Source organism: Trinickia dabaoshanensis, assembly GCF_002879885.1.
Classification (GTDB): Bacteria; Pseudomonadota; Gammaproteobacteria; order Burkholderiales; family Burkholderiaceae; genus Trinickia; species Trinickia dabaoshanensis.
Map to the genome: position 1 here is coordinate 230,687 of NZ_PNYA01000004.1, position 56,994 is coordinate 287,680.

The following is a 56,994-nucleotide window of genomic DNA, read 5'->3' on the forward strand; positions in this document are numbered from 1 at the left end:
CAGCGCATCTCGCCCGAATTCATCAAAACGATCGACTGGCCCTCGGGCAGCGTTCCGCCGGGCGCGTTTCACGATGTCGGCAAGGTCGACGGCCGCGTGCTGAAGCAAAGCGCGATGCGCGGCGAGCCGATCTTGGAGGCGAAGCTGTCTCCGCAAGGATCGACGGGCGGCTTGTCGGCCGTCATCGATCCCGGCGCCCGCGCCATCACGGTCCGGGTGAACGATGTGATCGGCGTCGCGGGTTTTGCGCTTCCGGGCAACTACGTGGACATCATCGTCAACACGCAGAAAGACTCGGCTGCGCAGACCGATCAGAAGATCTCGAAGATCGTGCTCGAACACATTCTCGTGCTCGCCGTCGCGCAAGAAGCCGGGCGCGACGAGACGAAACCGAAAGTCGTCGATGCAGTCACGCTGCAGGTCACGCCCGAACAGGCGGAAAAGATCGACCTTGCGCGCAGCATCGGCACGCTCTCGCTCGTATTGCGCAACCAAGTGGATCCGCAAGACCCGAATACGGCCGGTGCCACCCGCGCTTCGCTGCTCAAGCTGCCGCAACCCGCCGCGCCCGCGCCGGCCCGCCCCGCAGCCGTGAAGGTTGCCGTCCATCACGAGGCACCGCGCGACTGCGTTCGCGTGATCGACGGATCGAGCAACACGCAGGAGTGCTTTTAACCGCGACCGAAGGTTCGTTCGGACTGCCGACTAAACGACCAACGCAAGCATGCGGCGGCCGAACGAAGGACCGTAACTACTCGATAACGCACGCGCCGCCACATGCAGTGCGGTCCGCAAGCGAAATTGGCATCACTTATTGCATCACCGGGGGAACGACATGAAGACTCAATCCGAACGCCTCAGCCGAGCACCGCGCCGCACCCGCGCGTCAGCGCATCCGGTTTCCGGCGTGCGCTTTTCGAAGACGCGCATGTGCGGCATCGCCGGCGCGCTGTTCTTCAGCATGATGACGCACGTGCAAGCGCAGCCGGCGGTGGCGGCAGCGACCGCCGCCGCTTCCGCGCGGGCCGCTGCCTCGCAATCCACGGCACGCGCGATGCCGTTCGCCGAGCACGGTCCGAACTGTGTAGGCGACGTGGCGATGCATACCTCCGTCGTCGTTCCGCTCGGCAAGTCGACCATGGTCGCGCTACCGGAGCCCGTGCGCGCTCGCACCGTCGGCAATCCGTCGGTCGTGCAGGCAATGCTCGTCTCGCCGCGCACGCTGTACCTGCTCGGCTCCGATATCGGCTCGACGAACATGATCGTGCAAGGCCGCAGCGGCTCGTGCAGCATCATCGACGTCGTCGTCGGCGCCGACACGAGCGGGCTGCAGCAGGCCATCGCCGAGTTGATGCCCAGTGAGACGGGCGTCAAGGTACAGGTGGCCGCCGATACGATCGTGCTTACGGGAACGGTGTCCGACTCGGTGAAAGCGCAGCGCATCCTCGAATTGGCCAACGCATTCGCGCAGCGTCCGCAAACCCCGCTCGCGGGCCAAGCGCGCAACGGCACCGCGTTGGCCGCGGCCGCGCCGGCGCCCGCAACGGCCTCGACCACGAACAGTCCCACGCCGCTGCACATCATCGACATGATGCATATCGCCGCGCCGCAACAGGTCATGCTGGAGGTGAAGGTCGCCGAAGTGTCGAAGACGCTCATCAACGAGCTCGGCGCCGCGCCGAACCTGCAAGGCGCGTTCGGCAGCTGGAACGTCGGGTTGCTGGCCGATTTCTTGTCGGGCGGCATGAGCGCTCTGACGCTCGCGAAGGCCAACAACAAACCGCTTCGCCTGCTGCTCGATGCGGAGCATGACGACCAGCTCGTCAAGATGCTCGCGCAACCGACGCTGATGGCGATCAGCGGCCAGGAAGCCAGCTTCCTCGCCGGCGGCAAGGTGTTCATCCCCGTGCCGCAAAGCAACAACGGCAACGGCACGCAGACGATCATCCTGCAAGAAGAGCGCTTCGGTATCGGCCTCGTGTTCACGCCGACGGTGCTCGAGAACGGGCGCATCAACCTGAAGGTCGCGCCGGAGGTGTCGGAGCTGTCTCCCACGGGCGTCACCGTCACGGCGTCGAACAGCAACAACACGTCGATCCTGCCGCTGATCACGACACGCCGTGCGTCCACCACCGTTCAGCTCAACGACGGACAGAGCTTCGCGATCGGCGGCCTGCTCAAGGACAACATCACCGGGACGATCAAGGCCATTCCCGGCGTAGGCGAATTGCCGATCCTCGGCGCCCTTGCGCGCAGCACGAACTACCAGAACGATAAGACGGAACTCGTCTTCGTCGTCACGCCGCATCTGGCCAAGCCGCTGCCGCCGAATTACCCGCTGCCGACCGACCATTTCGGCAAGGTCAGCGAAGGCGGCATCTACGCGACCGGCAACATGGAAGGCCATGCCCCGGCCAAACCTGCGGCGCCGCAACCGAGCGCCCCCCCGGCACCCTCGGCACCGGTCAGCGCCCTGCCCGCGCCGTCTGCACCGGCCGCGCCGGTCGCGGCGGCACAGCCGGATACGCCGGCCGCATCGCCCGACGCGAAGGCCCCGGCCGACGCCAGTGCTCAGCCCGTCGCCACGGCCGATCCTGTGGCCACGCCGTTGCCCGAAGCACCGGCCAAGCTGGCCGACGACCAAACGCAGCCGGCCACCCATTGACGGCCGAAGAGACACGATCCAAAACATCGGAGATCGACATGAAGATCCAACACATCGCCCTTCGCCTCGCGCTCATCGCGGCCGGCTGCGCCGCCCTGAACGGGTGCCTCAGTTCCACCCCCGTGTGGGACCGCACCTTCGGCAATTCGATGCACACGGTGACGTCGATGCAGACGCTCAATCCGAACGCATCGGCCAACGAAGACCCGGTGGCCGGCGTCGACGGCACCGCCGCCACCGCCGCGCAACAAAACTACGGCAAGTCGTTCATGGTGCCGCCCCCGCCGACCAACATGCTCACGATCGGCATAGGCGGCTCGGGCAGCTCGGGCAACTGACACCCGCCGCCACGACACGCCCAACGCCGCCCAGCGGTAATACGAGGTAATGCCATGCTCGACATTTTGTTGATCTCGTCGGACGAAGAGCGCGCAGGCCGCATCGCCGCGCTCGTCGCCCAGGAAAACGCCGGTCATTGCCTGCGTACGATTCGCGCCGGGGCTTCGCGCCTCGGCGAATATCGCGAAAGCGCGCAGAAGGCCGACCTGCTCATCATCGACGACGTGCACCTCGCGCAGCGTGACCTGGCCGCCGTCGAGGCGATCGCCGCCAGCGCGCCGAGACTCAGTTGCCTGCTCGTCACGCCCTCGCTCTCGCAGGACTGGCTCGTGGCGGCCATGCGCGCCGGCGTGCGTCACGTGCTGTCCTGGCCGATCGACGAAGCGTCGTTCGCCGCGGAAATCTCGCTCATCGGGGAAAAGAAATCGGCGGGCGCGGGCCGCGAAAGCCGCATGCTCTCGTTCGTTTCCCCACGCGGCGGAAGCGGCACGACGTTCATCGCCGTGAACCTCGCTTACACCCTGGCGCGCGAGCGCGGGAAGCGAACGCTCCTGATCGATCTGAGCCGCCAATTCGGGGACGCTCACTTGATGCTCGCCGACAAGCCGCCCGCCGCGACACTCGTCGACGTCTGCTCGCAAGTCGACCGGCTCGACAGCGCGTTTTTCGAAACCTGCGCGATGCACGTGCATCCGAACCTCGATGTGCTGGCCGGGGCGAGCGACCCCATCAAGGCAGCCGATGTTCGGCCCGCGCACGTCGAGCGCATCTTTTCGCTCGTGATGCCTCGCTATGACGCGGTGCTCGTCGATCTCGGCCGATCCGTCGATCCGGTTTCCATGCTCGCACTCGATCGCAGCAGCGACGTCGGCATCGTACTGCGTCAGAGCATTCCCCACTTGCATACCGGCCGCCGTCTCGTCGACATCTTGCGCGAACTCGGGTACCCGGGCGCCAAGCTTCGCCTTTTGCTCAACGAATACGACAAGAGCGCGACGGTCGACGTCGCCACCCTCGAACAAGCGCTCGGCCTGCGCGTGACGCACCGGCTGCCTCGCGACGAAAAGCAGGCCGGCCGAGCGGTCGAGCAAGGCACGCCGCTGCTCGAGGTGGCCAAGGCAAGCCCGCTGACACGAAGCATCGACGCATTGGCGGACCTGCTGTGGCCGGAGCATACGGAGGCCGCCCCGAGCATGTTTTCCCGGCTCTTCACATCCAAGCCGGCGGCCTCGCCCATGCGCGCGCTGAAGACCGAATCCTGAACCCTTGACCTATCGCGGAGACAGCCATGTCCTTGCGTGAGCAATTGATGATGCAAAGCGGTGTCGTCGCGTTCGACACGGCCGCTTCCACCTTACCGGCCACGAGCGAAACGCGAGGCTCGGCGCAGGCTTATCAGCAGTTGAAGATGCATGTGCATCACACGATCATCGAACGCGTCGAATTGGACAAGTTGCAGCGCCTGACGCCCGAACAAGTCACGCGCGAACTCGGCCAGCTCGTCGAGTGCATCGTCGAAGAGGAAAAGATTCCGCTGAACGAAGCCGAACGGCGGCGCCTCGCCCAAGACGTGCACAACGAAATGTTCGGGCTGGGACCGCTCGAGCCCTTGCTGGCCGATCCCGCCGTCAGCGACATCCTCGTCAACACATGGCGGCAAGTGTACGTGGAACGACGCGGCAGGCTCGAGTTGACGGACATCACGTTCTTCGACGACGCGCATCTGATGAAGATCATCGAGCGCATCGTCTCGCGCGTGGGCCGCCATATCGACGAATCGACCCCGATGGTCGATGCGCGCTTGCCTGACGGCTCGCGCGTGAACGCCATCATCCCGCCCTCCGCGATCGACGGACCGCTCGTCTCCATCCGCCGCTTCGCCGTCAACCCGTTGACGGTCGACGACATGATCCGCAATCGAACGTTCACGCCGTCCATCGCGCGCATGTTCGAAGCGATGAGCAAGGCAAAGCTGAACATCTTGATCTCGGGCGGGACCGGCAGCGGCAAGACCACGCTGCTGAACCTGATGTCCGGCTTCATTCCCGCCGATGAGCGCATCGTCACCATCGAAGACGCGGCCGAACTGCAGTTGCGCCAGCCGCACGTTCTGCGCTTGGAAACCCGCCCGCCGAATATCGAAGGCAAAGGCGAGATCCCGCAGCGCGCCCTCGTGCGCAATGCGTTGCGGATGCGTCCCGACCGAATCGTCCTCGGCGAAGTGCGCGGCGCCGAGGCGCTCGACATGCTGCACGCGATGAACACCGGCCATGAAGGCTCGATGGCGACGTTGCATGCGAATACCCCGCGCGATGCGTTGACGCGTCTCGAGAACATGGTGGCGATGGCGGGCTTTTCGCTGCCGATCAAAGCGATGCGGCAACAGATTTCCTCGGCGATCGACGTGGTCGTTCAAGCCGCACGATTGACGGACGGCACACGCCGCCTCATGAGCGTGCAAGAAATCACGGGCATGGAGGGCGACATCATCAATATGCAGGAGATCTACACGTTCAAACGCACAGGCGTGAATGCGGAAGGCAAGATCACCGGGTACTTTTGCGCGACCGGCGTACGCCCCAAGTTTTGCGAGCGCCTGGCGGCATTCGGCGTGTCGCTACCGGACGATTTGTTCGATCCGTCGCGCCGCTTCGACGCATGAGGCAAGGAGAGCGCCATGAATACGACCTTCCTCGGCTTCGCCGTCCTGCTGTTTTTGGCGACGGTCTTATGCATCGAAGGCCTTTATCTCTTCTGGGTCAGCCGTCACGGCCCCGAGGCTAAACGCATCGCCGCCCGTATCGAGCTGGGTTCTGCCGCCGGCCAGGCGAGCGCGACGCCGCTCTCGATCCTGAAGGATCACAAGCTGAGCGACTCGCGCTGGCTCGTACGCGTACTGACGGGCGCACCGGGCGTACAGGTGATCGATCGCACGCTCAAGCAGGCAGGACTGAAGCTGACCGTCGGCCGGTTTCTCGGCTACACGGCCGGCTTCGCCGCCCTTGGCCCCGTGCTCGGCGGGCTGCTGCACCTCGCCCTGCTCGTCCAATTGGCGCTCGCCTGCGCGTTCGCTGTCCTGCCCTGGCTCTATGTGCAGCGTCAGCGAAACCAACGGCTCAAGCAGCTCGAACGCCAGTTGCCCGATGCCGCCGATTTGATCGCGCGCGCATTGCGCGCCGGCCACTCGTTCGCGAGCGCACTCGGCATGCTGGCCGAAGAACTCGCCGACCCGCTCGGGGCCGAGTTCCGAATCGTCTTCGACGAGATCAATTTCGGCGTCTCGATGAACAAGGCCTTGTACAACCTGACCGAGCGCGTGCCGATCGACGATCTGCGCTACTTCGTCATCGCCGTGCTGATCCAGCGCGAATCGGGCGGCAACCTGGCGGAGATTCTCGGCAACATCGGCTTCATCATCCGCGAGCGCTTGAAGCTGTTCGGAAAGATCCGCGCGTTGTCGGCCGAGGGCCGCCTCTCGGCTTGGATTCTCGCCTTGCTGCCGTTCGTCGTGATCGGCGTGCTCTCGGTGCTGAGCCCGAACTTCATGAAGATCTTTTGGACCGATACCGCTGCCGAGAAGCTCGCGGGCATCTGCCTCGGCATGATGGCGATCGGAATTTTGTGGATGCGAAAGATCGTGCGGATTCGCGTCTAAACGTTCGATCGTCAGAACTCTCAAGGACCGATCATGAGAACCGAACAAATCGTGTTGCTGGCGGGAATGTTTCTCGTCGTCTTCGGCACCGTGCTGCGAGCGTTGCAACTCGCGCGTCCCGATCCGTTGAAGCGGCGCATCGAAGAACTGTCCATGCCGCTCGCCGGCGCCGCGGCCGGCACGAGCGCGGGTGCCGGCAGTCTCGAGGGGCCGAACGACAGCAAATGGGGCCAAAAAATCGCCGAGGTATCGGAGCGCGTCGCCAAGCTGTCGCAACCGAAGGACGACGACTGGGACCGATCCGCGGTGCGGCTGCGCTTCATGCGTGCCGGCTTTCGCGACAAGGCGGCACCCGCCTATTTCTTCGCGGCGAAAACCCTGCTGGCGCTCGCGTTGCCCGCCATATCGCTCGCCTTCGCCGCACCGAGGTTTTCCGCGGGGCACACGCTCGATGCGCTGTTCGTCCTGCTCGCCGCCTGCGCGCTCGGTTTTTATGCCCCGAACGTCGTGCTGTCGCAGCTCACTACCCGTCGCCAGCGCGCGATCATCGAGGCGTTGCCCGACGCCGTCGATCTGATGACCGTGTGCGTGGAAGCGGGGCTCGGCCTCGATGCCGCCATGTTGCGCGTGACCGAGGAACTCGGCTCGAAGAGTCCCACGCTGACGACCGAGCTGCATCTCGTGCTGCTCGAACTACGAGCCGGCGCGGGCCGCGAAAAAGCCTTGCGCAACCTTGCGGCCAGAACGGGGGTGGAGGACATCGACACGCTGACGACCATGCTGATCCAAGCCGATCGATTCGGTACGAGTATCGGCGATTCGCTGCGCGTCTATACCGACAGCATGCGCACCAAGCGCCGCATGAAGGCGGAGGAACAAGCCGCGAAGATCGCTCTGAAGCTGCTTTTTCCGTTGATCTTCTTTATCTTTCCGACGCTGATCGTGGTACTCGTCGGTCCGGCGGCGATTCAAATCTATCGTCACCTGCTGCCGACAATGGGCCATATAGGTGGAGGCTAAAATGCGCTCGCTCGAACGACTCGCCATTGGAAAGGTATCGACCGTCGACCGGCACGTCCTGGCAGACATACTGCTGCGCGCCGTCACAGCAGCGGTGTTCGGCATGTTCGCGATCGCCGCGATATCCCGCTGGCTTGCCGCACCGACCCGCGTCACGCTGCTTCTTTTCGTCGTCGAGAATTGCTTTACGACCGGTCTTGCGCTCGTTTCACGCATGCCCGTCCAGCGCGACTGGCGTCCGGTCTCGTTGTTTTTCTCACTAGGCGGTACGTATGGATGCATGGCGTACAATTTGACGCCGGGTATCCACTTGTTGCCCGAGACGGCCGGCGCCTCGCTGCAAATCGCCGGAATCGCCTGGCAGCTATTCGCAAAAGGTTCGCTCAAGCGTTCGTTCGGTGTGCTTCCGGCGAATCGTGGCGTGGTGTCGCACGGCGCCTACCGAGTCGTTAGGCATCCGATGTACTTGGGTTACTTCGTGACCGATATCGGCTTCCTCTTGGCGAACTTTTCGCTGTTCAACCTTTCGATTCATTGCTTTCAGTTGGCAATGCAGGTGGGCCGCATCGTCCGGGAAGAACGAATCCTCGAAACGGACATCGCCTACCGTTGCTATCGCAAGGCCGTTCGATACCGGCTGATACCGATGCTCTTTTGACACTACGTTGCGACGCGGTACCGCCGGTGTTCGGCCGGTACCGCGTTGCCGCTCGTGCGCGCCCGCGTGCGTTCAGCCCGCTTTGACTTCGATGCGCCGTGGCAGCGCCGCTTCGCGACGCGGGATGCGCAGCGTCAGCACACCGTCTTGCAGGCTTGCGTCGATTTTAGAGGTGTCTAGATCCGAGCTGATCGAAAACGCGCGCGCATAGCGCGGCGCGCGCACTTCGACATGCGTCACGTTCAGCCCGGCGGGCATCGGCACGACGGCTTCGGCTTCGATCGATAGATTGCCGTCCTGCAGCTTCACTTCGAGCTTGTCTTTGGGTACGCCGGGTAAATCGGCCCATACCGTCACGCCGCCCTTGTCTTCGACGATATCGACGGCCGGCACGAGCGCCGCACGGCGTACGCCGCCTTCACGCTGGCCCAAAGCGCCCGCTTCACGCGGCGCGAGTTCGTTTTCGTTGCTCATTGCTTGCTCCTTCGCCTAATCGTACGGTTACTGAACGGTGACGCTGCGCGGCTTCGACGACTCGTGCTTGCCGATGCGAATCGACAGGCAGCCGTCCGTATATTTCGCCTGGACGTCGTCGGGATTCGCGTTTTGAGGCAACTCCACCACGCGCCGGAACGCACCCATGAACCGCTCGCGCGCGTACGAGCGCGTCTCGTCGCGCGTCGCCGCTTCGGGCCGCTTGCGCTCGCCGGCGATCGTCAAAATGCCCTTATCGATCGACACGTCGAATTGCGATGCGTCGAAGCCCGGAGCAAACACTACGATCTCGATCGAGTCGTCGGTGGTGCCGATGTTGATCGGCGGAAAAAAACTTTGACTCGAGCGCAGGCTCGTGGGGAAGCCGCCCGCGAGCGACGACATATGGTGTTGAAGGCGATCGAATTCGCGGAAAAAATCGCTGCCGAAGTTTCCGAATAGGAAGTCACTCATGATTATTCCCTCTAAGGTTTCCGGATCAGCACCCAGGAACGACCTGCTGTCCGAGCACGAAGAAAAATAGCGGCGGCCAAGAAGATTTCAAGAGGTCGTCGCACAAGAAAATCCGCGGGTCATTGTGTTATCTATCGCACCAACCGTTTCATCGACGAAACAAATCGCGCGGGTGGGCGGCGGCTAGCGAGCAGCGTCAAAGCGGCGGGAGCCCGTCGCGACGGGCTTCGAGTATCGAGCGCGCCGTCGAGTCTCTTCACTAGCGCCGAAATGTCCCGAATTCTGTATTGCCCGTGCGACAACTCGGGCGGAAAACGAGGGTTACTGCCTTATTGCCTCCGGCATCGCTAGAGCCGGCGCCGCGGCTACGCCGATGGCTCGCTTTTCGCTAAGACGTAGCACGCAACCGCTTGCATAAACCCAAGCATGGGTGCCGGCACGCATGGGGCGAGTCCGTCGATCGAACGGGACGCCAGCCGAGCACGCCATCGAGGCTATCACGCAGTAAACCGGGGGAACTATGAACAATCGTCTACCGACCCATACCGGGTCTCACGCCACCCATCGGGCATCCGGGCAAGCCGGCCATCGGCGCGCACAGCGCAGGCGTGAGAAAGGCAGTGTGGTGGTGGAGTTTGCGCTGCTGCTGCCGCTGTTGCTCGTCATCACGTTCGGCATCATCGAGTTTTCGATCGCGCTTTACGACAAGGCGGTCATCACCAATGCAAGCCGCGAAGCGGCGCGTGCGGGCATCGTCTACGCATCGCCGCAATTGACGACTACGCAGATCCAAGCGGTGGCCACGAACTACTGCTCGAACTACCTCATTTCATTGGGCAGCAAGCCGACTCCGACCGTGACCGTCAGCCATCCGTCCGGTACGACCTCGGGCAAGCCGCTCACCGTCACCGTCAGCTACGGCTATACGAGCCTCGGCATGAGCGCGTTCGTCGATCCGATGCCGAGCCTGCTCTCGATGAACGCCACGACGACGATGAACTACGAATGAGTCGGTCGTAGGCCGACAAAACCGACAAAGCCGATAGGCAATTCACAAGATGTGACCGGGGGAAAATCATGCGCAACGACGCTCATTTCGCTAGGCTCGCGGGCCGGCAACGCGGCGCGATCGCGATCTACGTCGCCCTATTCTTGATGGTCATGCTGGGCTTCATCGCGCTGTCCGTCGATATCGGGCGCGCGCTCGTGGTACGCAACGAGTTGCAAAACGCAGCGGACGCGGCAGCCTTGGCCGGCGCGGGCCAACTTCAATGGACGAACACGCCGACCACGTGGGCCAATGCGACGTCGAAGGCCAATGCCGCGATCTCGCTCAATTACGCGGACGGAAAAGCGCTCAGCACCGGCACCGTGACCACCGGCTATTGGAGCGTGACGGGCTCGCCCGCCGGCATGCAGTCCACGACGATTACGCCGAGCGGAAGCGAGTTGCCGGCCGTGCAAGTCACGGTAAGCCGGACGGCCGGATCGAACGGCGGCCCGATTCAAACCTTTTTCGCGGGGCTCATCGGCACGAACACGATCGACGTCAGCGCAACGGCGGTCGCGGCGATCGCCATGCCGGGTGTGGCCAAACCGGGCGCGCTGTTCCCCCTCGCCATCACGCAATGCACGTACAACCTGTTTTGGAATTCGTCGACCGGGCAGCCGACGATCGATCCGTCGACCGGCAAGCCCTACGAAATCAAGATCGGCTCGTCGTATCACACCGGCACCTGCTATTACGGGCAGTGGACGACCTTCAATACGGTGGCCAACGATACCCCGACCGTCATCAATCTCATTCAGAATGGCAATCCGACGACGCTCAGCATCGGCGACAATACCTGGATCGATACCGGTACGAAGAACTCCATTTACAAAAACATCAGCACGCCAGTCCAAGTCTTGCTGCCCGTGGTCTCCGACGTCTCGACGGGTTCCAACCAGCCGATCATCGCCTTCGCGCCGTTCCAGATCGATCAGTCGGTCAATGGCGCCAACCCTTACGTCGCCGGTCATTTCATTACCAACTACCTGCCCACCAACGTGGGGCCGGGAGGCGGTACGCCACCGGCCTATTACGGGGCTTATGTGCCGCCGGTTCTGGTGAACTGAGGCGGCGCCCGGCCCGGGACTGGACCAAGACCGGGCCCTGGTCATCCATGGCATAGTCACGGCTGATGCAACATCGAGCCATGAGGAGGTGCCGTGATCCGCAAGAGCCTGAACGCTTCCCGTCTACAGGACGAAGTCAGCCGCCGTCTGCACCGCATCCACGAGATCGTCGAAGACGGCGTCAAGATTCGCGTGCCGCGCCCGCAAAAACAGGAGCCCGATGCGAGCGGCTGCAATTGGACGATGAAACACTTCGGCAATGCCGTCGGTTACGACCGGTTCGTCGACGAAGTATTGCGCGCCGTGCGCGCCGAATACAATTTGTCGGACACCGACGACGCCAAGGACATCCATAGCTTATTCGGCGAATAAGCGAGGCGCCGAGCAAGTTCAGTTGAGCGACCCGGATTGCAGGTCGGTAAGATGCGGCCACAACTGGGCAAGTAAAGGCGAGGCGTTATTGCGATCTCGATAGAGCCGCAGTTCAAGGTCGAGCACCCAGCGCCGCTCCCCGGCGCTCGTCAGCACACCGCTCGCCAATTCGCCCTCGATCAGGCTGCGCGGCAGCCACGCAATCCCATCGCTGGCCAGCGCCATTTGCTTGAGCACCTCGGCCATGTCCGATTCGAAATAGGGCTGCAGTACCGCGGCATTGCCCTGCCTGCGCAGCACCAGCGCAAGACAACGACCGAAGTAGGTCGTTGGCGCATAGCCGATCAACGGCACAGGCTGACGCGCCGTACCAGGCAGCCTCGGCTGCCCGCCCGCGCGTCCGGCGGTGCGGCGCACCGGCATGAACACGTCCCGCCCGACCGTTAGATACTCGTAGCGTGTCGGATCCAAATGCAAGGACAGCTCGGGATGATGGTAAGCAAGCATCAGTTCGCAGTTGCCGTTGACCAGCATCAGGATCGAATCGTGAACGTTCGTCGGTACCACTCGCGCTCGCACAGCACCCAGACGTTGACTGAGCGCGTTCAACCATCTCGGCAAAAAGCTGGCCGAGAGCGTATGCCCCGCCGCGATCTTGAGCCCGGGCCCGTGAATCCGCTCGTCGTTGCGAATGATCGATCGCGTATCGAAGAGCTTTCGAAGCATGTCCTCCGCAGCTTCCTTGAACAGCAGGCCGGCTGGAGTCAGCGAAAGCGGATAGCTGCTGCGATCGACGAGTTCCGCCCCGATCCATTGCTCCAGTGACTGGATACGCCGGCTAAATCCCGACTGCGTGAGATTGCGCGCCTCGGCTGCACGCGAAAAGCTTTTGTATTGCGCGAGAACCACGAGATCCTCGATCCATTCCACTTCCATATCGACCTCTAGCCCCGTGCACGATCCACGCGAAATACGAGTCGACACACTATGCATCGTGTCACCCGCACGCGCAACCGGCTACGGCTCGACTTCGTCACGTCGACGAGAAGGGAGTCGCGGTAGTCGCGCGCCTCGCCGCTCGCGATACGTCTGCAGGCGTTGATGCGCCGCGCGCGCCCGGGGCCTCTATCTCGCCGCGCGCATAAGCGACACACCGCTTGGCGAGAATTTCCGTGGGATCCGCCAACCACGCGACACGCCCGCTCGCGCTGGAGCGTTCACCTTGAGGCAGCAGCAGCGGCAGTTCGGTGCAGCCAAGAATAATCACTTGGCACCCGCGCTCCATTAGCCCATCGCAGGCTGCCGCGATATCGTCCATGCATTCCCCGGTCGTATAGCCCGCTTTCACGCCCTTGGGCCCGTAGATCGCTCGCATGACACGTTCTTGCAACGCCGGAGCCGGCGTGACCTGAACGAGTCCTGCCGCGGTCAGCGGCCGCTCGTATACGCGGCTGGCAATCGTACCCGTGGTCGCCAGCAAACCGACTTCGCGCAGCGTAGGAAACGTGGCACGCAAGAGCTCGGCGGTAACCGTCAACATATTGACGATCGGCACGTTCAAATAGGGCTGAATGCGTTCGACGAACGCATGGGCGGTATTGCAAGGAATCGCGATGATGTCCGCAGCGCCGGCCTCGAGCTTCTTGCAAGTCGCATACAGTGAAACCGTCGGATCTGCCCCACCGGCGACTAAGCTTTCGGTGCGATCGGGGATCTGCGGGTTTTGTTCGACCAGTAGTTTGATGTGATCTTGATCGCGCGTAGCGGGCGTATTACGGACGATCTTCTGCATGAAATCGACCGTGGCTGCGGGGCCTACGCCTCCTACCACACCCACTTTGAAGGTACGTGTCCGACTCGCGTATTGCCCGTTCAACACATATTGCGCGTAGACGCAGTTCGCATCGACGAGCGGTACATCGAGCGGTTCGAGATGCTCCACCACGAGCCCGAGTTCGGTCAGCCCCGTCAGCAGCAGGTCCGCGCCCCTCGCCATCAAACCCGCGCACGCCTCGCGCAGCAGCTCGATCGAACGCCCCGCCCAATTGCCGGATTCGACGCCGCTCCGGCCATACACCGCCTGCGTTACACGGTTCGAGTGTTCGCCTTCGTCGACTTGCGGATACAAAACCTCGAACTGCGGGTTCGCGAAATACCGCTCGAATAGGCCGCTTTCCGCAATGGAGTCAGAAGTCAAAATGCCGACGCGCCGAATGCCCGGGAACCGACGGCGCACGTGCGCATGCAAGCCCTCGACCATGTCCACGATCTCGATCGCGCAGTTCTCCCGCAATTGCTCGAGGTAGAGGTGGCTCACGAAGCTCGGAAGGACGACCGTCGTCACGCCTCGGCTCTCGAGCGAGAGAATCGTGTCGTAGACGTACAGCTTGCGTTGCGTGCTGTGCGGGTCGTCGGAAACGTCACTTTGGATCGGATGCTGCTCGAACACGATGTCGAGGCGCTCGCCGTCTTCCGACGCCGACGCGGATTTGATCATCTTGAAGAAAACGTCCGCGGCGCCGAGCACGCCATCCCCTCCGACGACGCCGAACGAGCGATTGATCGGATGCATAGCGACACTCACTGCGCTTCGCCTTGCAGCGATTCGAACGACGTCTTGCGCGCGACGCGGCTCGCACGGGCCGTTTCCCATTTCGCGATGACGGCCGTTGCGACGCTGTTCCCTATCACGTTGGTCATCGTGCGGCCCATGTCGAGAATCTGGTCGATGGCGAGGACAAGGGCCACGCCCGCGACGGGAAGATGAAACATCGGCGCGACTGCCGCGACGACCACGACCGAGCCGCGCGGCACGCTCGCCATGCCCTTGCTGCTCAGCATCAGCACCAGCAGCATCAGGATCTGTTGCGAGAGCGGCATGTCCACGCCGAACGCCTGCGCAATGAAGATGGCTGCGAACGACTGATACATCATCGAACCGTCGAGGTTGAACGCGTATCCGAGCGGCAATGTAAAGCCCACCACCTTCTTGTCGACGCCAAATGCTTCGAGTTGTTCGGTCAAACGTGGGTAAGCCGCCTCGCTGCTCGCGGTGGAAAACGCCAGCAACGCGGGCTCACGGATGGCCTTCAGCAGCGAGCCCATGGGTTTGCCCAAGAATAGGTAGCCAATGCCGATCAGCGCGGCCCACAGCAGGACCAGCCCGAAATAGAAGTCGCCGATCAACTTGCCGTAGGTCACCAGCACGTCCAGGCCGCGGATCGTCACCACCGACGCGAGCGCTCCGAACACGCCGATCGGCGCAGCGCGCATCACATAGTTCGTCAGTCGCAACATCACCGGCACCATGCCGTCGATCGCATCGACGACCACCTTTACCCGCGAATCCGATTTGAGCGCTGAAAGCGCGACGCCGAAAAACACCGAGAACGTCAGGATCTGCAAAATGTTGTTACTCGCCATCGCATCGAGGAGACTGGTGGGAAAGGCGTGCGTGATGATGTTCTTCGCGGTCAGGCCACCCGTATCGAGCCCGGTCGCGGAATCCGCCGCGGTCGAAACCAAATGGAGGCCGGCACCGGGTTGAAGGAAGTTTGCGAGCGCGAGACCGAATGCAAGAGAGACTAACGAAGCGCAGAAGAACCAGCCGATCGTGCGCGAGCCGATGCGCCCCGCCGCGGACGCACTATCCATCCCCGCCAGCCCCGAAACGAGCGTGCAGAATACGAGCGGCGCAATGATCATCTTGATCAGACGCAGAAAAACATCGGTGACGATCGAGAAGTAGCCCGCGATGTTTTTTGCGGAAGCCGCGTCGGCTGCGTTCACGTGGCAGATGTGGCCGACAATGACGCCGAGAATCATCCCGGCTAAGATGGAATAGGTCAGACGGTTTTTCACGTTGGTCTCCCACATCGTGATCGTTGAACGGTGGCTCGCGGCGGTGGCCATGCAAGGGCCGCAGGTCCACGAAGGCTGAGCGCACGCGCGGCGCGATGTGCCGCGGCGAGCAAGCTGAAGCGATGGTAGGGCGCAGAAAAGCCGAGTTGATGCGATCGCTGCATTGGCCCATGCGGGCGACGCATAACGTTCGGAATGCTTTACTGGGCGGGGCGTTGGCGGATTTTTGACTGTACTGTCGGAGCGTCGAACAGGCGGATCAGCGGCGCGTCAATACGAGCGTCTGCTGCTCCCCTGCCGGCTCGAAGGCGGCGCGCATCGCGTGCGAGGTGCCGAACTCGTCGATCGCCTGGATCTCGCACGAGGTCCAAGGGAGCCGTGCCGGCAGATCGGCACTGCCGGTTTCGCCTTGGACGAGGACAATGACGCCTTCGCCCGCGCGTGGTCTCGCCACGACACGATGCCGGTACGCATCGAGCGTAGAAGGCAATGCGTAGTGAATCGACCTTGCGCCGGGCGCCGCGAAGCCGGTGAAACTGAACGCCGTGCCGTGCGCTTGCAGATCGTCGCAACGAAGGAGGCTAGCGGGCGAGACGTCGAACGATACGAGTCCTAAGCGGCGGCCATCCACATAAACGCCGCAGTAGTAGTAATCGACCTCACGCGGCGGATGACCGCGCGCAACGCTTCTCGGGAATGCGCTCTCCCGCTCGCATCGATATTCGACGGACCGCGCGAAATCCTGCGCCGGCAATCGCTCCGGTTTCAATTGCACGAAAGGCACCGCGGCGTCGCCCTCGGATGCCAACGATAAGCCCCCATCGCCGCGCACTTGGCAGCCGATCCGTTTCGGACGCGTATCGGCCGTCTGCACATACCAAACGATCGACTCGCCGCCGGCCGCCTTCTCCGGCGGCGCGGGCTTGCGTTCGTCGGCTGCCGGGAAGAAGGCGTACCGGTTGCGTACGCGGGTGACGCCCCACCCTCGCGCGATCTCGCCCGAGGCCGGCACGTTCGGCAGCGGCTCGCCGCTCTCATGGTCGATCAATCGGATGCTCTCGCGCTGAGCGTCGCTCAAGGAAACGCTCTCGCCGTTCGCGTCGATCGCGCGCACCCGCACGGTCAACTCGACTTGCTGGCGGCCATTCCGATAAAGACGGCTGCTCGGCGAACTGACCGTCATGTCTTGCAAGACGAGCGTCGCCCACGGCGAGCGGGTTTGCGCCAGCCGAATGTTCATCGCTTTCTCCCTGAAACCTGTCGCGTTCTTATCGGTTTCGCCGAAACGATCTCGCACGGCAGTGCAGTCTAGGACAAGATCTCCCGGACGCAACCGCTTTTTTCCGCTCGATCGACCGAGCGGATCTTCCGTGCCCGCGTTTGGGCCACAATATCGGCATCGACCGCTCTGAACGTCGGATTCGACGATGACTACCGCTTCGTTTCAACCCGGCACGCTCTGGCCCACCCTCGTCGCGCAAACGGCCCATGCACTCGCTTGCGGCGCGCTGCGCCCGATCGACACCATTCAAACCACGCTCGACGACGCGGGCGTTCGCTTCGTCGTCAGGCAGGTGTCGAGCCTCGTTCGCAAGCCCAAGCAAACGATGCGTTCGACCGAACCGCCCGTCGATCCGTTCCTCCCGCACGACCCTAATCTATTCGTTGCGGATATATCGCCTACGCATTTCGCGCTGCTCAATAAGTTCAACGTCATCGACCACCACTTGCTGATCGTGACGCGCGCGTCCGAGCCGCAAGAAGCACTCCTAGACCTCGACGATTTCACGGCATGGTTCGCATGTTTGAACGAGTTCGACGGCCTCGGGTTTTACAACGGCGGACGCGATGCGGGAGCCAGTCAACCGCACAAGCATCTGCAGATCGTGCCGCTGCCGCTCGGCGACATGGGGCAAGCGCTTCCAATCGACGTGCTGATCGAAGCCGCATTAGCCGAATCGAAGATCGGCCGCCTACCGGGACTGCCGTTCGAGCACGCTTTCGTGCGGCTCGAAACCGGGCCGGCCTCGGAGGTCGCGCGCCAAGCATTCGAACGCTATCGCGCGTTGCTCGATGCGGCCGGCGTGGGCGCCGTGGAGGCCGCGGGTCGCCTGCATCAATCCGCGCCTTACAACTTGCTCACGACGACGAAGTGGATGCTGCTCGTGCCGCGCGGTGCCGAGCAAGCGGAAGGATTGGCCGTCAACGCGCTCGGCTTCGCGGGTTCGCTGTTCGTGAGAAATGCCGAGGAGCTCGAAACGGTACGCATGATGGGGCCGATGAGCTTGCTGCGCCGAGTGGGCCTGCCTCGCCGGGATGTCGCATAAGCGGCCCGTTCGCCGAACGCATTATCATGGGCGGGTCGCACTTTTTTAGACGAACTTTTTCTTCCATGTCCGCCTTTGTCGTCGCGCCGGCACGTACGCTTTCCTTCCGCGCCGCGCTTGCCTCCCTCGCACTCGCGCTCGCCGCTTGCGCGGCACCGAATCCCCCTGCCGCGCAGCATGCGTATGTGGATCCGATCGGCTTGTTTCCGATGGCCGCCTACGATCAAAACGTCGATCACTGGATCGATCCGGCGAGCGCCAACGACGACACGCCGTTCCTGAGCGCGGCACAGCAGCAAGCTCAGTGGAACGCCTATCTCGCTCGCTATTTCGGTACCGGCGAGCGCGATGCCTCGCCGTGGAATCCGGCTTACATCGCTAATCGTCTATTCGGTCAAGGCGGCGCCGACATCGTCGACTTGCAACTGCGCCGCATCGGCAATTACGACAACGAAGGCAAGGGACGCCGCACCATCGGCTATGGACAAAGCTACTTGCCGCATTCCGCTCGATGGATCGACGATATCGAGCGCAATATGAATTTGCAGCAATTCGGACAGGCACCGCGGTATTCGCCACGCGCACGCGCGATCGCGACCGATGCCCTGCTCGTGCGCGAATTGCCGACGATGGATCCTTCGTTCTATTCGCACACGCTCGCAGGCCAAGGTTATCCGTTCGACAATCTGCAAATCTCGTCGGTTCGGCCCGGCACGCCGCTTTACGTGCTGGGCCATAGCGTGGATGGCGCATGGGATTACGTGCAAGCGCCCGACGTGCAAGGCTGGGTCTTAGCAAGCGGAGTAGGCTCGGCGGACGATGCGTTCATCGCGAACTGGACGCATCGTCCGAGCACCGGCTGGGGTGTGGCGATAACGGCATCGACTGCCGTCAGCGATACGACGGGCGTCTTCCGCTTCAATGCGACGGCGGGCACGCTACTGCCCGTTGCGGCAAGCTCGGCACCGCTCCCGTCCACCGCCCCAGGCCACCATACCGTGCTCGTTCCCGCCCGCGATATCGACGGCCGCGCCGTGATACGGGAAGCGCAACTCCCCGACACGGCACTGGCTCCCGCCCCGATCGCAGCCACCCCGCGTCATTTGTCGTTACTGATCAAATCGTTGATCGGCCGCCCTTATGGGTGGGGCAATATGAATTTCTATAACGATTGCTCCTCTGAATTGCAGAGCATTTTCGCGGCGTTCGGCGTATGGTTGCCGCGCCATTCGTCGGCGCAAATGACGGCCGGCGATATGACCGACCTCTCGACCGAATCGCCGGCGCAGCGGCTCGATTATTTGATCGAGCACGGCAAGCCGATGCGTACGCTGATTTATATCGGCGGGCACGTCATGCTTTATTTGGGCAATACCACGCGCGACGGGCGCACGGTTCCGGTTGTCTACCAGGACATCTGGGGGCTGCGTCCGGCCGACAACAGCCGGCGTGCGGTGATCGGCGGCTCGGTGATCTTCCCGCTTTTGCTCACGATTCCCGAAGACCCGAGTCTGGAATCGCTGGCCGCGACGCGGATCTTTCAAATCACCGTGCTCGGTATGCCCAGCGGCGCGGCGCCACCGCCGACCGACGAGAACCCGGCGAGTTGAGGGCGGCCGCAAGGGTGATAACGGACTTCCGTCGGCGATTTGCGGTTGAAGAAACAACGCACCCAATTCATTACCGCCTCACATTCCCCGTAGTCATATCACTCGTCCAGATATCGATTTCAAATTTGCTTTGAATATTCCGCCATCAATTCCGGGCCCCCGAATTGCTCCGACGCCATCGCCTGTTGCTGGACAAAAACCAATTCCAAATAACGCGGTATCACCCCGGGGCCTATCCAAACATCGATATCTCGAGAGACATGGAGGCACACGTGAAGGACATTTTCCTCACTCGCGTTTTGTGCTTGCTCATCGGCGTGACGAGCTTGATTGCCGGATGTTCAGGCGGGAGCAACGACAACGGCACGCCGACCGCCGGCGAAGCCCTTTCTTTTGAAATGCAAGCGGGCGGACAACTCAACGAATTTTTCCGGCAAGGAAACGTAGCCGCCCACTTGTTGATGCGATCTTCGACGAAGCCAAGGTTGCTCGTCGTATTCCCGGCGGGAAACAGTGGCACCGGGCTGTGGTTCCAAGATACCGCGCAGCCCGTCACCTGGGCGCTCGACAATGCGATCTCACCCACTGTGGGTCATGACATCCACGGCCGGGCTTTATATGGTATTTCGGCCAACGTTTCGGCGGACACCAGTCAACTCACGCTGCGTGGCGCATTGCTGACCTCCGTGCGTTTCATGCGCGACTTCAACGGCGGCTATCCCGCGCCCGATAGCGTCCAGACCCAGCCCGTGGTGTCCGGCAATATCGTCTATTGGCAACGCGATCGCGTCGATGGCGCCGCGGGATATGCGCTCACCGTGCAGGTGATGGGCGGCGGAACGGTCAGTACGGATACGACAGGCGCGCTCGTGTTCAAGGCGGCCAACGGTACCGGCGGTTTGCATTTGCGGGTTTCCGCATCGACCGGCGAACAGCCGCTCACGCCGATTACGCACGCGAACTTATTCAACAACACGGTCAATCCCGATACGCAGAGCCAAAACGTCGTCGAATTCTTGAGCTATGGCGACAAACTGCTCGCGGGGTCCTGGCAATACGACACCTACTTCGGCCGAGACACGTTGATTTCCGTCCGCATGCTGATGCCCGTCTTGCAGCCCCCGGCCATCGAAGCCGGACTCACGTCCGTATTGGCCCGGCTCTCGCCCGACGGCATCGTCGCGCATGAAGAAGGGATAGGCGAGTTCGCCGTCATCGACAACGAGCGCAACGGCCGCGGCAACGACGCGACGCCGACCTACGACTACAAGATGATCGACGGCGACTACCTGCTCGCGCCGGTCATGGCCGCCTGGCTCATCGACGACACGCGCGGCGCGGCGCGCGCGGCCGCCTATCTCGCGCAGACCGAAGGCGGCGGGCAAACCAATGGCAGCCGGTTCGTCACGAACCTCGTGCATGTCGCGAACACCGCGCGCGCATTCTCGCAACAAAGCATCGCCTCCAATCTGATCCATCTGCGCGCGGGCCAGATCGTCGGCAATTGGCGCGACAGCACCGACGGCCTAGCGGGCGGCGTGTACCCGTATGACGTCAACGCCGTGCTCGTTCCGGCCGCCTTACGCGCCGCGAGCCGGTTCCTCGACAGCGGGCTGCTCGATCCCTACCTCAGCAGCGACCAACGCACGGCACTCGCCGACGCGGCGCAGCAGGCGTCGGTTTGGGAATCGGCGGCGCCCGCGCTGTTCGCGGTCGACGTCCCGGCGTCGCAAGCGGCGACGGACGTACCGAGCTACGCAGCGCAAACGGGCATACCGGCGGGCACCCTACCGAGTTCGACGACCTCGTTCTACGCGGTTTCGCTCGACGATCAAGGCAATCCGATTCCGGTCATGAACTCCGACGGCGGCTTCGCCCTGTTGTTCGGCACGCCCTCTTCCGACGTGCTCACGCGCATCGTCACTGCCGCGGTACAACCGTTCCCGGTGGGTCTCGTGACCGATGCGGGCATGCTCGTCGCCAATCCGGCCTATGCGAACACCACGCTTTGGCCGCGCTTCACGAACGCGGCCTATCATGGCACCGTCGTCTGGTCTTGGCAGCAGGCGATGTGGGTGGCGGGACTCGACCGGCAATTGGCGCGGCAAGATTTGCCCGCCGACATCCGAACGTCGTTGACGAATGCGCGCTTGCGCATATGGCAGGTGATCTCGAACGCGTCCAATATGCGCGCGTCGGAAATGTGGACGTGGTCGTATGTCAACGGCGCGTATCGAGCCGAAGCATTCGGCACCCATAGCGCCGATGCGACGGAAGCGAACGCCGCTCAACTCTGGAGCACGACGTATCTGGCGATCACCGATCCGAACCTGCGTGTCAGCAAGTTCTGGTGGCAATGAGAAAACACGAGCGCCATGAGCGCGAACTCGCCCGCTATCCGCGCTGACGAGTTCGCGCAACGCATGGTCTACTGCGGCAGCACTTCCCCGCGCGTCTCGGGCGCGAACGGAATCAAGAACAAGCCGATCACGAACGCAATGGCCGTCAGTGCGACCGGCAGCCCGAGCGTATGCAGATGGAGTACGGCGGCGCCGAGCATGAAGTTCACCCCGGCGCCGATGAACCGGCCAAACGAAGTGCAGAACGCGAACGCCGTCGCACGCACGCGCGTTTCGAACTGCTCCGGCAACCAAAGGCTGAACAGCGCGAAGTTGCCGCCGAAGAAACCGAGCGCGAACAACCAGGCGATAAACGGCACAAGCCCGTTCGGCAAATAGAACGCCCAACCGAAGCTGCCGATGATCGATGCGGCCATGCCGGCGAAGTAGACCGCCAATGTCTTTTTGCGTCCGATGCGCTCGGCGAGCGGCGGCAGCGCCAAGCAGCCGAGAATCGTTCCGATCGAGAGCAATCCCGTTGCCAGCGACGCCGTTTTGATCGCACCGGCCTTGTCCATGCCCGATTTCAGCGCAAGCTGAATCACGGCCGACGGCTCGTACACCGCCCCTGCCCACAACCCCACGATCGCAATCGTGAGCAACCCGCACGCAACCCACGTACGCCGGCGATAGTTCGGCCCCAAGATCTCCGCAAGCGGTTTGGTATGGACGACGCGCGCCTCGGCCTTCTTCCATTTCTCCGGTTCTTTCACACGCAACAGCACGAGAATGGCAATGACGACCGGTACGGCCCCGGTCAAGAACATGGCTCGCCATCCGAAATGCACGCCCACCGTGTAATTGAGCGCGGCCGCCAAAAAGAAGCCCGCGTAATAGCCGGTCTGCAGATACCCGGCGCCCATCTTGCGACGGTCCTCGGGCCACGCTTCGGCAACATAGGTACCCGCCAACGCCCATTCGCCGCCGATGCCCACGCCCGCAAGGAAGCGATAGATGCCCAATTCGTAGACGCTATGGGCCGTGGCGGCGAGCCCGGTGAAGATCGCGAACGTGAAGATCGTCCCCGCCAATACCTTCGTGCGCCCGAATCGGTCCGCGAGCGGCCCCCAGATGAAAGACAAGCCCCATCCCACCAAAAAGAGCGCAAAGAGTATCGAGCCCGCCAGACCCACGTTCGCCGGGGTGGCGGCATAGCCCGAGCGCGGCAACAACTCGGTCAAGGCCGGAGTCAGCACGAGTGCGTAGATGAACGAATCCATGCCGTCGAGCGTCCATCCGGCCCATGCGCCCCAAAATCCTGCGATCTGCGAACGATTGAGCGGCGTGCGTCGTCGCGCAGCACGCGCTGTGTCTGTCATAGAACTCATCTGACTCCTCCGGTGAAGCGGTTAGGACTACTGACGTCTAACGACTGGACGAGCACGCAGCCCGTTTGCCGCATCTCGCCTCGCGGGCCCGGTGTGCCCCGGGTTTGCCCGATTTCAAATTCAATATTTTGTATATAATATCGAGCATCATGATCGATGCAATGAATCGTTTTCCCCTAGATGCCGAGTCCGGCCACGGTCTGTCGCTTGCGACAGTGGATGTGGCGCCCCGTACCAGCGCGTCGCGCATGGTGGCCGATGCGTTGCGCGCGGCGATCGTGGACGGCCGTCTGCCGCCCGGCGCACCGCTGAGGCAAGATGCCGTGGCCCGGCACTTTTCCGTCAGCGCGATCCCAGTGCGCGAAGCGTTGCGTCAGTTGGAAAGCGAGGGATGGGCGAAGGTCGAAATGCACAAGGGCGCCACGGTCGCCCCGCTTTCGGCCGCCGAGGCACGCGAGATCTACGAGATTCGCGCGGCGCTCGAAAGCCTCGCGCTCACGCTCGCCATCCCCAATCACACCGAAGACACGTTGCGCGAAGTGCAGGCTTCATATGAAGCGGCGGAACTCGAAACCGATCCCGCGCTCTATGTGGCTCGTAACGAAGCGTTTCATATGGGGCTGTACGCCCCGGCCGGCCGTCCTCAATTGATCGAGATGATCGGCACGCTGCATCGGCGCGGCGAACGTTATTTGCGCGTGAAATTCGGCCTGCCCGAACACAAGCGGGTCTCCGACGACGAGCACGGTCAATTGATGCGCCTCGTTCGGCGCAAAGACATCGCCGCGGCGCAGAAACTCATCGCCGATCATTTGCTCGGCACGGGCGAGCTGCTTTATCGCCTGCTGAGCGAGCCGGCCGCGGCGCCCGGTACGACGGCGCGCAAACGCGGCAAGCCATCGATGCCGGAAGCCGGTATGCTCGCCCAGAAAAAACGCACCGGCCGCAACAACGGATAGGCCGATCCATCGTCGCCTCAAGCCTCGAACATAGGAGTCGTTTCGCCCGATGAACTCCGTAACCGAACAACCGCCGCTGCGCAGTTGGACCACGCTGCGCGACGAGAAGGCGCGCCGTCTCGCTACCGTGTCGCAGTGGCTCGAAGACGGCATCCTGCCGCAAGAACGCATCGTCGATGCCCTTCAGGCGTTGATCCATCCGGGCGACCGCGTCGCGCTGGAAGGCGACAATCAGAAGCAAGCCGATTTCTTGTCGCGCTCGCTTGCGCGCGTCGATCCGGACATCGTCAACGGCATCCACCTGCTGATCTCGAGCATCAGCCGGCCCGAACATCTGACGCTCTTCGAGCGCGGCATCGCGCGCAAGGTCGATTTTTCGTTCGCGGGACCGCAGAGCCTGCGCGTCGCGCAATTGCTCGAGGACGGTCTGCTCGAGATCGGGTCGATCTACACGTACGTCGAGCTGTATGCGCGAATGTTCGTCGATTTGACGCCGCGCGTCGCCCTGCTCTGCGCCGAAAAAGCGGACCGGCACGGGAATCTCTACACCGGCCCGAACACCGAAGACACGCCGACGATCGCCGAAGCCGCCGCGTTCCGGCACGGCATCGTCATCGTTCAGGTCAACGAAATCGTCGATACGTTGCCGCGCGTCGATATTCCGGGCTCGTGGGTCGACGTGGTCGTGCAGGCCGACCGGCCGTTCGCCGTCGAACCGCTCTTCACACGCGACCCGCGTCATATCGGCGACTTGCAGGTGCTGACCGCGATGATGGTCATCCGCGGCATCTACGAACCGTATGGCGTGAGCTCGCTCAATCATGGCATCGGCTTCGACACCGCCGCGATCGAGTTGATCCTGCCGACGTACGGCGCCGAACTCGGTCTCAAAGGCAAGATCTGCACGAACTGGACGCTCAATCCGCATCCCACGCTGATTCCGGCCATCGAATCGGGATGGGTGGACAGCGTCCATTGTTTCGGCAGCGAAGTGGGCATGGAAGCGTACGTCGCCGCCCGCCCCGACGTGTTTTTCACGGGCAGCGACGGCAGCTTGCGCTCGAACCGCGTCTTGTGCCAATTGGCGGGCCAGTACGGCGTCGATCTATTCATCGGCTCCACGTTGCAGATCGACGCGGACGCGAATTCGTCCACGGTCACGCGCGGCCGCCTCGCAGGCTTCGGCGGGGCGCCGAACATGGGCCACGATCCGCGCGGACGGCGGCACGCGAGCGAAGCGTGGCTCAAGTTGGCCAAGGCGAGCGCGGGGCCGATTTCGCGCGGCCACAAGCTCGTCGTTCAATTGGCCGAGACGTATAAGAAAGGCGGCGAGCCTACGTTCGTCGACGAACTCGATGCGATCGCCGTGGGCAACAAGAGCGCCATGCCGATCGCGCCGGTCATGATTTACGGCGACGACGTCAGCCACGTCGTGACGGAGGAAGGCATCGCCTATCTGCACAAGGCCGAGGGCATCGAGGAGCGCCGCGCCGCGCTCGCGGCGGTCGCCGGTGTCACGCCGATCGGGTTGCGCGCCAAGCCCGAGCGCACCGCGGAACTCAGGCGGCGCGGCATCGTGGCTTATCCCGAGGATCTCGGCATTCGGCGCGCACAGGCAAAGCGCGCACTGCTGGCCGCGCGCAGCATCGACGACCTCGTCGCGTGGTCGGGCGGCCTGTATGCGCCGCCGGCCCGCTTCAGGAGCTGGTGACGCCATGCGCTCGCGAGCGGTTTGCGATCCCAAGCGCGAAGAGGCGAGCCTAACGGCGCGGCATACCGGTCTCGCCGCGCGGCTCGGGCGCCTCGCCACCGATGCATTGATCGAGGAGGCGCACGCCACGCCGAAACCGGCCCTCGTCGACCGACGCGGAAACGGCGCGCACCGCGATTTGAGCCTCGCCTTGATGGAGCGCTCGGCACGCGCGCTCGAGCCGACTTTCGCCGCGCTGTCCCGCGCCGCGCGGGGGATGCGTCCCTCGGCGGCGCTACGCGCCGATCTGGGCGCGATCGGCCGTGCCGGCGAGGCGGTCATGATGAGCGCCACGCAAGGCAGCAATGCGCATCGCGGCGCGATTTGGATCGTCGGCTTGTTGGTTGCGGGTGCAACGATCCATGCGGAGGCGGGCGAGCCGCATCGGCCGGCGGCCGAAGCGATTTGCACGATCGGCGCGCAGATCGCTTGCTTCCCCGATCACGGCGCACCGTTCGCCGATAGCAACGGTTCGCGCGTGCGGGCACGCTACGGCGTGGGCGGTGCGCGCCGGGAGGCGCAAGAAGGTTTCCCGCATGCGTTGCATCTCGGGCTGCCGGCATTGCGGGCCGCGCGCCGCCGCGGCGTCGCCGAGAGCGCGGCGCGAATCGATGCGCTGCTGACGATCATGACGACGTTGGACGACACCTGCCTGCTCCATCGAGCGGGGCCGCCCGCGCTTGCCGCCGCCAAGCATGGCGCGCAAGAAGTCTTATCGGCGGGCGGCACCTCGACACCGGAAGGGCAAGCCGCGTTCGCCCGGCTCGAATCGCGACTGCTGGCGCTCAACGCCTCTCCGGGCGGCGCCGCCGATTTGCTGGCGGCCACCCTTTTCATCGACAGGCTGGCGCCCGCGAGCGCCAACGAGGGAACATATAGATGGAACATCTAACGTTCGACTTCCCGGCGCGGCGCGCCGTCGCCGCACGTGCTCACGTGGGCGTCGTCGGCTCGGGCGATCTCGAGGTATTGCTCGCGCCCGGCGATACGATGCAGGCACGCGTAGTAGTCAATACGAGCGTGGACGGCTACGCGCACATTTGGAAAAGCGTCCTCGAGCGGTTCTTCACACGTTACGACGGAGCCGCGTCCATCGAGATCAACGATTTCGGCGCTACGCCGGGCGTGGTTGCCTTGCGCCTGGCCGAGGCAGCCGAACTCTCCGACAGCGCACGAGGAGCCGGCGCATGAGCACGTTCGACGCTGCTACGGCGGCCCCTTTCGCCGCCCGCGAAAGCTTTATCGAACTGACGGCGCGCGAGCGTGCGCGATCCCTGCTCGATGCCGGGACCTTCCGCGAATTGCTCGGCCCGTTCGATCGAATCACCTCGCCCTGGTTGCCGCTGCAAGGCATCGTGTGTCAGGCCGATGACGGCGCCGTCATCGCGCGCGGGACGATCGACGGCCAAGCGGCGGTCGTCTGCGCGATCGAATCGGCGTTTCAGGGCGGCAGCATCGGCGAAGTATCGGGCAGCAAGATCGCGGCGGCGCTCGAGCTTGCCCGGCGCGATTGCGAGCGCGGCAAGATCGTCCGTCCCGTCATCGTCTTCGAAACGGGCGGCGTGCGGCTGCAGGAAGCGAATCTCGGCCTCGCCGTCATCGCCGAGATACAGGCGGCCATCGTGGCGCTGCGGCGTCATGTCCCCGTGGTCGGCGTGATCGCAGGCATGGTCGGATGCTTCGGCGGGATGTCGCTGGCCGCTGCCCTGTGCACGCGCTTGGTCATGACGCGCCAGGGCCGGCTCGGCATGAACGGGCCGGAAGTCATCGAGCAAGAGGCCGGCATCGAGGAACTCGACGCGAGCGACCGGCGCCGCATCTGGCAACTGATCGGCGGCGAACAGCGGGTTGCGACCGGGCTCGCCGATTATCTCGCCGACGACGACGCCGGCGAGATCCGCCGCGCGGTGCAAGAGGCGTTCGCGGCCGGCGTGCCCGCGCTTCATCGCACGCAGGCCGTCGATCGCTATCTCGCGTTGCTTGCGCGCGTCGATACGCAGACGATTTCGCCCGGCGAGATGCGCGTCCTGTTCGGCAGCGCGGCCACGGGCGCCGAGCCGGCGCGCACCGATCGATAAGGAACGCCAATGAACGAGACGAATTCTCTCTCCCGCGGTGAACGGTGGTTGCGCGCGCTTGCGGGCGAGCCCGTGGGCCACGCACCCGTTCTCTATGCCGATGCGATGCTCGGCGACGAATCGGCCCGCTTCATCTCGGTCGTGCCCGATCCCGACAACCGCTTCGCGCGCGCCCGGGACAACGTCGTCGGACTCGAGCAAGGCTGGCGTCTCGCGCAGGCAGTGCGCGAAGCCATGAACGCCGATGAGCATGCGGCGAGCAAGCGCCCCATCGTTGCGCTCGTCGACGTCAAGAGCCAGGCCTACGGTTATCGCGAGGAGATGCTCGGCATCCATCTCGCGTGCGCGGCCGCGGTCGATGCCTATGCATCCGCGAGGCTCGCGGGCCATCCGGTCGTCGCGCTGATCGTCGGGCCGGCGATGTCGGGCGCATTTCTCGCGCACGGTTATCAGGCCGACCGCATCGTCGCGCTCGATGCGCCCGGCACGATGGTCCACGCGATGGGCAAGGAAGCGGCGGCCCGCGTGACGCGACGGTGCGTCGAGGCGCTCGATGCACTCGGAGAAACGATCACGCCGATGTCGTATTCGCTCAAAGGCGGATTTGCGAAGTTGGGCTTGCTCGACCGCTTGATCGAAGGCGTGGACGCGGATGCTCCCGGCGCTGCGCAGATCGCCCAGGTGCGCGCGGTGCTGACCGAGGCGGTGGCATCGGCACGAAGCGGCTCCCGTGAGCTTTCGCGGCGGCTCGATTCGGAGACGGCACGCTCGAGTCGCGCCGCATCGATCGAAGTGCGGCGGCGCCTCGCCTTGCAATGGGATTCTGTCGACGGCTGAGGGCGGGTCCCACGCGCAATCGAAAAGACATGCAAGTGAAGACGAAATCGGGCGGTCAGCCATGCGCAAGGACGTTCGAAGCGCACGATCTGCTTCGGCTGTCCGCGTTGCCGGCCGCGCACGACGCGCCCGCTTGGCTGCCCCGCGCATTCGCCGACGCGGCGTTTGCCGTCGTGCGGCGAGCGAGCGCACCGGCCGGTTTCATCGCGGTGGGGTTTCGCGGCGCGCAGCGCTCGCAGCGGTATGGAACGTTCGCGGCACGCGAGGCCGTGCTCTCCGCCTATTCCCCGGAAGATCTCGTCGATCGACCGCCGAACCCGGAACGCCGCAGGCTCAAAGCGTTTATCGCGCTGCGCGAAATCCGTGCGCGGCAATGTTTGGACGCGCTCGTCTGGGGCCCCACGGGCAGCGTCGGATTCGAGCTCGCCACCGCCTACCCGAGCGCGACGGCAACGAGCGATCTCGATCTCCTGATACGCGCGCCGGTGCCGCTCGATCGCACGCATGCGCGCGCGCTGCGCGAACGTTTATCGTCGATCGAGCGCGAATACGAGTTGCGCATCGATACGCAACTCGAGACGCCCGCCGGAGGCGTTGCGTTGGGCGAATGGGCGCAGGACAAGCCGCGCGTGCTCGCGCGCTCGGCAACCGGCCCGCGTCTCGTTCACGATCCATGGGCCGTCGAGGCAAACCGCTGATGCTCGCCCTCCTCTATCCCGGCCAAGGCGCGCAAAGCGCCGGCTTTTTACACCGGCTGCCACAGCACCGCGTCGTGGCATCGACGATCCAGGAAGCCTCCGATGCGCTTTCGCTCGATGTCACCCGACTCGACTCGAACGAGGCGCTCGAATCGAGCGTCGCCGTGCAAATCACGCTCGTCGTCGCAGGCGTGGCCGTCGCGAGGCGGCTCGCCGATGCCGGCATCGAGGCGCAGGCGCATGCGGGTTTATCGGTCGGCGCCTATGCCGCCGCGGTGGGATGCGGCGCGATTGCGTTTGCCGACGCGCTACGCATGGTGCGCATGCGCGCCGAATTGATGGAACGCGCATACCCGAGCGGATACGGGCTATCGGCTATCGAAGGATTGACCGAAACCCAAATCGAGCGATTGATCGGTCCGCAGCAAAACGCGCAGGCGGGCAATCGAGTCTACGTGGCCAATGTCAACGCGCCGCGTCAGATCGTCGTGGCCGGATCGGCGGCGGCCCTCGATGCGTTCAACGAACGCGCGAGCTCTGCGGGCGCCCATCGCGCGAGGCGGTTGGCGGTGAGCGTACCGTCGCATTGCGAACTTTTGGGCGATGCATCGGACACGTTGGGCCAGTATGCATCGGATGTGCCGGTCCATAAGCCTAGGCACCTCTATATCGACAACCGCCGTGCGCGCGCCCTGCACCGTGGCGAAGAGATTCGCGACGACCTCGCCACCAACATGCGTTATACGGTGCGATGGTTCGACGCGTTGACCACGCTCGTCGAGCGCGGCGTCACTTTGTTCGTCGAAGCGCCGCCCGGTCGCGTGTCGGCCGACATCGTGCAAGCGGCGTATCCCGACGTCGCCGCGCTCGCCGCTGCCGCATTCCCCGACGACCGGCTCGTCGAAGTCGTGCGGCGACGTTTCGATAATGAATAGCCTCGAAGGCAAATCGTTTTACATATCGAAATCGCGTCAATCGCTACCGCGGCAATCTATAGCCGAATCCCTTTCTTTTTTCTTTCATCGACCCGGTTCCACGCGGTATTGACCGATATGGCCGCCAGATTGGCGAGATCGTGCCGAGATTCTCCTGAGCACGTGGCGCGTTTGTAGGCCATCATCGAACCATATTTGAGAACGTCGGGGGGGCTCTCGAATCGACAACATATCGACAAGGGAGCCACCGGTGAATCAAGAGAACAACGTTGGGCAAATCGATCAGCTAACAGGATTGCGTGCTTTTCTGGCGCTGTGGGTCGTGACCCGGCACTTGTTTTTCTCGTTCGAGAACGGGGCATTCATCGATTTCGGTATGCGCTTCACCGCGTTCGACCACGGATACCTAGGCGTAGACGGCTTTTTCATTCTGAGCGGCTTCATCCTCGCCTACAACTACGCCAACGGCCGGCCGCTCGATTACCGGGCGTTCATCGGCGCGCGCTTCGCGCGCATCTACCCGGTCCATCTCATGACGCTGCTAGGCGCGCTCGGCCTCGTCCTCGTCAAGCAGTACGCGTTCCACAAACACGTGATCGGCACCGGACAAAACACCTATCCGGCACTTGCCGCCAACTTCGTGTTGCTCAACGCGTGGTCCTTCAAGTTCGTGACCGGTTGGAACGACGTCGCCTGGTCGGTCAGCGCGGAATGGTTCGCCTATGTGTTCTTCCCGCTCTTCGTCGCACTGGCGCCCGCCCGCAATCGCCTGTTCGCGGCGGGGCTCCTGTTGGTCCCCGCCGGCGCGCTGGCGATCTTGGAGTGGCGCTCGTCCACCGCATTGTCGTTGCCGGGAGGACTCGCACGATTGATCCCGGAGTTTTACGCCGGCGTCTTGTTGTTTCGATTGCGCCGCTGCTCGGGCTTCGCCACGCTGCCGCGCGTACTCGGTCTCGCGGCAATCGGCGTCATGGTGCTCGGCATTGCCATCCAGCGCGATACGGTGACCGTTGCCGGCCTAGGCCTGCTGATCTTCGCGCTATCGTCCAACGCCGATTTCGTCGCTCCATTGCTGGCGCTTCGTCCGATCGTTTACCTGGGCGAGATTTCGTATTGCATGTACATGGTGCAGCGCTTCCCGATGGAGGCACTAACGCTCGCCCGCAAAGCCAGTAGCGCGCTCGCGGGCTCACCCGTCGTGCAGCTAGTCGTGTTGCTCGCGATGCTGTTCGTGATGAGCCATTTGACGCACGTGATCATCGAACTGCCGGGCAGAAAGTGGTTGCGGCGCGTCCTCTCGGCTCAGCGTGTCCAACCGCGGACCGAGACGGCGCACGCGGCGGCGCGTGGAGCAGCCGACTTGTCGCACGCGCAAGAAGAAGGCGCCGCTACTTGATTTCGAATTCGATCTTCCCGAATCCTTCGATCTCGCCACGTACGACGCCGGGTCCCGTCGCGATGTAAAACGGCGTATAGGAGCCCGTCGTAAGCATCGTGCGGGCGGGAATCGAATGACCCGTTTCGAGCGTGCGCCCCACGAGCCAAGCGATCAAGCGCCGCGGATCGCCCGCCGGATGTCGTGCGACGCCTCGGAAGATCTCGTGGTTGCCGCAGTAAAAGCTGGCCTGCGGTGCGCTGAAATCGAAGCTGCGATCGTACGGACGGGTATCGCCGATCACCAAGGCCCCGTTGTTTTGAAAATCGGCGAGTTGAAGCAGCGGGTCCACGTCCGGCCACGAATCGAAGCGGCTATCGACGATCTCGACGACGACCGACATCGTATCGATGGCATCGATCACCTCGTCGGCTTGCTCGGACAACGTATGGTCCACGTCCTCGGCAAAGCTGAACGCGATCTCGAGTTCGAGGCCGATCCGCGCATAGTCGCTTTGCCGGATGCCCGCCGCCGCGCCGAATACTTTGCTCGCAGGTAAAGGCGAGCATAGCGGCTCGGCCGTCGGCGAGCCCGCGCCGATCTTGTATCCCGCGCACCCGCCCAACTCCGCGAGCACGAGTTGCTGCACGAGATAGGCTTCGCCGGCATCGGCGCTCTTGCCGGTGCCGAGCGAGCCCGGGTCGATCAGGGTATGGGTGCGCCGCGCTTGCAGCAGCCGCGCGGCGAGTTCTTGCGGGTGGCTCATACTTAGAACTTGTGGCGAATCCCCACGCGCGCGACGGCCTGCTTCGAGGTGCTCGACAAATCGTCCGCACCCGGGACGTACGCGTGATCGAGCGAAGAGCCGGTGCTGTCGCCCGCCACCTTCTGGAAGGCGCCTTGGATATACACGTCGGTGCGCTTCGAGAGGTTGTAGTCGACCATCAGCCCGAACGTATGGATCTTCGGCTTCACGCCACCGAGCGTCGTATCGTAGTTTTCCATCGTATAGATGTACTGCGCGCCCACGTACAGCGCGGGCGTGAGCTGATACTTGCCGTTGACTTCGAAGTTTTGGAACTTCAGCGTATTGACCGTGGCTCCGGCGAGCGGCCCCGTGGTGGGGACGAGCGAATCGAGGCTCGTGAAGTACGAATTGTTGCCGGTCGGGTTGCTGATGTTCGTATTCGTATACACGAAGCCGGCGGTCGCGGGACCGAACGTATAGTTGATGCCGCCGCCGAACACGCGCAGCCGCGACGAGACGAAGTTCGCGTCGTTCGTCGCGATCGCGCCGCCCGTCGTCGCGCCTGGATTGTTCGCCTGCAAATACGCCGCGGCCACCAGCAAACCGCCGCGCTGATATTGGCCACCGAGGCTGTATTGACGATTGTTCGAGAAGCCCGTGTCGTTGCTGAAACTATAGGTGCCGCCGAATTGGAAGCCGGCGTAGTCGGGGCTCGCGTATTTGATCGTGTTATTGACGCGGAACGAATTGTCCGTATTGTCGTTGTCGAACGGGTGCGACAGCAGATAACCGCCCCAATTGCCGTTCGCCGTGGTCGGTGCGAGATAGTCGACCAGCGCGTCGTACTGACGGCCGAGCGTGACCGTGCCGGCTTCGCTCGACAAGCCGACGAACGCCTGCCGGCCGAACATGCGGCCGCCTTGCCCCAGGCGGCCCGAGTTCACGTCGAAACCGTTTTCAAGTTGGAAGACCGCCTTCAGGCCGTTACCGAGATCTTCCGAGCCCTTCAAGCCCCAACGGCTGCCCTGAGCAAAGCCGCTGGCAAGCTCGTAGTTGTGCTTGCCCTGAACATTGTTGGTGTAATTGAGACCTTCGTCGATCAGCCCGTACAACGTCACGCTCGATTGCGCGAACGCGGGCGCAGCGAACGCTCCCAACGCGGCGAGCGCAAACAGGTGCTTTTTCATCGAGTGCTCCAAGCCGGCAAGTGAATTAGAAAGGTTCTATGACCGGGCCGCGCCCGGCTCTTTGTTATCGGCGATAGGATCGCTTTGGGCCTTCCCCGCACTATTCGCCGCGATACGCCGCGACGTGATGGACACGATGGTTGCACGAGCGTGTCCGCAAGTCCATCTCGCGCTGCACACCGACTCGGCACCGTTGCTTATTGCCAACTGATTGGCGTTAGGCGGTACGCAATCGGCCGGACCGTTTTGATAGATACCGGCAAAAAATATCCGCAACCCCGAATTTTCCCTTAGAAGAACTTGCCGGGTTTTAGCCACCTCTTTCAGCCACCCCATGCGTCAACGGGAAAATCCAATTAATGCGAGTCGGCGGGTTTGTCGGCATCGTCTTGGCAAAAGATCGCCGTTATGAACGGTCCGACGTGATGAACGATGGCCGAACTTCCGCCGGCCCTGACCGCCGCCTTGACGCTGTCGGTCGAGCCGAGCACGACCGCGCCGTAGGCGGAATCGGCGAGCGGCTTGCCGTCGCCTTTGTGGAACAGCGGATCGTCCTTTTGATAACCGACGATCGCGAAAACGTGAAAGCCGAACGCGGTCAGATCCGCCGCGCGCGTTGGATTGAAAGCGTTGATCGAATTGGCTTCGACATGCGTGGGATGCGGGTCGATCAAGCCTTGCGATTCCAACGCTCCGACGAATTCGTGGGCCGGACGATCGCAATGCAGCGGCTCGTCGAGCGACGTGGCGAATGCCGGTACACAAAACGCGCCGGCGGCAAGAACGATGGCAGTGGCGGTAACGATGGCGAAACGGTTCATATGACGGTGGCGCCCGCTCATGCGGCGGGGCGTGGAAATCGAGTCGGGTTTGCTGCGTTGCACGCGGCGTGCCGAATCCAATTTAGCCGAATGCGCGGCACTTTACCGCGTTTTACGGCGGCGTGCCGCATCCGGCGCCGGTATGTCCAGGTGGAAAGCAAGCCCCCGTAAAAGCGTATATATTTCTGCGGATGGATAAACGCGCAGACCCTTCCAATCGCGCCATCGCGCCCATGCCTCGCACATGGGACGCTCGGCTCGCTCGCCGTCTCGTCACACCGCTCAAAACCTCACGCGTTACCCCGAATCACCTGACCACCGTCAGGCTCGCCGTGGGCGTCGCCGGCGCGGTCGCGCTCGCGCGCGGCGGGTTCGTGGCGACCAATCTCGGCGCGTTGCTGATCGTGCTGTCCAATTTCATCGACCATACGGACGGCGAACTCGCACGCATCAGCGGCAAATCGAGTAAGTTCGGCCACTTTTACGACTTGGCGAGCGATGCGTTCGTCACCATCGCCTTGTTCGTTTGCATGGGCCTCGGCGTCGCGGCATCGCACGGCGAGCGGCCTCTGTCGCAATTCACCGGGCTCGGCGCCATCGCCGGCGTCGCGGTCGCGCTGATCTTCTATCTGCGCATGCGGATCGAATCCATGGCGGGCAAAGCCGGAACGCAACAAGCATCGGCGGCGGGCTTCGAAACCGAAGACGTGCTTTACTTGTTGCCGCTCGTTACGCTCACTCAGCAAGTCGAACCGTTTCTGATCGCGGCATCGATCGGTGCGCCCGTATTCGCGCTGTGGGTCACCTTCGACTATCGGCGCGTCGTGCGCCGCGCACGCCCGGCGCGGCAGCCCAGCGAAGCGTGGGTGTCGAGGTGAACGCGCGCGTTCACGACGCGTGCGCGCCGGCGCCCGCGCGGCTCGACGATTCATCCTCGCTCGATCGCGCGTTGCGCGTCTCGATCGACACGCTCGATCGCAAACGGCTGCGCGAGCAGTTCGTCGATCAAGGGGCATTCGTCTATGTCGATCGCTTTGTGCCCGGCGAGCTCACGGCTCGGCTCGCCGAGAGCGCACGCGCGTTGCTGCCGGCGGTCAATCGCAATTACCTGCCCGGCCACAAGCAAGGCGGCAGCGTCAGCCGCCATACGATCGATCGCCTCGCACCGCACATCGCCGAACTGTATCGCTCGCGCGTGCTGGTGGAGTGGCTCGAGGCAATCACCGGCGATAAGCTGCTGCCCTCGCCGCAGGACGATCCGCACGCCTACGCGCTCTACTACTACACGCGCGAGGGCGATCACATCGGCTGGCATTACGACACCTCATACTACGAAGGACGGCGCTACACGCTGCTCATCGGCGTGATCGACGATTCGTCGTGCCGCCTCGACTACGAGCTGCACACGCGCACACCCGGCGCGTCGCCCGTGGCCGATTCGATTCAATACCCGCCGGGCGCGATCGTGCTCTTCGACGGCGACAAACTGCGCCATCGGATCACACCTTCCAAAGCCGGCGAAATGCGCGTGTCGCTGACGTTCGAGTATGTGACCGACGCGCGCATGCGTCCGTGGCGCCGGTTCGTGTCGAACATGAAAGACGCCATCGCGTATTTCGGCTTCCGCCAAGTATTCAACGTGTTTGGCGCCAAAGGCAGGCCGTCCGCCGGCCCGGACACCGCATGACGCGCACTGCCGCGATTGCGTTATCGATCGGTGTGGCGCTCTTCATCGCGTTGCTCGCATGGCAAGGCGCGGGCGCCGTCGCCGCGGCGCTGGCCACGGCCGGTTGGGGTCTCGCGCTCGTCGCGGCGTTTCACGTCGTGCCGCTCGTCATCGATGCGGCGGCCATTGCCGTGCTGATCGAGGGGCCGGGCTCGTTTTCGAACGCGCTCCGTGCCAGGTGGGTGGGCGAATCCGTCAATAGCTTGCTGCCCGCGGGGCAAATCGGCGGCCCGGTGCTGATGGCGCGCCATCTCGCGCAAAAAGGCTGGCCGATGCACGATGCGGCGGCGGCCGTCACCGTATCGACGACCATGCAATCGGTCGCGCAAATCGTGTTCGCCATCGTGGGCATGCTGATGTTCGCCGCGTTCGCCCACGGGCGCGGCGCGGGCGCGATGCATGCGCTGCATCTGGCCGCGCTCGCCGCGAGCGGCGTGCTCGCGGTCGCGATCGGCGCTTTCTACTATGCACAGCAACGCGGTTTGTTCGGGCGCTTCTCCCGCGTGATCGGCAAGTTCTTCGGCCCACACGGCGCGATGGCGTCGGCGGCGGGCGCGGATGCCATCGATGCGGCGGTGCGCGCACTGTATCGCCGGCGCGCGCGGATCGCCGCCACGTTCGCGCTGAGCTTGGCCGGATGGCTCGTCGGCATCGGCGAAGTGTGGCTCGCCCTTTTTTTCATCGGCCACCCCGTGAGTGCGTTGGACGCCTTATTGCTCGAAAGCGTGGGACAGGCAATACGCGGCGCCGCGTTCGCGATTCCGGGTTCGCTCGGTGCGCAAGAAGGCGGGTACTTGCTGCTCGCGCACGTCGTGGGCCTCTCGCCCGAGGCGGCGCTCGCTTTATCGTTGGCGAAGCGCGCCCGGGAGTTGGCACTCGGGCTGCCCGGCATGGTCTATTTGCAGTGGAGTGAAAGAGATTGGCGACGCCGGCGCATGCCCGGCTTGCCCCTTGCCGATTGACGCACACAGGCCGTCGCGCCACTCGGCTCTTGCCAGGAGAAAAAGAACATGCGAGCGATCATTCTCGCCGCGGGCCTCGGCCTGCGCCTACAGCAACCGCCGCAACAGCAGTTTCCGAAGTGCTTGTTGCGCTTTCAAGGCGTGACGCTACTCGAGCGCCATTTGCGGGCGCTGCGCGCGCTCGGCGTCGACGAGATCGAACTCGCGCTCGGGTTCCAGCCCGAGCAAGTCGAAGCCGAACTCGATCGGATCGAATGGCAGCCGCGGCCCGCGATCGTGCTGAACCCGCGATACGACCTGGGTAGCGTGCTGACCGTGCACACGATGGCCGATGCGCTGACGCGCGGCGGCGACGTGCTGCTGATGGACGCCGATGTTTTGTACGACGAAGCGATTCTGCGCGCGCTCGTCACCGGACCGAGCACCGACCGGTTGCTGATCGACCGCGATTTCGAAACGGGCGACGAGCCCGTGAAACTGTGCCTGAAGGACGGCGTGCCGGTGGAGTTGCGCAAGCAGCTTGCGGTCGGGCTCCAATACGACACGATCGGCGAATCGGTCGGCTTTTTCCGTTTCCGCGAAGAGACCGCGCGCAGGCTTGCGCAGATCGTTGCCGGATACGTGACGAGCGACCGGCAGAACATGCCCCACGAGGAGGCGGTGCGCGACCTGTTGCTCGAAGGCGGGCGCCGCTACGACGTAGCCGACGTCACGGGCTTGCCGTGGATCGAGATCGACTTTCCCGGCGACGTCGCGCGCGCCGAGACCGAAGTCTTGCCGCGCCTCGCCCAACCCGCGGGAGCCGTACGATGAACGCGCGCGAGCCAGCAATTGCGTCGCGCTCGCGCTTCGAACGGCTGCGCGACATGCTCGTGAGCGACGAGCTCGAATTCCTGATGGAGGCGCACAACGGCTTATCCGCGCGTATCGTGCGCGAGGCCGGCTTCAATGGCATTTGGGCGTCGGGGTTGGCGATCTCCGCGCAATTCGGCGTGCGCGACAACAACGAGGCCAGTTGGACCCAAGTGGTCGATACGCTGGAATTCATGGCCGACGCGAGCGACCTGCCGATCTTGCTCGACGGCGATACCGGTTACGGCAACTTCAACAACGTGCGGCGCCTCGTGCGCAAGCTCGAGCAACGCGGCATCGCCGGCGTGTGCATCGAGGATAAACAATTCCCGAAGACGAACAGTTTCATCGGCGGCGAGCGCCAACCGCTGGCCGACGTGGACGAGTTCTGCGGAAAGATCAAAGCGGGTAAAGATTCGCAGTCCGAAGCAAGCTTTTCGATCGTGGCGCGCGTGGAGGCATTGATCGCGGGCTGGGGGCTGGACGAAGCGCTCGAGCGCGCCGAAGCGTATCGCCAGGCCGGCGCCGATGCGATCCTGATCCACAGCAAGCTCTCGCGCCCCGACGAAATTCTGGCGTTCGCGCGCGAGTGGGCGGGCCGGGCCCCGCTCGTCATCGTCCCGACGAAGTACTACAGTACGCCCACCGAAGTCTTCCGCAAGGCGGGGATCAGCACCGTCATTTGGGCGAACCATCTCGTGCGTGCGGCCGCTTCGTCGATGCAGGCCGTGGCGAAAGAGATTCGCGAAAGCGAAACCCTCGTCAATGTCGAGGACCGGATCGCCAGCGTCGAAGAAATCTTCCGCCTGCAAGATGCCGACGAGTACGCGGCGGCCGAACGCGTCTATTTGTCGGCGTCGCACAAGCCCGGCGCCGCGATCGTGCTGGCGGCAAGCCGCGGCCGTGGGCTCGAGGCCGTCACGGCCGAGCGGCCCAAAGTGATGTTGCCCGTGGCCGGCAAGCCGCTGTTGCGCTGGCTCGTCGATGCATTCAAGAAGCAAGGCATCAATGACATCGCGGTCGTCGGCGGATATCGCGCCGACGCGATCGACGCCACCGGCATCAAACTCGTCGTCAATGAAGCGCACGCGCAGACCGGCGAGCTCGCGTCGCTCGCCTGCGCCGTCGATGCGGGAGCGTTGACGGCCGATACCGTGCTCTCCTACGGCGATCTGCTGTTTCGCAGCTATATCCTGCGCGACCTCGCCGAAAGCGAGGCGCCGTTCACCGTCGTCGTCGATTCGTCGCAATCGCACGCATCGAATTCAAGCGTGCGAGATTTCGCCTACTGTTCGACGCCCGACGACCGCGCCCTATTCGGCCGCAAGACATTGCTTCAGCGCATACATAGCGGCAGGCCGGGTGCGGCGCCGCCCGACGGCAGGTGGATCGGATTGCTCAGCGTTCGCGGGCAAGGCATCGAGCGGATGCGGACGATGCTTGCCGAGTTGAGGCTCAAGCCCGATTTCGACGCCCTCGACGTGCCCGCGCTGCTCAACGCGCTCATCGACGCGGGCGAAGCCGTGGAAGTGCAGTACGTGCACGGGCATTGGTGCGGCGTGAACGACCTCGAAGATTTCCGGCGCGCGGGTGACTTCGCGCATGCGCAGACGCCGTTCGCCGTCGCGCGCAACGGCCAAGGTGGCACCTTATGATCGAAGCGGCACACTTCGTGGAAGCGGCTCGCCGCCGCGGCTTTACTTGGTATGCGGGCGTGCCCTGCTCGTTTCTTACGCCCTTCATCAACTATGTGCTGCAAGATCCGTCGCTGCACTATGTCGGCGCGGCCAACGAAGGCGATGCGGTCGCGGTGATCGCGGGCGTGGCGTTGGGTGCGCGCGACGGCGCACGCGGCATCACGATGATGCAGAACTCGGGGCTCGGTAATGCCGTGAGTCCGCTGACTTCATTGACGTGGACGTTTCGGCTGCCGCAGCTTTTGATCGTCACCTGGCGCGGCGAGCCCGGTGTTGCCGACGAACCCCAGCACGCGCTGATGGGACCGATCACGCCCGCGCTGCTCGAGACGATGGAGATTCCGTGGGAGCCGTTTCCCCGTGAGGCGGAGGCGATCGAGCCCGCCCTGGCACGAGCCGTCGAGCATATGGATAAGACGGGCCGCCCGTATGCGCTCGTGATGCAAAAGGGCAGCGTTGCGCCCTATCCGCTCGACGATACGGGCTTCAAACGCGGCGCTGCTCGCGCGCCGCAATCGGATTGGCGCGGTGCGCCGCAAGACGGCTTGCCCTCGCGGCGCGAAGCGCTCGAGCGCGTGATCGCGCACACGCCGCCGCGCTCGACGGTCGTACTCGCTTCGACGGGCTTTTGCGGACGCGAACTCTATGCGCTCGACGATCGGCCGAATCAACTCTACATGGTCGGATCGATGGGCTGCGTGATGCCGCTCGCGCTCGGCTTCGCACTGGCGCGGCCGGACCTGCATGTCGTGGCGATCGACGGCGACGGCGCGGCACTGATGCGTATGGGGGCGTTCGCCACGCTGGGCGCATACGGCCCGGCGAACCTGACTCATCTGTTACTCGACAACGGCGCGCACGATTCGACGGGCGGCCAGGCTACCGTGTCGCCGCACGTCTCGTTCGCGAGCATCGCGGCGGCGTGCGGTTATGCTTCGGCCATCGAAGGGGACGACCTATCGCTCGTCGATCGGCTCTTCTCTAACGATCCGAACGACACCCTACGCCGCGGCCCTCGATTCGCGCGCCTCACGATTCGCCGCGGCACGCCCGACGGCCTGCCTCGGCCCACGATCTCGCCCGTCGAGGTCAGAGCCCGGTTGATGCGCCATATCGGCGCGGTTTGAGGATTTGCTCACGATGAAAACGCTTTTACTGAACCCCGGCCCCGTGACGTTGACCGATCGCGTGCGGCAAAGCTTGCTGCAGCCCGATTTATGCCACCGGGAAAGCGAGTTTTACGACTTGCAGGACGAGGCGCGTGCTCGGTTGCTCGATGTCTATCGGCTCGATCCGAAAGCATGGTCGGCCGTGCTCATGACCGCGTCGGGGACCGGCGCCGTGGAAAGCATGATCGCCTCGCTCGTTCCGCTCGAGGGCAAATTGCTCGTCGTGCAAAACGGCGTCTACGGGGAACGGATTGCGAGCATCGCCAAGCAATATGGCATCGCGCACGAGGTCGTGACGCACGATTGGATGCAGGCACCCGATTTGGCGCGCATCGAGGCGTCGCTCGATGCGAACGGGCCGTTTTCGCACGTGGCGATCGTTCATCACGAGACGACGACCGGACGGCTCAACGATCTCCGTGATATCGGCGCGTTGTCCCGGTCCCGCGGCGCGCGGCTGCTCGTGGACGCCGTCAGCAGCTTCGGCGCGGAGGCGATCGATTTCGACGGCGCGAACATCGCCGCGGTCGCCGCGACGGCGAATAAATGCTTGCATGGCGTGCCGGGGGCATCGTTCGTCGTGGCGCGGCGCAGCGCCATCGACGAGGCGGCGAGCCGCACGTACTACCTCGATTTGGCGCGCCTCGCGAAATTGCAGTCGCAACGAGGCACGCCGTTTACGCCCTCGGTGCACGCGTATTACGCGCTCGTCGAGGCATTGCGCGAATTCGAGGAAGACGGCGGCCTAGAGGCGAGGCATGCCCGGTACGCGGCGCTGGCGGAACAAGTGCGCGGCTCGCTTGCGGCGCGCGGCATCGACTCGATCATTCCCGCCGAGCAATCTTCGGTCGTGCTGCGCTCGTATGCGCTACCGCGCGGCATCGACTATCAAACGCTGCACGACGGGCTGAAGGCGCGCGGATTCGTCATCTATGCGGGACAAGGGGATTTGTCCAAGCAGCTATTTCGCGTCTCCACCATGGGTGATATGAACGCGCAGGACGTCGAGCGGCTGGCCGATGCATTCGACTTTCTCACGCGGTGAATCTCGTCATCGAATACGCAGACGGGGCCTTAAAAATCGGGTAATTCGTCGTCTTCGAAGAAGAGCGCGTAGTAGTTTCCGCCAAGCGGGGAGACGGAGTACCCCACTATCCCGAACGGCACTTCCACGATGCGACGTGTGGCGAGCTCCCATGCCTGTGTCCGGTGCGGATGGGTGAGCGCGACTTGACGGCTCGAGTCGTAGACGATCGCTTTCGTGAATCCGTAGCGCCACCATCGATTGTCGATTTCGCAGACGGAGAGCCGTTGCCCCGCGTCCACGGCGATACCGCTAGCCGCACATGAAGCAAATTTGTTCGAGTGCAGCCTGATTTCCACCCTCTCGACCCACGAATGGTGCAAATTCAGTTCAAGAAAGCCATACCACACGATCGGCACCAAGATTGCCAGAAGCCGCCCTTTCACAAGGCCTTTGGCAAACCGCCTCTCGAAACCCGACCGGCACAGGCCGACGAACGCAACGATCGCCATGACCAAGCTAATACCCAGATTGGCGGCAAAAAGAATCGGATGGAAACGTGTGTAAAGCGTGGCGGCCAACACCAATGCCCACGCCCACCTGGTCAGCCGGACGTTCGTATCGTATTTCATCTGGCTCGAGGCCCCTTTTTCGTTTACCGCTTTTATAGTTGCAAATCACGCGTGGCAACGCCTTGCGCCGGTATCGCGCGCGTCGCAAGCTCGCCCAACCGTCGTACCGCCGCCTCGAGTTCGCTCGTCCAACGATTGCCCGCATTCAACCGCAGACAATCGTCGAACGCCCCGCCCTCCCCGAATAAGTGGCCCGGGGCGAAACCGATCCCCTCGGCGCGCGCCTGCTCGAACAGCGTGCGCGTGCTGCGCGGCTGGCCGTCGAGCATGGGCAACTTCGTCCAAAGCACGAGACCGCCGGCCGGATCGGTCACCTCGGTCCCGTCTGGAAAGTAACTCAACACCGCGTCGCGCAGCGATTTGTGTTGGACACGCAGCGCCGCCTTCAACCGCCGCAAATGCAATGCGTACCCACCCGTGGCCAACAATTCCGCGACGGCTGCTTGCTGAAGCTCGGCCGTGGCCATGCTCGTGGTGTACTTCAGCGCCTTGACGCGCTCCGTAAAACGCCCGCCCGCAATCCAACCTAAGCGCAATCCCGGACTCAGACTCTTCGAAAACCCGCCGCAGAGCAGGACATTCCCGTGCGCGTCGTCGAACGCGCGCACGGGGCGAGGCCGCGTTTCGCCGAAGCAAAGATCGCCGAAGATATCGTCCTCGATGAGCGGCACGTCATGCTCGCGCAGCAGCGCGACGAGCGCGCGCTTGCGTGCGTCGCTCGGCACGCTGCCGAGGGGATTGTTGCAATTGGCCACGGTCACCACGGCCTTGATCGGCACGCCGCGATCGAACGCTGCCTTCAACGCATCCAGATCGATTCCGGTCACCGGATCGCACGGGATCAAATGGACGCGCATCTCCAGCGCCCGCAACATCTGCAGGAGAACGAAATAAGTAGGCGACTCGACGGCAATCACGTCGCCCGGACGCGCCACCGCGCGCAACGCCAAGTTCAATGCTTCGACACACCCGTTCGTGACGACGATCTCGTCCGGATCGAGTTCACAAGCGTACTGCATCGCCTGCCGCGCGATCTGGGCACGCAGCGCCGGATATCCGGTGCCGCGCACGTGCGACCCGACCAGATCGCGATGCTGATAAGCCAGCCGGCGCAGCAGCACGCTGAACCGGTCGACCGGATAGAGCGTCGTCTCGGCGGATGCCAGGTCGAGCCGAACGGTCGTAGGCGCCGCCGTGATCGCCAAATGATCGCGCGCCTGAGCATCGAGCTCGGGCATGGGCCGCGCCCATCGGCCGGCGCCGGCCGCCTTCGCGGCGCCCGTCCCGTTCGCGCGCTTGCCGCGTTTCGGGCGCTTTGCCACGAAATATCCCGACCGGGGCCGCGCTTCGATGTGCCCTCGCGTCTCCAGCCAGCGCAGCGCCTGAAGCGCCGTCGAGACGCTCATCGCGTGCTGCGTCGCCAACGTGCGCACCGACGGCAAACGCGTTCCCTCCGGCATCGCCGCCTGCTCGATCGCATCCAACAGACGTTGTGCCAATTGCAGGTACAGCGGAACGGGACAATCCATGGGGTAGCCGGAGGGGAAACGCGGAAATCTGTTATGTAACAGATTTGCCCCTGCTGTGTATAGGGACGGGTCGCCGGTCGTGCCATCATGAGCACACTTTCGCGGCACTTCGGGACAGGAGATCGAACATGGAAACAACGGCATTGAAATACGACTTTCGCAGCGACACCGTCACGCGCCCCAGCGCCGCCATGCGCGCGGCCATGGCGGCGGCCGAGGTCGGCGACGACGTGTTCGGCGACGATCCGACCGTCAAGCGCCTCGAGGCGCGCGTGGCCGAGTTGATCGGCAAGGAAGCCGGCTTGTTCGTGCCCTCGGGCACGCAGTCGAACCTGATCGCTCTGATGACGCATTGCGAGCGCGGCGACGAATACATCGTCGGTCAGCAAGCGCACTGCTACCGATGGGAAGCCGGCGGCGCGGCCGTGCTCGGCAGCATCCAGCCGCAGCCGCTCGAGAACGCCGCCGACGGAACGCTCGCGCTGGCCGACATCGAAGCGGCGATCAAGCCGGACGATCCCCACTTCGCACGGACGCGCCTGCTTGCGCTCGAGAACACCATCGGCGGCAAGATCTTGCCGACCGGTTATGTGCTGGCCGCGACCGCATTGGCGAAGCGGCACAACCTCGCATGCCACCTCGACGGCGCGCGGCTGCTCAATGCCGCCGTGGCGCTCGGCACGCCTGCCGCGACCCTCGCGCAACCGTTCGACACGGTATCGGTCTGCCTCTCGAAAGGCCTCGGCGCACCGGTCGGATCGGTCCTCGCCGGCTCGAAAGCCGCGATCGCTCGGGCTCGCCGCTGGCGCAAGATGCTAGGCGGCGGCATGCGCCAAGCGGGCGTGCTGGCCGCGGCCGGCCTCTACGCGCTGGAGCACAATGTCGAACGGCTCGCGCAAGATCACGCGAACGCCCGCGCGCTGGCGCAAGGCTTGGCCAAGCTGCCCGGCCTCACCGTCACGGAGCCCGATACGAATATCGTCTTCGTCGGCGTGGACGCCGCGATCGCGCCCGCGTTCGCCGCGCACCTGGCCCAGCACGGAATCGGTGTCGTATCGACCTATGGCTCCACGCGTCAGCGCTGGGTCACGCATCTGGACGTGGACGCAGCCGCCGTTCAGGAAGCCCTCTCGATCGCTTCGCAATTTGCCCGGCAATCGTGAGCGACGCGATGCTTAACATTGCGCACACCCCTCATTCATTCGTTCGAAGGACCGGGCACGCTCATGCACGCCGATAATTTTTCCTTGACGCAATACCTCGACAGAATCGACTTCACGGCAACGCCGAAAGCCGATATCGACACCGTCGCACGCATGATGCGCCGGCAACTGTTCTCCGTGCCGTTCGAAAACCTCGACGTCCAAGCCGGCAAGATCGTCTCGCTCGTGCCCGAGGAGATCGTCGAAAAAATCGTCGGCCGCAAGCGCGGAGGTTATTGCTACGAAGTCAACGGCCTGTTCGCGATGGCGTTGGCATCGCTCGGCATCACCTATCGATTCGTGGCCGCGCGCCCGATGTTCTACCCGGCGCGGCGCCCGCGCACGCATATGGCACTCGTGCTGACGCTCGGCGGCGAACGCTGGCTCTGCGACCTGGGATTCGGCAGCTACGGCATTCGCGCGCCGATGTCGCTTTCGAAGCTGGACGTCGAGGTGGCTCAAGACGACGACCTCTTCAAGCTCAGTCTGGGCGACGACGGGTTCTACTTGCTGCAGGCAAAGGTCGATGGGCAATGGACGAACCAATACGCGTTCGATCTTTCGCCGCAGGAGTGGGTGGACTTCGTACCCGCCAACTATTTGAATTCGACGCATCCCGACGCGATCTTCGTACGAATGACCGTGGCCGTGGTGATGACCGAGGCCGGGCGCAAGATCTTGGGCGGCGACAGCTTCAAAATCGTCTCGCACGGCCGCACGGAAAAGCGTACCGTGACAGCGAGCGAGCTACCCGAGTTGCTCGCCCGCGAGTTCGGCTTGACGATGCCGAGCCGCACCTAGCCGGCCCCGCGTGGGGAGCTGTCACAAAACGGCGGCGTGCCGCGTCTAAGGTTCGTTCAGCATTCGTACGCCCGTAGATCCGTAACCGACATGACAACCGACCCAGCGACCGCCCCCGCGACCGGCCCAGCCCGCTCCCCCGCCGAAATCGATACGTTCGCGGCGCTTCGGCCCCGGCTGTTTTCCATCGCGTACCGCATGCTCGGCACACGCGCCGACGCCGAAGACATCGTGCAGGACGCCTGGCTGCGCTGGCAGCACGATACCGATCGAACGGCGGTTCGCTCCGCCGAGGCTTGGCTCGTCACGGTCGTCACCCGCCTGTCGATCGATCGTCTACGCGCGGCGAAGGCCGAGCGCGAAGCGTACGTCGGCTGGTGGCTGCCGGAGCCGCTCGTCGAAGCCAGCGACGAGCACACGCCCGAGGCCGCCGCCGAACTGGCCAGCGATCTGTCGATCGCCTTGCTGTGGGTGCTCGAGCGCCTATCCGCCGAGGAGCGCGCCGCGTTTTTGCTGCGCCAGGCGTTCGATCACGGATATGACGAGATCGCCGCGCTGCTCGGCAAAACCGAGGCCGCGTGCCGCCAAATGGTTCATCGCGCCTCCGAGCGCGTGCAGCAAACGCGCGCGCGTTTCGACGTGCCGCGCGAAGCGCACCGGCGCGTCGTCGAGAAATTCATCGTCGCCGCGCGCTCCGGCGAGCGCGACGCCATTCAGGCGCTGTTGGCCGACGATGCGGAGCTAGTGGGCGATGGCGGCGGCAAGGTCCCGGCAGTCCTCAAGGTGCTGCATGGCGCTTATCGTATCGCCAATCTCTTCTGGGTGACGGGGCGGCGCAACGGCCCGGCCTTGGTTTACCGCCATGCGCTCATCAACGGCGAGCCCGGCTTTCTGCGCTATCTGGACGGCAAGCTCGAATCGGCGATGGCGCTCGCGACCGATGGCGAGCGCATCGTCGGCATTTACGCGATCCGCAATCCCGACAAGCTCACGGGCGTTCCGCAGCGGCTAACGCAATAAGCAATAAGCAATAAAAAATAGCGAAGCCTGTCAGAAGCGGGCGGAGTCAGCGCAGCGCCTCACTCCATAGCACGGTTAGCACGGTCATCAATGCGGGACCGATGAACAAGCCGACCAGACCGAAGGTCTCGGCACCGCCGAGGATGCCAAATAGGACGAGCAAGAACGGCAGCCGCGTGGCACTGCCGATGAGCCCGGGGCGCACGAAATGTTCGGCCAAAAAGACGACGACGGTGCCCGTGACCAACACGCCGATCGCACCGGCCATCTGGCCGTGAACGAACAGCCACAGCGCCGCAAGACCGAAGGCGACCGGCGCGCAAAACGGCAGCATCGCGGCGACGGCCGTGACGAGTCCCAGTTCGGCCGCGTGCGGCAAGCCAGCGACCGCATAGGAAATACCGATCAGCAATCCCTCGCCGAGTCCCACCACGACGAGTCCCGTCACGGTTCCGCGCACGGCGGCGGCCATCCGCGTCGCCAGATGCGTACCGTCGGCGCCGAACACACGGCGCACGGCCTGGACGATCTGTACCGACGCCAGGGGCCCGGTGCGCAAGACGACGAACAGCGTGAGCAGCATGAAACCGAAATGCACGACGCCACGCACCGCGAGCTTGCCGAACTGGCGTCCCGCGGTAGCCACATGGCTGCCGCGCAATTCCTGCATGGCCGGCGACCCCTGTAACGGTAGCGCTAGGTTCGCCTGCCACCACTCTCCAATCGGCTTGCCGAACGGCATCTGCTTCACGAAATCGGGTTCGGGGATACCGTTTTGCTCCACATTGGAGATCCACTGCATCAAATGGTGCGTCTCATGGAGCGCCTGCGTAAAGATGCCCACGATCGGCAACACGATGAACAAACCGACGACCGTGGTCAGTCCTAACGCGATGGCGCTCGCACGCATGGATGTCTGCGCGGGCGAACTGAGCCGTTGTAACAATGGCCATATAACGATCGCGATCACGAGCGCCCAAACGATCGAAGGAATGAACGATCGAATGACCCAAAGCGCGAGCGCCACGAGCACGGTATAAAGCACTAGCGTGGCGATGCGCTGCCTACGTTTTCCATCGGAGCTATCTTTCGCGGCAAGCGGGGAAATGGGCATGAGAAACGCCTTTGCGATGAGGGTGTCGATCGCCGACATGTTATCGAAGTTCGCCTGCGCTGGATTCCGCCGCCCTTGACTTCGCATCGCACCTTGAAAAAAATCGAGCCGACGCGGGCGCATTCGAAGCGGCGCGTCCTACTCCTTCGCCCAGGAACGGTCATGCACTCGCCCTTCACCCGGTTCCCATCCCGCATCCGCCTGATGAAGGCAGCCACGGTCGTCGTGAGCCTGACCGCACTCATCGGCGCAAGCGGGACGGCATACGCTGCCGGCGGCGGCACAGCCGAGCCGGCGGAACAATCTGCGAGCGCCACGGCGCCCTCCAACCGCGATAGCCACACCCCCCTCTCCGCCCACGCCGCAAGCGCGGCGAGCATGGCGCACGCATCCTCGGCGGTGCCCGATACCGGCAGCGCGCCCGAGGCGCGCGAAGCGTCGGTCGTGACCAAGCACGCGCTGCGCCTGGACGGCCGCCGGCTCGCGTACCAGGCCACCGCGGGCAACTTGCTGTTGCGCAACGAGAAGGGCGAACCCGAGGCGAGCATGTTTTACGTCGCCTACACGGCCCGCGAGCCGAACGCCTCCCGTCCGGTCACGTTCCTGTTCAACGGGGGCCCCGGCGCGGCGAGCGTGTTCTTGTTGATGGGTTCGTTCGGCCCGAAGCGGGTCCATACGTCGAGCCCGAGCGCCACGCCGCCCGCGCCGTATACGCTGGCCGACAATCCGGAATCATTGCTCGATACGACGGATCTCGTTTTCGTCGACGCGATCGGCACGGGTTTTTCTCGCGTGGTGGGAAACGGTAGCGGCAAGCGCTTTTGGAGTGTGGACGGCGATCTAGACGCTTTCGTCCGCTTCATCGACCGCTACTTGAGCGTAAACGAGCGCTGGAATTCGCCGAAATATCTGATCGGCGAATCGTACGGCACGGCACGCGCGGCCATGCTGGCCTACCGGCTCGGCCAACACGAGATCTCGCTGAACGGCATCGTGCTGCTCTCGTCCGTGCTCAACTCGGGCATGCATGCGCCCGGCCTCGATCTGATGTATGTGCGTTATCTACCCTCGTTCGCCGCCACGGCTTGGTACCACGACAAGCTCGGCCCCGCGAAGCCGGCCGATTTGAGCGCGTTCTTGAACGAGGTGCGCGAGTTCGCGCAAGGCCCCTATGCTGCCGCGCTCGCCAAGGGCGACGCGCTGCCCGATGCCGAGCGCGATGCGATCGCCGCGCGTATCGCCCAATACACCGGACTCGATGCCGCTTACATCGTGCGGGCGCGCCTGCGCGTCTCGCCCTCGCATTTCCGCAAGCAATTGCTGCTGGATCGAGCACGCAGCCTCGGGCGCTACGACAGCCGCTTCGAGGGGATCGACGCCGACGAAGACTCCTCGTCGCCCGGCTACGATGCGTCCGAAAAATTCATCTCCAGCGCGATCAACGCGGCCTTTCACGAGCACTTGGCTCGAGATCTCCACTATGCGAGCGACGCCGCGTACAAGGTCTTCAACGATCACGTGCTCGACGCCTGGGATTGGAAACACCATGCCTGGTGGGGCGAGCCGCTGGAAGTACCGTACGCGGCAGCCGATCTGGCGGAAGCGATGCGGCAAAACCCGCATCTGAAGGTACTCTCGGCAAACGGCTACTTCGACCTCGCCACGCCGTTTTTCGCTACCGAGTACGACCTGGCGCACATGGGCCTCGATCCGTCGCTGCGCGCGAACGTGCGGATGACCTATTACCCGACGGGCCACATGATTTACCTCGACGACGCGGCATTGCATGCGCTCAAGCAGGATTTGGATCGATTTTACGAAGAGGCGAACCGGCAGTAATAACATTACGCGAAACGCTCAATCCAAACGTTCGACCGATTAATTTCTCTATTTTTATATCGCATTTCTAGAGCGATATATCAGGACACCCGAGAGGCCCACGCCCCCCTTCGAAGCAAAGTCTACAAGCACAAGGACGCGGCAGCACGTACAGACCGCCACTTCCACTACCACTCCTAACAGCTACACGGCCACCTTTTTGGCCTGATAGGTTAATCATGCTCAATAAATCGTTGAGCGTTTCTATTAACTCCACAATCGAAACGATGGCTCGAGACGGCAGAAAATTTTTAATCCGTTGACTCACCGCTATCCCGCGGATAGGGCGTCTCTTGGCGTTGCAATCCTAGGAGGTCAAATTGAAGTCGACAGTAAAATCGAAGGGGTCGGTACAAAGTATTTGCAAAACCGCGGCACTCGCATTGCCGCTCGTCGTCGCTGCCCTGCCGTCCCAAGCGGCCAGCGCTCGGACGAATTGGGTCAGTACGGAAACGAGGGCGTTTCTGAATCCGGCGCAAATGCGAACGCTCGCGGCAGCGCCTGAGGCGCAAATGACGGCGGGCGAAGCAGCGCACGTGGTCGTCAGCCTGCGCGTTCGCAACCTGAGCCGGTTGAAGGCGCTCGGCCAGGCTGTCAACGAGCGCGGCAACAGCCGCTATCATCACTTCCTCACGCCGAAGCAGTTCCTCGCCGATTACGCACCGACCGAAGCGCAAGTGCAAAAGGTCGTCGCGTACATGCGCAAGAGCGGCTTCGTCAACATTCGCGTGTCGAGCAATCGCCTCTTGGTTTCCGCCGACGGCACGGCCGGCACGGTGAAGACGGCGTTCAACACGCCGCTCGTTCATTTCCGCAAGGGCGAACGCACCGTCTTCGCGAACTCGGCTCCCGCCGAGGTGCCCGAAGAACTGGGCGGCTCGGTGCTCTCCGTGCTCGGGCTGCAGAACGTGACGCGCGCGCACACCATGGCCGTGCGGGGTCCGCGTACGCAAGCGAAGACGATGGCCACCGGCACGGAGACGGGACATTATCCGACCGAATGGCCGGCGATCTACGGTGCCAACAGCTTGCCCACCGCCTCGAACACCGCGGTCGGCATCATCACGATCGGCGGCGCCGACCAAGCGACGCAAGATTTGAATCAATTCACCCAGGCGAACAACCTGCCCACGGTCAACGTTTCGGCCGTCCAAGCGGGTGATCCGAGCGGCAACTACAGCGACGACCAGGAAGGCCAAGGCGAATGGGACCTCGATAGCCAGGACGTCGTCGGTGCCGCGGGCGGCGCCGTGAGTCAACTCCTGTTCTATGAAGCGGACCTGAACGCCTCCGGCAACACGGGCCTGACTCAAGCGTTCAACCAAGCCGTTACCGACAACACGGCAAAGGTCATCAACGTTTCGCTCGGCTGGTGCGAAACCGACGCGCAAGCCGACGGCTCGGTCGCCGCCGAAGATCAGATCTTCGCCACGGCGGTCGCGCAAGGCCAGACGTTCTCGGTTTCATCGGGCGACGAAGGCGCCTACGAGTGCAACAACCGCGGCTATCCGGACGGCAGCACGTACTCGATCTCGTGGCCCGCGTCCTCGCCGAACGTCATCTCGGTCGGCGGCACGACGCTGTACACGACGAGCGGCGGCGGCTGGGGCAGCGAAACGGTTTGGAACGAAGGGCTCGACGGCAACGGCAAGTTGTGGGCATCGACGGGCGGTATCAGCCAGGTCGAATCGCTGCCCTCGTGGCAGAGTTCGCTGGCGGTCAGCCCGAAGCCGACCGGCCGGGCCGTGCCCGACATCTCGTTCGATGCAGCCCAAGGCTCGGGCGCGCTCGTCTACAACTACGGTCAAATCCAACAGATCGGCGGCACGAGCTTGTCGTCGCCGATTTTCGTCGGATTGTGGGCGCGGCTGGAATCGGCGCATTCGAACTCGCTGGGTTTCCCCGCTTCGAGCATCTATAGCGCCGTGAAGTCGACGCCCTCGCTCGTGCACGACGTGACCTCGGGCAACAACGGCTATCAGGGTTACGGTTATAAGGCCGCCAAGGGCTGGGACTATCCGACCGGCTGGGGTAGCTTCATCATGTCCAACCTCGCGTCGTATGTGAACAGCCACTCGTTCGCCCGCTAACGAGCGACGCGGCAAATCGGCGGGCAATCGCCCGACTCGCCGCGCAAGCTCGACACCCGAGCCGCTCCGGCCCCCTTCGCCGGACCGGCTCTTTTTCGTTGTGCGCGCAACAAACGTTGCATTGAGGCGGCACGTTCGCAAAACTCGGCGCATAATCGCTGCTTCGCGTCCTTGTCCACGCCTTGTCGTTGCAGCGCCGCTTGTCCATGCCGCTTGCCATCAAAGCCTTTATCGCCCCGCTGATCGTGGCCTGCGCCATGTTCATGGAATCCGTCGACGGAAACATCATCGTCACGGCGTTGCCCTCGATGGCTCGAGATTTCGGCAGCGACCCGGTCGCCCTGAAGGTGGCGATCACGAGCTACGTCCTCGGCCTCGGCGTGTTCATTCCGATTTGCGGCTGGCTGGCCGATCGCTTCGGCGCGCGCACCGTGTTTCGAACGGCCATCGGCATCTTCGTCGTCGGCTCCGTCCTCTGCGGCTTCGCCCGCTCGCTGCATGTGTTTACGCTCGCGCGTTTTCTGCAAGGCGTCGGTGGTGCGATGATGGTGCCGGTCGGGCGCATCATCATCTTTCGCGCGGTGCCGAAAACCGAGTTCGTGCGCGCGATGAACTATCTGGTCTTGCCCGCCCTGTTCGCGCCGGCCGCCGCCCCCTTGCTCGGCGGCTTCATCACCACCTACCTGCACTGGCGGTTGATTTTCTTCGTCAACGTGCCGATCGGCATCCTCGGCATCTATCTCACGAATCGGTACATCGTCAATACGCACGAGCCGCATCCGGGCCCGCTCGACTGGTTCGGTTTTCTGCTCGCGGCGTGCGGCGCGTCGCTGTTGTTGCTCGGCCTGTCGCTGATCGGCAGCGATCTCGTCTCGGATCGCTCCGCCTACGAAATGTGCGTGACGGGCGCCTTGCTTCTCACGCTCTATGTGCTCTACGCCCAGCGCGCGCAGCGGCCGGTCCTCGATTTGAAGCTCTTCAGCGTTCCGACGTTTCGCGCCAGCGTGCTGGGCGGATCGATGTTTCGTATCGGACTCGGCGCGGTACCGTTCCTTCTGCCGCTCGCCTTGCAGGAAGGCCTTGGGATGACGGCGTTTCAATCGGGCGCCATTACGTGCGCATCGGCATTCGGCAGCATGTTCATGCGGTCGATGACGTCGTCCGTGTTGCGCGCCTTCGGCTTTCGCACCGTGCTCATCTATAACGCGATTTTTTCCGGTATCGCCATCGCGGCCTATGGAACGTTCTTCCCCGGCACGCCGATTTGGGTCATCTGGCTCGTCGTCCTGCTCGGCGGCTTCTTCCCCGCGCTCCAATTCACGAGCCTCAATTCGATGATCTACGCCGAGATCGCGAGCCAGGATATCGGACGCGCCACGAGCCTGGGCAGCGTCGTGCAGCAGATGTCGCTCGGGCTCGGCGTGACGGTCGGCGGGATCGTCCTCCAGATATCGCGAGCGCTGCATGGACATACCCATGCTCAGTGGTCCGACTTCTGGCCGTCGTTCCTCGTCGTCGGCCTATTCTCGCTGGGCTCCATTCCGATCACGCGCCGGCTCTCCCCCGATGCCGGCGACGAAATCGCTCGCGGCACGCGCGGATAAGCGGCCGTGCGCGTGGTTCGCGTCGCCGACGCGTGCCGCTTACTTAGGCTGCTTACGTAGGCCGCTTACTTAGGCTGCCGCCATGCCGTGAACGTGACCGGTGTCGGTGCTCGTGCTCGTATAACCCTTGACCGCTTCGACGACGATCGCAGCCAATTGCTCGACCGGCGGTGCGGCCGTGCTCGACGCGCGCAGCAACGTCAACCCGAGCGAAGGCAACGCCGGCAACCCGTAAGCGCCGGGCTCCAGCGTGCGAACCGTGGGCGGCAGCCCATGCGGCGTACGCACGGTGATGCCGAGCCCCGCCGCCGCCGCGGCCCATAAGCCGGCGAGGCTCGGGCTCGTCATCGCGACGCGCCATGCGATGCCCGCGCGATCGAGCGCGTCGGTCGCGAGCGAGCAGACCATGCATGCGCCGTCGAAAAGAACGAGCGGCAATGGCTCGTCGCTGCCGGGCGACCACTGCAACGCGTCGGATCCGATCCAGCGCATCGGCGGCTTGGCGACATCCACACTCGCACCGGCCACGCGCCGCGCTTGCATCGATACGTTGCGGTCGTCCCAGACCAGCGCGAGGTCGAGTTCGCCCGCATCGAGTCGCGCGGTCAGATCGGCGTTGCGAGCGACGCGCGCCTCGATGCGCACTTTCGGATGCGCTCGGGCGAATCGGCCCAATACGTTCGGCAGTACCGACTCAGCGAAGTCCTCTTGCAGCCCGAGACGCACCCATCCTTCGAGATCGGTGCCGCGCGCCGCGAACGCCGCTTCATCGTTCAACTCGACGAGCCGCCGCGCGTAGCGCAGCATGACCTCGCCTGCATCGGTCAAGCCCAGGCCGCGGCCCGCTTTGCGGAACAGCGGCGCCCCCACCTGCTCTTCGAGCTTTCTGATTTGCGCGCTCACCGCCGACGTGGAGCGCCCCACCCGATCCGCCGCCTTCGCGAAACTGCCCAGGTCCATGCCCGTGACGAAGCTGCGCAACGCCGCCACGTCGAAGTTCGTTTGACTCATCGCATGCCTCGATCATCCTGAATTTTCGAACGATTGATTCTGAATTATCCGATTTTCAGGATGATCATAGAGTGCGAGACTGCGTTCGTCAAACGTCAGAGGAAGTCACGAATGGACACGCAATATGTCGCGAAGGCGCCGCGCCGGGCGTTCGGCGCCTCGCACCGGTGGAAGGTACTCGGCGTCGGCGTCGCGGCCAACGCGGGTTTCTCGGCAGCCGCGGCGGGGATTCCGACCACGGCGATATGGATGCGCACGGGGTACCACCTCGGCAATGCGCAACTCGGGATCGCGCTCGGCGCGACCGGTCTCGGCATCGCGCTGTCCGAGTTGCCTTGGGGCGTCGCGACCGACCGGTTCGGCGACCGGCCCGTCCTGATCGCCGGCTTGCTCGCGACCGCGCTCGCGCTGCTGTCGATGGCCCTGTTCCTCGTGCCTTCGGCTGTGGCGGTGCCGGCTTTGCCGTTATTGGTCATGGCTCTTGCTGTGGTCGGCTTGCTCGGCGGCAGCGTCAATGGCTCCAGCGGCCGCGCGATCATGAGCTGGTTCAAGGAGGGCGAGCGCGGCGTCGCGATGAGCATTCGCCAAACCGCCGTGCCGCTCGGCGGCGGCATCGGCGCGTCGCTGTTACCGTGGCTTGCTTCGACGTATGGGTTCGGCGCCGTGTTTAGCGCATTGGCGCTGCTATGCGCCGTTCCCGCGGCTCTGGCGATCTTGTGGCTTCATGAGCCGCCGCACGCGGCGGCGGCTGCGAAGTCCAACGTCGATGCGCAACGTAGTCCGCTTGGCGATATGGCCATCTGGCGCGTCGCGCTCGGCATCGGCGTGCTATGCGTGCCGCAATTGGCCGTGTTGACCTTCGCCACCGTCTTTCTGCACGACTTCGGCCATCTCGGCATTGCCGGCATCAGCGCAACGATGGCCGCGCTGCAAGTCGGCGCGATGGCGATGCGGGTTTGGAGCGGGCGTCATACGGACCGTCGCGGCAATCGTCGAAGCTACATCCGGGGCTCGACGCTCGTTGCCGCCGCGTCGTTTGCCGCGCTCTCGGGCATCGTGGCGCTGGGGCACTCGGCATCGATCGCGGCCGTCGTTGCGCTGATCGTGTTCGCTGGTGTGTGCGTCTCCGCTTGGCACGGTGTCGCGTATGCCGAGTTGGCCACGCTGGCGGGTCCCGCTCGTGCGGGCACGGCCCTCGGGATGGCCAATTCGATCGTCTATGCCGGGATGTTTCTCGTGCCGTTCTTGTTGCCGCACCTGCTAGCCGCGAGTTCGTGGGCGTTCGTGTGGCTCGTCGCAGGGTTCGTCGCGCTGCTCGCGCATCCGCTGTTTCCGCGGGCAGTGCGGGGCTGAGCGTGCCGGTTAAGCACGCGGAAGTTGGGTGCCTCGGTTCATGATTTCGAGGTAGCCGCCGTAGTTGAAGGGGCGATTGCGCTTTTGGTCGGCACGCTCCGTCGTGCCACTCCTTCTGCTTTACGGATCCACAGAGCGCTGATGGAACGCTTCATTGCGACCTCCGGTTGACTTGTCGAGCAGACCGGCTTTACATCAGCTACAGTCGACAAACCGTTGGCGCTCCTTGAAGAGTTGGGCATTGTCCGAGAATCATTTTCCCGATTCGATTGTGAACACGCGCGCGAGCTAATCCCTGCGCGAATTCAAAGCGGTCGGTCCGTTCGACAACCATTCAAGGACGCGAGGCTTTTGAAACTCAGAAGACAATCGCATGCCGCTTAGCGTCAGCCAGTCGAGCACCCGGCGTCCGATCCCGCCTTGACATGGTTTTGGCCGCATGGGCACTGTACGGGATCGTTGTCAAGCACGCTGGCTCGCCCATCTTCGTCCATGTCCATACCTGTACCTTGGATTGGGTGTTCTCCAGGACAATTACCGCAAGTGGCCATCTCTCCATCGAGTGCGATACGGCGATCACCATCGAACATGGTCGAGGCAGTTGCGATGACCTTGCCACCTGTGGTGGTGGGATCGTCATGG

Annotated in this window: 52 protein-coding genes (2 of these 52 only partly in view); 37 read left to right on the forward strand and 15 right to left on the reverse strand. The window is 63.8% G+C overall.

Translation table 11 applies throughout. The features are described from left to right. From cpaB to C0Z18_RS06340, 8 genes are all read left to right on the forward strand, one after another. Positions 1-675 carry the 3' portion of a Flp pilus assembly protein CpaB gene (gene cpaB, locus C0Z18_RS06305; protein ID WP_102644592.1) on the forward strand. The gene continues 147 nt to the left of window position 1, outside the view, so only the last 675 of its 822 coding nucleotides appear in the window; its start codon lies beyond the left edge, outside the window; the stop codon is at positions 673-675. 160 nt (positions 676-835) lie between these two features. Beyond that, the gene (locus tag C0Z18_RS06310; RefSeq protein ID WP_102644520.1) at positions 836-2,665 is read left to right on the forward strand and encodes a type II and III secretion system protein family protein; all 1,830 of its coding nucleotides are present in this window, start codon (positions 836-838) and stop codon (positions 2,663-2,665) included. 38 nt (positions 2,666-2,703) lie between these two features. Next, positions 2,704-3,003, forward strand: a complete 300-nt coding sequence (locus C0Z18_RS06315; protein WP_102644521.1) for a hypothetical protein — start codon at positions 2,704-2,706, stop codon at positions 3,001-3,003. A gap of 54 nt (positions 3,004-3,057) precedes the next feature. After that, positions 3,058-4,266, forward strand: a complete 1,209-nt coding sequence (locus C0Z18_RS06320) for an AAA family ATPase (protein WP_102644522.1) — start codon at positions 3,058-3,060, stop codon at positions 4,264-4,266. Between the two features lie 26 nt (positions 4,267-4,292). Next, positions 4,293-5,666, forward strand: coding sequence for a CpaF family protein (locus C0Z18_RS06325; RefSeq protein WP_102644523.1), 1,374 nt, complete (start codon positions 4,293-4,295; stop codon positions 5,664-5,666). 15 nt (positions 5,667-5,681) lie between these two features. Next, on the forward strand, positions 5,682-6,659 hold the full coding sequence (locus C0Z18_RS06330; protein ID WP_102644524.1) for a type II secretion system F family protein: 978 nt from the start codon (positions 5,682-5,684) through the stop codon (positions 6,657-6,659). 33 nt (positions 6,660-6,692) lie between these two features. Beyond that, complete coding sequence (locus tag C0Z18_RS06335; protein WP_102644525.1) at positions 6,693-7,679, forward strand: type II secretion system F family protein; 987 nt, start codon at positions 6,693-6,695, stop codon at positions 7,677-7,679. Between the two features lies 1 nt (position 7,680). Further along, positions 7,681-8,337 (forward strand): methyltransferase family protein, encoded by a 657-nt coding sequence (locus C0Z18_RS06340; protein ID WP_102644593.1) that lies wholly within the window; start codon positions 7,681-7,683, stop codon positions 8,335-8,337. Positions 8,338-8,409: 72 nt separating this feature from the next. Here the strand turns inward: C0Z18_RS06340 and C0Z18_RS06345 are convergent, their stop codons facing one another. Together C0Z18_RS06345 and C0Z18_RS06350 are read right to left on the reverse strand one after the other, a co-directional pair. Beyond that, positions 8,410-8,811: an Hsp20/alpha crystallin family protein gene (locus C0Z18_RS06345; RefSeq protein WP_102644526.1), complete on the reverse strand. Its 402-nt coding sequence runs from the start codon at positions 8,809-8,811 to the stop codon at positions 8,410-8,412. A 27-nt stretch (positions 8,812-8,838) separates the two neighbouring features. Next, complete coding sequence (locus tag C0Z18_RS06350) at positions 8,839-9,285, reverse strand: Hsp20/alpha crystallin family protein (protein ID WP_102644527.1); 447 nt, start codon at positions 9,283-9,285, stop codon at positions 8,839-8,841. Positions 9,286-9,805: 520 nt separating this feature from the next. Here C0Z18_RS06350 and C0Z18_RS06355 point away from each other — a divergent pair. The 3 genes from C0Z18_RS06355 (at position 9,806) to C0Z18_RS06365 (ending at position 11,775) form a co-directional block, all read left to right on the forward strand. After that, positions 9,806-10,294 (forward strand): TadE/TadG family type IV pilus assembly protein, encoded by a 489-nt coding sequence (locus tag C0Z18_RS06355; RefSeq protein ID WP_102644528.1) that lies wholly within the window; start codon positions 9,806-9,808, stop codon positions 10,292-10,294. 68 nt (positions 10,295-10,362) lie between these two features. Next, positions 10,363-11,403, forward strand: coding sequence for a TadG family pilus assembly protein (locus tag C0Z18_RS06360; RefSeq protein ID WP_102644529.1), 1,041 nt, complete (start codon positions 10,363-10,365; stop codon positions 11,401-11,403). Positions 11,404-11,496: 93 nt separating this feature from the next. Then, a complete protein-coding gene (locus C0Z18_RS06365) occupies positions 11,497-11,775 on the forward strand; it encodes a hypothetical protein (protein WP_102644530.1) in 279 nt (92 codons plus the stop codon). Positions 11,776-11,793: 18 nt separating this feature from the next. Here C0Z18_RS06365 and C0Z18_RS06370 read toward each other — a convergent pair whose 3' ends face one another. The 4 genes from C0Z18_RS06370 to C0Z18_RS06385 all read right to left on the reverse strand — a co-directional run bounded on the left by C0Z18_RS06370 (position 11,794) and on the right by C0Z18_RS06385 (position 16,876). Further along, positions 11,794-12,711, reverse strand: a complete 918-nt coding sequence (locus C0Z18_RS06370) for a LysR substrate-binding domain-containing protein (RefSeq protein ID WP_102644531.1) — start codon at positions 12,709-12,711, stop codon at positions 11,794-11,796. 97 nt (positions 12,712-12,808) lie between these two features. Next, entirely contained in the window at positions 12,809-14,347 is a 1,539-nt protein-coding gene (gene cuyB, locus C0Z18_RS06375) for a cysteate racemase (protein ID WP_102644532.1), read from the reverse strand. Positions 14,348-14,355: 8 nt separating this feature from the next. Then, positions 14,356-15,636: a dicarboxylate/amino acid:cation symporter gene (locus C0Z18_RS06380; RefSeq protein WP_102644594.1), complete on the reverse strand. Its 1,281-nt coding sequence runs from the start codon at positions 15,634-15,636 to the stop codon at positions 14,356-14,358. 259 nt (positions 15,637-15,895) lie between these two features. Beyond that, positions 15,896-16,876: a hypothetical protein gene (locus tag C0Z18_RS06385; protein ID WP_102644533.1), complete on the reverse strand. Its 981-nt coding sequence runs from the start codon at positions 16,874-16,876 to the stop codon at positions 15,896-15,898. Between the two features lie 187 nt (positions 16,877-17,063). On the opposite strand from C0Z18_RS06385, the gene C0Z18_RS06390 reads away from it, so the two are divergent. The 3 genes from C0Z18_RS06390 to C0Z18_RS06400 all read left to right on the forward strand — a co-directional run bounded on the left by C0Z18_RS06390 (position 17,064) and on the right by C0Z18_RS06400 (position 21,933). After that, the gene (locus C0Z18_RS06390; protein WP_102644534.1) at positions 17,064-17,963 is read left to right on the forward strand and encodes an ATP adenylyltransferase family protein; all 900 of its coding nucleotides are present in this window, start codon (positions 17,064-17,066) and stop codon (positions 17,961-17,963) included. A gap of 65 nt (positions 17,964-18,028) precedes the next feature. Next, on the forward strand, positions 18,029-19,573 hold the full coding sequence (locus C0Z18_RS06395; protein WP_102644535.1) for an SH3 domain-containing protein: 1,545 nt from the start codon (positions 18,029-18,031) through the stop codon (positions 19,571-19,573). 272 nt (positions 19,574-19,845) lie between these two features. Continuing rightward, positions 19,846-21,933: a glucosidase family protein gene (locus C0Z18_RS06400; RefSeq protein WP_408646967.1), complete on the forward strand. Its 2,088-nt coding sequence runs from the start codon at positions 19,846-19,848 to the stop codon at positions 21,931-21,933. A gap of 68 nt (positions 21,934-22,001) precedes the next feature. On the opposite strand, the gene C0Z18_RS06405 is transcribed toward C0Z18_RS06400, so the two are convergent. Further along, on the reverse strand, positions 22,002-23,300 hold the full coding sequence (locus tag C0Z18_RS06405; RefSeq protein ID WP_102644537.1) for an MFS transporter: 1,299 nt from the start codon (positions 23,298-23,300) through the stop codon (positions 22,002-22,004). A 149-nt stretch (positions 23,301-23,449) separates the two neighbouring features. Between C0Z18_RS06405 and C0Z18_RS06410 the strand changes: the two genes are divergently transcribed. The 9 genes from C0Z18_RS06410 (at position 23,450) to C0Z18_RS06450 (ending at position 31,953) form a co-directional block, all read left to right on the forward strand. Next, positions 23,450-24,259, forward strand: coding sequence for a GntR family transcriptional regulator (locus C0Z18_RS06410; protein ID WP_102644595.1), 810 nt, complete (start codon positions 23,450-23,452; stop codon positions 24,257-24,259). Positions 24,260-24,308: 49 nt separating this feature from the next. Then, entirely contained in the window at positions 24,309-25,970 is a 1,662-nt protein-coding gene (mdcA, locus tag C0Z18_RS06415; RefSeq protein WP_102644538.1) for a malonate decarboxylase subunit alpha, read from the forward strand. A gap of 4 nt (positions 25,971-25,974) precedes the next feature. Continuing rightward, positions 25,975-26,901 carry a triphosphoribosyl-dephospho-CoA synthase gene (locus C0Z18_RS06420; RefSeq protein ID WP_102644539.1) on the forward strand — a complete coding sequence of 309 codons (927 nt, stop codon included), beginning with the start codon at positions 25,975-25,977 and terminating at the stop codon, positions 26,899-26,901. Continuing rightward, positions 26,889-27,200, forward strand: a complete 312-nt coding sequence (locus C0Z18_RS06425; RefSeq protein ID WP_102644540.1) for a malonate decarboxylase subunit delta — start codon at positions 26,889-26,891, stop codon at positions 27,198-27,200. Before C0Z18_RS06420 ends, C0Z18_RS06425 begins: the two co-directional genes overlap by 13 nt. Further along, positions 27,197-28,087, forward strand: a complete 891-nt coding sequence (locus C0Z18_RS06430; RefSeq protein ID WP_102644541.1) for a biotin-independent malonate decarboxylase subunit beta — start codon at positions 27,197-27,199, stop codon at positions 28,085-28,087. Before C0Z18_RS06425 ends, C0Z18_RS06430 begins: the two co-directional genes overlap by 4 nt. Before the next feature lie 9 nt (positions 28,088-28,096). Then, positions 28,097-28,924 (forward strand): biotin-independent malonate decarboxylase subunit gamma, encoded by an 828-nt coding sequence (gene mdcE / locus C0Z18_RS06435; protein ID WP_102644542.1) that lies wholly within the window; start codon positions 28,097-28,099, stop codon positions 28,922-28,924. A 29-nt stretch (positions 28,925-28,953) separates the two neighbouring features. Then, positions 28,954-29,622 carry a malonate decarboxylase holo-ACP synthase gene (locus tag C0Z18_RS06440; protein WP_102644543.1) on the forward strand — a complete coding sequence of 223 codons (669 nt, stop codon included), beginning with the start codon at positions 28,954-28,956 and terminating at the stop codon, positions 29,620-29,622. Then, a complete protein-coding gene (gene mdcH, locus C0Z18_RS06445) occupies positions 29,622-30,557 on the forward strand; it encodes a malonate decarboxylase subunit epsilon (protein WP_102644544.1) in 936 nt (311 codons plus the stop codon). Before C0Z18_RS06440 ends, mdcH begins: the two co-directional genes overlap by 1 nt. Before the next feature lie 250 nt (positions 30,558-30,807). Next, positions 30,808-31,953 carry an acyltransferase family protein gene (locus tag C0Z18_RS06450; RefSeq protein WP_158244208.1) on the forward strand — a complete coding sequence of 382 codons (1,146 nt, stop codon included), beginning with the start codon at positions 30,808-30,810 and terminating at the stop codon, positions 31,951-31,953. Here the strand turns inward: C0Z18_RS06450 and C0Z18_RS06455 are convergent. The 3 genes from C0Z18_RS06455 to C0Z18_RS06465 all read right to left on the reverse strand — a co-directional run bounded on the left by C0Z18_RS06455 (position 31,946) and on the right by C0Z18_RS06465 (position 34,688). Beyond that, a complete protein-coding gene (locus C0Z18_RS06455) occupies positions 31,946-32,698 on the reverse strand; it encodes a hypothetical protein (RefSeq protein WP_102644546.1) in 753 nt (250 codons plus the stop codon). The two genes, C0Z18_RS06450 and C0Z18_RS06455, sit on opposite strands and share 8 nt — an antisense overlap. Before the next feature lie 2 nt (positions 32,699-32,700). Then, positions 32,701-33,867, reverse strand: coding sequence for a porin (locus tag C0Z18_RS06460; RefSeq protein ID WP_102644547.1), 1,167 nt, complete (start codon positions 33,865-33,867; stop codon positions 32,701-32,703). A 356-nt stretch (positions 33,868-34,223) separates the two neighbouring features. Then, positions 34,224-34,688 (reverse strand): hypothetical protein, encoded by a 465-nt coding sequence (locus C0Z18_RS06465; RefSeq protein WP_102644596.1) that lies wholly within the window; start codon positions 34,686-34,688, stop codon positions 34,224-34,226. A 191-nt stretch (positions 34,689-34,879) separates the two neighbouring features. Between C0Z18_RS06465 and C0Z18_RS06470 the strand changes: the two genes are divergently transcribed. The 7 genes from C0Z18_RS06470 to C0Z18_RS06500 are packed head-to-tail and all read left to right on the forward strand — an operon-like array spanning position 34,880 to position 42,139. Then, positions 34,880-35,566 (forward strand): CDP-alcohol phosphatidyltransferase family protein, encoded by a 687-nt coding sequence (locus tag C0Z18_RS06470; RefSeq protein WP_102644548.1) that lies wholly within the window; start codon positions 34,880-34,882, stop codon positions 35,564-35,566. Further along, on the forward strand, positions 35,563-36,375 hold the full coding sequence (locus C0Z18_RS06475; RefSeq protein ID WP_408646969.1) for a HalD/BesD family halogenase: 813 nt from the start codon (positions 35,563-35,565) through the stop codon (positions 36,373-36,375). Before C0Z18_RS06470 ends, C0Z18_RS06475 begins: the two co-directional genes overlap by 4 nt. Further along, entirely contained in the window at positions 36,372-37,376 is a 1,005-nt protein-coding gene (locus C0Z18_RS06480) for a flippase-like domain-containing protein (RefSeq protein ID WP_102644549.1), read from the forward strand. Before C0Z18_RS06475 ends, C0Z18_RS06480 begins: the two co-directional genes overlap by 4 nt. 48 nt (positions 37,377-37,424) lie before the next feature. Next, positions 37,425-38,189: a phosphocholine cytidylyltransferase family protein gene (locus C0Z18_RS06485; protein ID WP_102644550.1), complete on the forward strand. Its 765-nt coding sequence runs from the start codon at positions 37,425-37,427 to the stop codon at positions 38,187-38,189. Further along, entirely contained in the window at positions 38,186-39,883 is a 1,698-nt protein-coding gene (aepX, locus tag C0Z18_RS06490) for a phosphoenolpyruvate mutase (protein ID WP_102644551.1), read from the forward strand. The genes C0Z18_RS06485 and aepX overlap by 4 nt, the downstream gene beginning before the upstream one ends. Further along, positions 39,880-41,052, forward strand: a complete 1,173-nt coding sequence (gene aepY, locus C0Z18_RS06495) for a phosphonopyruvate decarboxylase (protein ID WP_102644552.1) — start codon at positions 39,880-39,882, stop codon at positions 41,050-41,052. The genes aepX and aepY overlap by 4 nt, the downstream gene beginning before the upstream one ends. A 13-nt stretch (positions 41,053-41,065) precedes the next feature. After that, positions 41,066-42,139, forward strand: a complete 1,074-nt coding sequence (locus C0Z18_RS06500) for a 2-aminoethylphosphonate aminotransferase (RefSeq protein ID WP_102644598.1) — start codon at positions 41,066-41,068, stop codon at positions 42,137-42,139. 29 nt (positions 42,140-42,168) lie between these two features. On the opposite strand, the gene C0Z18_RS06505 is transcribed toward C0Z18_RS06500, so the two are convergent. Both C0Z18_RS06505 and C0Z18_RS06510 read right to left on the reverse strand, forming a co-directional pair. Next, entirely contained in the window at positions 42,169-42,750 is a 582-nt protein-coding gene (locus C0Z18_RS06505) for a hypothetical protein (RefSeq protein ID WP_102644553.1), read from the reverse strand. Between the two features lie 32 nt (positions 42,751-42,782). Continuing rightward, positions 42,783-44,279: an aminotransferase-like domain-containing protein gene (locus C0Z18_RS06510; protein WP_158244209.1), complete on the reverse strand. Its 1,497-nt coding sequence runs from the start codon at positions 44,277-44,279 to the stop codon at positions 42,783-42,785. 128 nt (positions 44,280-44,407) lie between these two features. Here C0Z18_RS06510 and ltaE point away from each other — a divergent pair, with 128 nt between their 5' ends. From ltaE to C0Z18_RS06525, 3 genes are all read left to right on the forward strand, one after another. After that, complete coding sequence (gene ltaE / locus C0Z18_RS06515; protein ID WP_102644555.1) at positions 44,408-45,442, forward strand: low-specificity L-threonine aldolase; 1,035 nt, start codon at positions 44,408-44,410, stop codon at positions 45,440-45,442. Positions 45,443-45,505: 63 nt separating this feature from the next. Next, positions 45,506-46,282, forward strand: coding sequence for an arylamine N-acetyltransferase family protein (locus C0Z18_RS06520; protein ID WP_102644556.1), 777 nt, complete (start codon positions 45,506-45,508; stop codon positions 46,280-46,282). A 90-nt stretch (positions 46,283-46,372) separates the two neighbouring features. Continuing rightward, the gene (locus C0Z18_RS06525) at positions 46,373-47,302 is read left to right on the forward strand and encodes an RNA polymerase sigma-70 factor (protein ID WP_102644557.1); all 930 of its coding nucleotides are present in this window, start codon (positions 46,373-46,375) and stop codon (positions 47,300-47,302) included. Positions 47,303-47,348: 46 nt separating this feature from the next. Here C0Z18_RS06525 and C0Z18_RS06530 read toward each other — a convergent pair whose 3' ends face one another. After that, on the reverse strand, positions 47,349-48,416 hold the full coding sequence (locus C0Z18_RS06530; RefSeq protein ID WP_102644599.1) for an AI-2E family transporter: 1,068 nt from the start codon (positions 48,414-48,416) through the stop codon (positions 47,349-47,351). 162 nt (positions 48,417-48,578) lie between these two features. Here C0Z18_RS06530 and C0Z18_RS06535 point away from each other — a divergent pair, with 162 nt between their 5' ends. From C0Z18_RS06535 to C0Z18_RS06545, 3 genes are all read left to right on the forward strand, one after another. After that, positions 48,579-50,255, forward strand: coding sequence for a S10 family peptidase (locus tag C0Z18_RS06535; protein WP_233217190.1), 1,677 nt, complete (start codon positions 48,579-48,581; stop codon positions 50,253-50,255). Between the two features lie 359 nt (positions 50,256-50,614). Next, the gene (locus C0Z18_RS06540; protein WP_408646970.1) at positions 50,615-52,384 is read left to right on the forward strand and encodes a S53 family peptidase; all 1,770 of its coding nucleotides are present in this window, start codon (positions 50,615-50,617) and stop codon (positions 52,382-52,384) included. A gap of 206 nt (positions 52,385-52,590) precedes the next feature. Next, complete coding sequence (locus C0Z18_RS06545; protein ID WP_102644602.1) at positions 52,591-53,988, forward strand: MFS transporter; 1,398 nt, start codon at positions 52,591-52,593, stop codon at positions 53,986-53,988. 69 nt (positions 53,989-54,057) lie between these two features. Here the strand turns inward: C0Z18_RS06545 and C0Z18_RS06550 are convergent, their stop codons facing one another. Continuing rightward, complete coding sequence (locus tag C0Z18_RS06550) at positions 54,058-54,999, reverse strand: LysR substrate-binding domain-containing protein (RefSeq protein ID WP_102644558.1); 942 nt, start codon at positions 54,997-54,999, stop codon at positions 54,058-54,060. A gap of 111 nt (positions 55,000-55,110) precedes the next feature. Here C0Z18_RS06550 and C0Z18_RS06555 point away from each other — a divergent pair, with 111 nt between their 5' ends. After that, a complete protein-coding gene (locus tag C0Z18_RS06555) occupies positions 55,111-56,352 on the forward strand; it encodes an MFS transporter (RefSeq protein ID WP_102644559.1) in 1,242 nt (413 codons plus the stop codon). A gap of 386 nt (positions 56,353-56,738) precedes the next feature. Here the strand turns inward: C0Z18_RS06555 and C0Z18_RS06560 are convergent, their stop codons facing one another. After that, positions 56,739-56,994: the 3' portion of a PAAR domain-containing protein gene (locus C0Z18_RS06560; RefSeq protein ID WP_102644560.1), read on the reverse strand. Its footprint extends 20 nt past the window's final position; the window shows 256 of its 276 coding nt (coding positions 21-276); the start codon falls outside the window, past its right edge; it ends in the stop codon at positions 56,739-56,741.

Excerpts from the sequence above, each read along its gene's own strand:
- C0Z18_RS06310 (WP_102644520.1), top strand. The coding sequence starts at position 836 with ATGAAGACTCAATCCGAACGCCTCAGCCGAGCACCGCGCCGCACCCGC.
- C0Z18_RS06315 (WP_102644521.1), top strand. The coding sequence starts at position 2,704 with ATGAAGATCCAACACATCGCCCTTCGCCTCGCGCTCATCGCGGCCGGC.
- C0Z18_RS06320 (WP_102644522.1), top strand. The coding sequence starts at position 3,058 with ATGCTCGACATTTTGTTGATCTCGTCGGACGAAGAGCGCGCAGGCCGC.
- C0Z18_RS06325 (WP_102644523.1), top strand. The coding sequence starts at position 4,293 with ATGTCCTTGCGTGAGCAATTGATGATGCAAAGCGGTGTCGTCGCGTTC.
- C0Z18_RS06330 (WP_102644524.1), top strand. The coding sequence starts at position 5,682 with ATGAATACGACCTTCCTCGGCTTCGCCGTCCTGCTGTTTTTGGCGACG.
- C0Z18_RS06335 (WP_102644525.1), top strand. The coding sequence starts at position 6,693 with ATGAGAACCGAACAAATCGTGTTGCTGGCGGGAATGTTTCTCGTCGTC.
- C0Z18_RS06340 (WP_102644593.1), top strand. The coding sequence starts at position 7,681 with ATGCGCTCGCTCGAACGACTCGCCATTGGAAAGGTATCGACCGTCGAC.
- C0Z18_RS06345 (WP_102644526.1), bottom strand. The coding sequence starts at position 8,811 with ATGAGCAACGAAAACGAACTCGCGCCGCGTGAAGCGGGCGCTTTGGGC.
- C0Z18_RS06350 (WP_102644527.1), bottom strand. The coding sequence starts at position 9,285 with ATGAGTGACTTCCTATTCGGAAACTTCGGCAGCGATTTTTTCCGCGAA.
- C0Z18_RS06355 (WP_102644528.1), top strand. The coding sequence starts at position 9,806 with ATGAACAATCGTCTACCGACCCATACCGGGTCTCACGCCACCCATCGG.
- C0Z18_RS06360 (WP_102644529.1), top strand. The coding sequence starts at position 10,363 with ATGCGCAACGACGCTCATTTCGCTAGGCTCGCGGGCCGGCAACGCGGC.
- C0Z18_RS06370 (WP_102644531.1), bottom strand. The coding sequence starts at position 12,711 with ATGGAAGTGGAATGGATCGAGGATCTCGTGGTTCTCGCGCAATACAAA.
- cuyB (WP_102644532.1), bottom strand. The coding sequence starts at position 14,347 with ATGCATCCGATCAATCGCTCGTTCGGCGTCGTCGGAGGGGATGGCGTG.
- C0Z18_RS06385 (WP_102644533.1), bottom strand. The coding sequence starts at position 16,876 with ATGAACATTCGGCTGGCGCAAACCCGCTCGCCGTGGGCGACGCTCGTC.
- C0Z18_RS06390 (WP_102644534.1), top strand. The coding sequence starts at position 17,064 with ATGACTACCGCTTCGTTTCAACCCGGCACGCTCTGGCCCACCCTCGTC.
- C0Z18_RS06395 (WP_102644535.1), top strand. The coding sequence starts at position 18,029 with ATGTCCGCCTTTGTCGTCGCGCCGGCACGTACGCTTTCCTTCCGCGCC.
- C0Z18_RS06405 (WP_102644537.1), bottom strand. The coding sequence starts at position 23,300 with ATGAGTTCTATGACAGACACAGCGCGTGCTGCGCGACGACGCACGCCG.
- C0Z18_RS06410 (WP_102644595.1), top strand. The coding sequence starts at position 23,450 with ATGATCGATGCAATGAATCGTTTTCCCCTAGATGCCGAGTCCGGCCAC.
- mdcA (WP_102644538.1), top strand. The coding sequence starts at position 24,309 with ATGAACTCCGTAACCGAACAACCGCCGCTGCGCAGTTGGACCACGCTG.
- C0Z18_RS06420 (WP_102644539.1), top strand. The coding sequence starts at position 25,975 with ATGCGCTCGCGAGCGGTTTGCGATCCCAAGCGCGAAGAGGCGAGCCTA.
- C0Z18_RS06425 (WP_102644540.1), top strand. The coding sequence starts at position 26,889 with ATGGAACATCTAACGTTCGACTTCCCGGCGCGGCGCGCCGTCGCCGCA.
- C0Z18_RS06430 (WP_102644541.1), top strand. The coding sequence starts at position 27,197 with ATGAGCACGTTCGACGCTGCTACGGCGGCCCCTTTCGCCGCCCGCGAA.
- mdcE (WP_102644542.1), top strand. The coding sequence starts at position 28,097 with ATGAACGAGACGAATTCTCTCTCCCGCGGTGAACGGTGGTTGCGCGCG.
- C0Z18_RS06440 (WP_102644543.1), top strand. The coding sequence starts at position 28,954 with ATGCAAGTGAAGACGAAATCGGGCGGTCAGCCATGCGCAAGGACGTTC.
- mdcH (WP_102644544.1), top strand. The coding sequence starts at position 29,622 with ATGCTCGCCCTCCTCTATCCCGGCCAAGGCGCGCAAAGCGCCGGCTTT.
- C0Z18_RS06455 (WP_102644546.1), bottom strand. The coding sequence starts at position 32,698 with ATGAGCCACCCGCAAGAACTCGCCGCGCGGCTGCTGCAAGCGCGGCGC.
- C0Z18_RS06460 (WP_102644547.1), bottom strand. The coding sequence starts at position 33,867 with ATGAAAAAGCACCTGTTTGCGCTCGCCGCGTTGGGAGCGTTCGCTGCG.
- C0Z18_RS06465 (WP_102644596.1), bottom strand. The coding sequence starts at position 34,688 with ATGAACCGTTTCGCCATCGTTACCGCCACTGCCATCGTTCTTGCCGCC.
- C0Z18_RS06470 (WP_102644548.1), top strand. The coding sequence starts at position 34,880 with ATGGATAAACGCGCAGACCCTTCCAATCGCGCCATCGCGCCCATGCCT.
- C0Z18_RS06480 (WP_102644549.1), top strand. The coding sequence starts at position 36,372 with ATGACGCGCACTGCCGCGATTGCGTTATCGATCGGTGTGGCGCTCTTC.
- C0Z18_RS06485 (WP_102644550.1), top strand. The coding sequence starts at position 37,425 with ATGCGAGCGATCATTCTCGCCGCGGGCCTCGGCCTGCGCCTACAGCAA.
- aepX (WP_102644551.1), top strand. The coding sequence starts at position 38,186 with ATGAACGCGCGCGAGCCAGCAATTGCGTCGCGCTCGCGCTTCGAACGG.
- aepY (WP_102644552.1), top strand. The coding sequence starts at position 39,880 with ATGATCGAAGCGGCACACTTCGTGGAAGCGGCTCGCCGCCGCGGCTTT.
- C0Z18_RS06500 (WP_102644598.1), top strand. The coding sequence starts at position 41,066 with ATGAAAACGCTTTTACTGAACCCCGGCCCCGTGACGTTGACCGATCGC.
- C0Z18_RS06505 (WP_102644553.1), bottom strand. The coding sequence starts at position 42,750 with ATGAAATACGATACGAACGTCCGGCTGACCAGGTGGGCGTGGGCATTG.
- C0Z18_RS06510 (WP_158244209.1), bottom strand. The coding sequence starts at position 44,279 with ATGGATTGTCCCGTTCCGCTGTACCTGCAATTGGCACAACGTCTGTTG.
- ltaE (WP_102644555.1), top strand. The coding sequence starts at position 44,408 with ATGGAAACAACGGCATTGAAATACGACTTTCGCAGCGACACCGTCACG.
- C0Z18_RS06520 (WP_102644556.1), top strand. The coding sequence starts at position 45,506 with ATGCACGCCGATAATTTTTCCTTGACGCAATACCTCGACAGAATCGAC.
- C0Z18_RS06525 (WP_102644557.1), top strand. The coding sequence starts at position 46,373 with ATGACAACCGACCCAGCGACCGCCCCCGCGACCGGCCCAGCCCGCTCC.
- C0Z18_RS06530 (WP_102644599.1), bottom strand. The coding sequence starts at position 48,416 with ATGCCCATTTCCCCGCTTGCCGCGAAAGATAGCTCCGATGGAAAACGT.
- C0Z18_RS06535 (WP_233217190.1), top strand. The coding sequence starts at position 48,579 with ATGCACTCGCCCTTCACCCGGTTCCCATCCCGCATCCGCCTGATGAAG.
- C0Z18_RS06545 (WP_102644602.1), top strand. The coding sequence starts at position 52,591 with ATGCCGCTTGCCATCAAAGCCTTTATCGCCCCGCTGATCGTGGCCTGC.
- C0Z18_RS06550 (WP_102644558.1), bottom strand. The coding sequence starts at position 54,999 with ATGAGTCAAACGAACTTCGACGTGGCGGCGTTGCGCAGCTTCGTCACG.
- C0Z18_RS06555 (WP_102644559.1), top strand. The coding sequence starts at position 55,111 with ATGGACACGCAATATGTCGCGAAGGCGCCGCGCCGGGCGTTCGGCGCC.